Raw genomic sequence first — 57,671 nt, 5'->3', positions numbered from 1 at the left:
CTCGATGGCGGTGTCGACTTGATCCAGCTCGATCAGGATGTCCAGGTCGTTCATCCGCTTGTAGCGCGGGTCGCCGTAGATCTCGGTCGAGAAGAGCATCCCCTTGAGCACCACGCACCGCACGCCGCGTGCGTCGAAGCGGCGCAACAACTCCAGTGCCCCGGCCAGCCTGCGCTCGTTGACGGCGGCGATGTGGTCGGTGACGGCGGCGAACTCGGCGCGGATCGCGTCCGGCACGAGTTCGTAGAGTTCCTCGGCCTCCAACCTGCGCTGTACGAGCGGCACTGTCGCGTTGACCTTCGCCAGCGCGAAGAACTCGGCCCAATCGGTGACGTCGTGGGCCAGCTTGGCCATCTCGGCGCGCTCGTCTCCGCTCGGCGCGGCCAGTGCCGCGTGCACCAGCAGCCGTTCGACGGCGGTGCCGCCCGCGGCGATCTCGGTTCCGGTCATGCCGCACCCTCCTGTTCTGGATGAAAACCGAAGCTTCTGGCGACGGTCGAGATCTGTTCGAGCGCGAAGTCGAGCTGATCGCGGGTCAGGGTGGCCATCATCGAGACCCGCAACCGCTGCTGCTCCCTCGGCACCGCGGGGAATTCGACGCCGTTGACGAAGACGCCCGCCCGGTGCAGCGCGGCGACCACCTCGGCGACGGCCAGGCGCTGCGGCACCAGAATCGGGATGATCGCCGTCTGCGGATCCACCGCGAAACCCATCCGGCGCAATTCCCGCGCGAAATAGGCGGTGTTGTCGTGCAATTGGGCGACCCGCTCGGGATGGGCGTCGATGAAATCGATCGAGGCGAGCACCGCCGCGACCACCGCGGGCGACAGCGACGCCGAGAACATGTAGGAGCGTGCGAAGAAGCGCAGCGTGTCGACCAGGTCCTTGGACCCGGCGACAAAGCCGCCGGTGGTGGCGAACACCTTCGAGAAGGTGCCCATGTACAGCTCCACCGACCCGTCGCCGAGACCGAAGTGCTCGGCGGTGCCGTGGCCTTTCGCGCCGAGCACGCCGGTGCCGTGCGCGTCGTCGATGGCCAGCCAGGCGCCGAACGAATCGCACAGCGCGCGGATCTCCGGCAGCGGGGCGATGTCGCCGTCCATGGAGTAGACGCCCTCGACCGCGACCACGATGTTCGCGCCAGGATTGCGCCAGCGCACCTGCATCAGGCGGTGCCGCAGGTGGCGCAGATCGTTGTGCTGGAAGGCCATCGATCGGACGCGTCCCAGCTGGATGCCGTCGTAGAGGCTGGCGTGGCTCTGCTCGTCGTAGAGCAGGGTGTCGCCGTTGCGCAGCAGACCGGTCACCCAGCCGACGTTCGCCGCGTAGCCGGAGGAGAACACCATCGCCGACTCGCAGCCCTTGGTCTCCGCCAGGCGCTCCTCCAGCCGCCGGTGCAGCGAGGTGGTGCCGTTGAGCAACGGCGGTCCACCGCATCCCACGCCGAACTCCCTGGTCGCGGCGACCGCGGCCTCGATGATCTCCGGCTCGCTGCCGAGCCCGAGATAGTTGTTGGAGCCGAGCATGATCAGTTCCCGGACCTCGCCGCCGTCCGGGTCGCGCACCTGGACGACCGGCCCGGCCGGGCCGGTGATCTCGCGCAGCACGAAACCGCTGCCCCTGGCGTTCGTGACGTACGGCCGGAATTCCTCGAAGCGCTGCTCGAAGGTGTGCGCCGCGGGGTCGAGATAGTGTTCGAGACTGAAGTTCTCGCCGTGACCGGCGGTCGTAGCGGTAGTAGTGGCGCCCATTTAGTTGTCCTCGTGCACGATGGTTGCGGTGCCCGCGCGTCCGTCGAGCACCAGGCGGTCTCCGGTCGCGACAAGGCGGGTGACGCCGGGAACGCCGACGACAGTGGGAATGCCGAGTTCGCGGCCGATGATGGCGGTGTGCGAGAGCACACTGCCCTTCTCGCTCACCAGGCCGCCCGCGGCGACCATCAGGAAGACCCAGCCGGGATCGGTGGTCGCGGCGACCAGGATCTGCCCGTCGATCTCCACTTCGGGATCCGGGGTGCCGAGCACCAGCGCGGGCGCCTCGACACGCCCCGGCGCGCAACCGATGCCGCGCAGCACGGTCTGCGCCGTCGCGTCGACTGCCGAAATCGAGGCGTCGAAGGCGGGGTCGTCGATGCTCGCCGCGGCGATGCCGGTGGTGACGATCCGGGTGGGGAGTTCGGTGCCGCGCCAGCGCTCGTGATCGCGTTTGCGGGTGGCGACGGTGCGGGCGGCGTCGGTGTCGACGGCGGTGCCGCGGGTCAGCGCCGCGATCTCCTCGTAGGTGAGCCAGAAGATGTCGCGCGGATCGTCGAGCAGGCCCGCGCCGTGCATCTGCTTGCCGAACTCCCGGAACACCCGCTTGACCAAGCCGAAGGAACGGCTGCGGCCCAATCGCATGTTCTCGCGCTGCTTCACGTGCTCGCGTGCGCGGCCCAGCGCGAGGCGGAAGGCGAGGCGCCGGGGGAAGCTGTCGCGGAACAGCGTGGCCGCGGTCCGCTCGGCTTCGCGGCGGATCGCTTTCTCGCGCGCCGCCATCTCGTCGATGTTCTGCCCGCCGCGCAGGTAGTTGCGCAGCATCGGCACCAGACGCTCGGGGTGCTCGCCGAGTGGGTCGGTCTCGAGCTTGAGCTCGTCGACGGTGCGATCGCCGAACAGCGCGATATGGCGCAGGCAGGCCGCGCGGAAGGCGGTGAATTCGGGCTGTGCCAATGTCTTCCACACTGTCGGCGCATCCAACGGGCCGGTGAACAGTTCGCGCAGGGCCGAGTCGTCGCGGATCGTCGCGGTCAACGCGAGCGCCGAGCGCACCGGGTCGACGCTGTCGACACCTTCCTCGCCGCAGAACAATTCGTTGCGCAGCGTGATCGCCTCGGTCTCGTCCAGCCCCTGGCGTTCCAGCAGCAGCCCGACGACGTGGAACAGCTGCTGGGCGAGGAAGTCGTTGAAGATCTGCACCGAGTACGCGGGCACCAGCTCGTGCAGGCAGCGCTCCATCCACCGCAGCAGCGCCTCCGGATCGCGTTCGCGCTCCGGCGTTTCGGGGTCGAGGCGGTAGTCGAGGTCCGCGGTGAAGGCGGCCAGTTCGGTGAAGAACGCCCGCAGCCTGCGCGGCAGCCGCAGCCAACCGGCACCGATGATCGCGAAGACCCGCACCCGCAGCGCGTACATCCGCAGCTGGGCGAGACCGCGTTTCGGTGTGGCGGGGCGTTGGTAGCGGTTCTCGATGTTGAGGGCGGCCTCCCAGCCCTCGATCGCGAACTCCATGCCGGGAATCTGCAGGAACAGCCGGTACCAGTTGCTGATGTTGTAGTAGATCCGCCCGTGCGCGGTGCCGACCAGATACGGGTACAGACTCGCCGCGTTGCGGTCCACGATCGCCCCGGTCGCGCCGAAATCCCGGTGGCAGGCGCGGAAGACCTGCTCGTAGGCGGCGCGCAGGATCGAGAACGTCAGCGGGCTGGACAGTCCCGGGTAGGACTCGGCGACATTGACGTTGTCGAAGATGGTCTCGCGGGCTCCCGTCGCGGTGACCGGGCGGGCCTGCAACAGGAACAGCGTGCCGTCCGCGTCATAGGCCCACTCGACGTCCTGTGGCGCGCCGAAGGTTTCGGCGAGCGCGGCGGCGGTACGGGTGAGCTGAAGAATCCGTTCGTCGGTCAGCGCGGGATCGGCACTGCCGCCGGCGATTTCCGCCACGGCGGTGCCGGAACCGGCTTCGGCGACGACCCGGCTCCGCTTGTCGACGACGTTGCGGGAAACGATGGCGCCCGAGGCGTTGTCGACGAAGTAGGTGTCGCACTCCACCGTGCCCGCCACCACGCCTTCGCCGAGACCCAACGCCGCCGAGACCACCGATTCGGCCGGGTCACCGGTCTGCGGATTGCAGCTGAAGACCACGCCGGCGACCGCGCTGTCCACGAGCACCTGAACCAGGACCGCGCACTCGACGCCGCCGTTGTCGAGGCCGCGATGCGCCCGATAGAAGAGCGAACGCTCCGAATAGGCCGAAGCGAGCACCTCCAGCAGGGCGTGGGCCACCCCGTCCGGCGCGACATTGAGGATGGTATCGAGCTGCCCGGCAAAGGAATCCGTAGCGGAGTCCTCGCCGCTGACCGAGGAACGGACCGCGAGCCGCACGTCGGCGGACCACTCCGCGACCGCGGCGTCGAGTTCGGCCGCCGTCTGGGCGGGCAGCGCGAGGCCGAGGATGAGGCCGCGGATCGCCGCCGACACCGACCGCAGCGACGCCGGGTCGGTGTGGTCCAGGGTCTCCAGCAGTTGGGCGATGCCCTCGGTGACGGGCGCGAGGATCTCCGCGCACGCCTCGGTGGTCACCACCGCGAACGGCGGCACCCGGTGACCGGCCGCCAGCAGGCGGCCGAGGTTCGCGGCCTTGGCCCCGAAACGCGCGGTGTGCTCCGGCGCCGCGTCCGGGCGGGCGGCCAGCGTCGCGGCGGGCACCACCGCGCCGGTGTTCGTCGGTTTCATAGGTATGTGCCTCTGCGTATCGAAAGGGCAAGGGGGCGTGCGCTCATCGGGCCGGCTCCGCCATGCTGTCGGTGGTCGCGGCCACCGGTTCGCGCCGCGTCAGTCGCACCAGCACCGGATCGGGGGTGTTGGAGATCTCCGGGTTCTCCCGCACCCGCAGACCGTTGACCAGTTCGATGTCGTACCGCGCCAGCAACATCGCCAGACCGACGCGCAGCTCGGTCAGCGCCATGTGCTGGCCGACGCACAGGTGCGCGCCCCACCCGAACGGGAAGTAGCTGAACGACGAGCGCGCCCGGTTGCGCTCCTTGGTGAATCGGTCCGGGTCGAAGGTCAACGGGGAGTCCCAGAAGTCCGGGAAGCGGTGGTTGACGAACGGGCTGATCACCACGATCGCGCCCGGTTCCACATCGAAGCTGTCGAAACTGTCGGCCTCGAGAGCGGTGCGGCTGAACGCCCACGCCGGTGGGTGCAGCCGCATCGACTCGTCGATGGCCCTGCCGGTCAATTCCAGCGCGGGCAACGCGCCCGCGACGTCTCCGGTCCCGAGGGCCGCGTCGACCTCGGCCCGAACCCGTTTCAGCACAGCGGGATTGCGGCACAGCTCGTAGATGGTCCAGGCCAGTGCGCCGCCGGTGGTCTCGTGCCCGGCGAGCAGGAAGGTCAGGACCTCGTGCCGCAGCTGTTCGTCGTCCATCGCGTGGCCCGCGTCGTCGCGAGCCACGAGCAGGCGGCTGAGCAGCGAATCGGCCGCGCCGGACGCGGCGGCGCGGTGTCCCTGGATGACGTCGTCGACGACCCGGTGCAAGCGGTTCAGCACGCCTTGGAACCGCCGGTTGGCCGGGGTGGGCACGTTCGGCGGGATCTGGATCGGCGCGGCCATGTGCCGCATCACCCAGGAGACGCCCTCGCGCACGTCGTCCTCGATCTGCGGTAGCACACCGTCGATGTCGGCGCCCATGGTCGCGCGGCACACCACATCCGCCGCGAAACCCATCACCTCGGGCACCAGATCGAACGCCGCGCCGTCGGCGGCGCGCTTGTCCAGCCGGTCCAGCATCCGCTGCCCGCACGCGATCATCAGCGGGATCTCGGTGTCGACGTGCCTGCGCGCGAACGCCGGTTTGATCAACGCGCGCTGGCGTTTCCAGAGTTCGCCGCCGCTGGTCAGCAGGCCGGGGCCGAGCAGATAGTTCAGGCTCTGATAGCTGATGCCCTTGGCGTACTTGGCCGCGTTGGTCACCAGCACCTGGTTGATGTGGTCGGGATTGACCAGCAGGTGCAGTTGCTGATGGACCAGCCGCAGCCGGACGCTGCCGCCGTGCGCGACGGCCTGCTCGTAGAACAGCGTGAGCGGGTCGGCGCGGTAGTCGAGGTAGGCGCCGAGCGGATGCCGCAGCGCGGGACCGGCGAGCGCGCGTGCCGTCATACCGCACCTCCCGCGTCGACGAGTTCCGGCGCGGGCCGCTCGACGAACAGGCGACGTACTTCGGCGCGCTGCACCTTCCCGCTGGTGGTCTTGGGAATGCTGCGCGGCGCCACCACATGGACATCGGCGGCCAGCACGCCGGTGCGTTTGCTCACCGCGACCCGCACCGCGCGCCGCAGCGCCTCGTGTTCGTCTGTGGCGACGGCGGTTTCGACCACGAGGTGCAGTTCCTCCGACAGGCCAGCGGCATCCGCGTGGCCGACCGCCGCGACTCCGCCGAGCCGCACGCCATCCACCTGTTCGGCCGCGATCTCGAAATCGGTCGGGAGGTAGTTCGCGCCGCGGATGATGATCAGGTCCTTCTGCCTGCCGGTGATGCGCAGCCTGCCCGCCCGCAGATAGCCGATATCGCCGGTGTCCCACCAGCCGTCGGACAGCGCCGAGGCCGTCGCCTCGGGGAGCCGGAAGTAGCCGACGGTCGTCGACGGACCGCGGAACTGAATGCTCCCGACCGTATTCTCCCCGCAGGGTACGCCGTCGCCGTCGACGATACGGACCTCGGTGCCGAGCACCGGCGCGCCGCAGTCCACGATCTGCAACCCGTCGGGATCGCCTGCCGAAACATCCAGTGCCACACCGTTTCTGGTCAACCCTCGCCGGGAGACCGAGTCGTAGGCGACCGGCGCGTGCGGGCGCGCGACGGTCACGGCCAGCGAGGCTTCCGCCATGCCGTAGCAGGGCACCAGGGCGTCCGACGGCAGTCCCCACGCGCCGAAACGATCGACGAAGCGCTGCACGGTGGGCGGGTGGATCGGCTCAGCGCCGCAGAACAGGAACCGCCAGCTCGACAGGTCCACCCCGGCCAGTTCGGCGTCGGTGACCCGCGCCGCCGCGTAGCCGTAGGCGAAGTTCGGTGCGGCGGTGAAGGTTCCGCGGTACTTGCTCACCGCGCGCAGCCAGTCGCCCGGGCTGCGCAGGAATCGGCTCGGCGGCATGAGCACCGCGTCGATGCCGCGGAACATGGGGGTGAGGAAGCCGCCGATCAGTCCCATGTCGTGGTGCAGCGGCAACCAGCCGACCCAGGTGTCGCCCGGTCCCATCGCCGCGGCCAGCGCGATCTGCTCGCAGTTCGCGGCCAGATTGGCGTGGGTGATCTGCACCCCCTTCGGCGTCCCGGTGGAGCCCGAGGTGGCCTGGATGAACGCCAGGTCGCCGGGGTCGGGGAGACGTGGCGGCAGCGCGGGCGCGTCCGGATCGCCCGCGCGCCGGTGCACCGCCGCGCCGTCGAGGCCGGTCAGCCCCGACGGGAGTTCCGCCGCCGCAAGCACGGTCGCGGTGGCGACGACCACCTTCGGCTCGAGGTAGCCGATCAGCCGGTGGAACTTCTCGTAGAACAGCTCCGCCGAACCGAATCCGCCCGGCGTCGCCACCGCCGTCGGCACGGCACCGAGCAGCAGCGCGCCGAAGAACGCGGTGACGAACTCGGGGGAGGTGGGCAGCGACAGCACCACCCGATCGCCGGGGCGTACCCCGGCGTCGGACAGCGCGGCCGCGGCGCGTCCAGCCGCCAGCGCGAGATCATCGTGCCGCCAGGAGAATTCGCCGTCCGTGCCGCGCTCCGGCACGAAGATCGTGGACGGGCCGTCGGTTCCGCGTTCGGCGTTCGCGAGCAGCGCGTGCACGAGGCTCGGATGCCGCGGCGCCAAGCGCGCGTTCACGACTCGCCCCGCACGTACTCGACGATCTCGGCGACCGTATTCAACTGTGCCGCCACGTCTTCGGGGATCTCGATGGCGAACGCCTGTTCCAGCTGAATGGTCAGCTCGATGGCGGTCGGCGAGTCGAGCCCGTAGTCGATCAGCTGCGTGCCCGCGTCGATGTCGTCGGCCGCGACCCACAGCACCTCACCGACGATGACGCGGACGCGCGCCTCGATCTCGGCGGTGGAACGGGTTTGTGCACTCATCCGAAGAGTTTTCCTTCCGTGACGCAGGCGCGGACGGACTCGTCCAGATCGACGCCGTCGCCGGTGTCGATGCGATGGAAGCCGACCTCCGGGTAGGCGGCGGCCAGGGTGTCGCGCACCCGCAGGTAGCCGTCGCGCAGGGCGGCGAGGCGCTCCGCGGTCTCGTGCGCCTCCGTCGGGCCGTCGCCGGATCGTTCAGCACAACGGGCCGCCGCCTGCGCGGGCGGGACGTCGAGCCACAGCACGGCGTCGGGCAGCGTGGTGCGGAAGCGGGCGGCGAAACCCGCGACCGAGCTGGTGATGTCGCGGCCGACCAGGTCGGCGATCTCGGAGAGCAGCAGCCAGATGTCGGGGGCGCTGCCGAGCCGGGTGGACTCGGAGCGCTGCCAGGCCAGAATGTCGTCGAAAGTGCCGGGCCGGTGCCGTTCGAGCACCTCGGCGATCTCGGCCTCGCGATCGTGGCCGTTCCACTCCGGGCGCGCGAGCGCCACGTAGAGGGGGCCGTAGACCAGCAGCTCGATCAGCGGATGCCGTTCGAAGACAAGGACATCCGGCGCCCAGGTGTCGAGGAAGTGCCGCTCCACCGGACCGAACAGAGTCATCTGCAGGTACATGGCGGTGGCTTTCATCTCCAGGCTGGAGATCTCGTCACAGCCGACGCTGAATGCCCTGAGCTGCTTGGACAGATCGGTGAGCGGAACGTCGCGGGTGTTGTGGAAGTCCGGGCAGGTCATGGAGGCGAACGAGACGTGATCCCCGGCCGGGGCCAGCTCGCGCAACCGCGCCATGACCGAGGACTTGCCCGCGCCGTCGATGCCGACGATGGCGACGCGGCGGGTCATCGGTCGTCCTCCCGCAGCTGGGCCAGCACGGCTTTGGTGATCTCGGCGGGCGCGGCGGTGCCGTCCAGGCGCACCCAGCCCAGCTCCTCGGACAGCGATTCCAGCGCCTCGTGGCTGCGCTGCTGGAAGTCCAGGAACGCCTTCTCGTCGCCGTAGCCGCTCTCGTAATCGCTGCGCAACTGCTTGCGCCCCAACGCGTCCTGCGGGCTCACCGTCAGATAGAAGGTGCGGTCGGGCTCCGGGAAACCCGCCGTGAGCTGACGCAACACCGCGGGATCACCGCCGTGCGCGACCTCGGTGGCGTAGTACTTGTACCAGTAGGCGTTGGCCAGCACGATGTCCACGCCGCGCGCGGCGGCCAGATCGAAGGACAGCTGCATGGCGTGGAACAGGAAGTGCGCGCGGCTCAACGGCGTGAGCAGCTTCAGGTAGCCGTAGATCTCGGACGGGCTCTGCCACGGCAGCTTCGAGGAGACCTTCGGGTCCAGGAAGGCGTCCCAGATCGTGACCGCGGCGACGCTCTGTCCCTGGGCCTCGAACTCGGCGGCGATCCGCGCCACCTGCGTGGTCTTGCCCGACCCGTCGCCCCCCGCGATGCAGATCAGGCGTTTGCGTGCGGTCAGTGGTTCATCCCTTCTAGGCGCCGGGCGCGGGGGCGCCGGGCGGAGTGGTTCTTCGGAGGGGGTGGTCGACGTTGCCGCGGCTGCGGATCGGTCGAATTCGGCTGTGCCGCTGGCATTTTCGGCGGTCGCTGTTGCCGGGGCGACCGTCCCGCCACTTTCGCCCGCACCCGTATCCGTCGCCGCGTCGAGCACGCTGATCACGCCCGCGCTGCCGTCGACCCGGATGCGCTGACCCGACCGCACCGCGCTCGTCGCGCCCGCGACGTTCAGCACCGCCGGAATCCCGTATTCGCGCCCGATGACGGCGGCGTGCGAGAGCATGCCGCCCACCTCGGTGACGACGGCCGCCACCAGGCCGAGCGCCGGGGTCCAGCCCGGATCGGTGAAGCGGGTGACCAGAATGTCGCCCTCGCGCAGCTGATCGATGTCGGCCAGCGAGGTGATCACCCTCGCGGTGCCCTCGGCGACGCCGGGGCTGCAACCGAGCCCGGTCAGGTCGCCGTCGCCGATCTCGCGGACCGCCCCGACGGTGACCCCGCCGCCGAGTTCGTGCGGCGGCGTCAGATCCCGGTATCCCGCGTACATCGCACGGCGGTAGGCGATTCGGGGCGCGAGCTCGTCGATGTCCACGCGGCCCGCGACCAGATCGCTCAACTCGTGGATGCTCAGCTGGAACGCGTCGTCGGCATGTTCGAGCGTGCCCGCCGCGGCCAGCCGGACGCCCGCTTCCACCACGTAGGCCCGCACGATCGCGTAGCACTGCGAGGAGAACTCGCGCATCCGTTCGCGCGCGACCAGATAGCGCCGGATCCGGTCGACGTGCTTGTCGATCGCCTTGGCGTACTTCACCCGGGTCAGCGGCTTGGACCGCACCCTGGTCCGCAGTGCGGCGAGCTCGGCCTCGTAGCGTTTGCGCTGCTCCACCTGTGTCACGTCGGGATCCGCGGGCGCGGTGCCGTGCTGGAGCATGACCGCGATCATCGAGCGCACCCGGTCGGGCGCCTCGGACCAGCGCGGGCAGGTCAGATCCAGCTCGGCGTCGGCGTGGAAGCCCTGCTCGGCGACGAATTCGGCGAGCGCCGTGTCCCACGCGGCGCTGTCGAGCCCGTGTTCGGTTGCCACGCGGTGCAATTCGACGATGCCGCGCTGCAACTGCATGTGGCTGATCTCGGCCAGCCCGCCCATCAGGTCGATGGCCGAGGTCGATCCCTGCGTGGCGGCGTCGACCTTGTCGAGCAGCTGCTTGAAGTCGGTCTGCACGCTCGAGTTGTTGTAGATGGTGGTGAAGTAGGTGCGTTCGGTGCCGGCGTGGAAGGTCAGCAGGCAGTCGGTCAGGTCGGCGGCGAAGGTGGTCTCGTCGGTCTGCGCCAGGCCGGCGACCCGTTCCCGCCAGAGCGCGTGTTTCGCGGGCCATTCCGCCGCGAAGGCGTCCACCGCGGCCAGCTGGTCGCGATAGCTCTGCTGGACGGCCAGCGCCGCAGGCAGCGCCTTGGCGATGGTCTTGGCATTGGTCGGGGTGCGGTGCGGACCCTCGGGCCCGTATTCGTTGAGCACGCCGAGGTCGTCGTCGAAGTGCTGCTCATCGAAGCCGGGGATCTTGAAGAAGCAGTTCTTCACCGCGCTGACATTCCAGTAGGCGCGGCCGTAGTACATGGCCATCCAGTCCGGTTCCACACCGGGGTCGGCGAGCTTCAGCCGCTCGAAGAACCGCTGCATCGAATGCTGGAAGGCGTTGTCGTACAACGAGAACATCATCGGTGTGCAGACACGCGCCGAGACACCGCCGTCGCGCAGATCCGCGTCGGAGAACTGATCGATGTCGGTGCGCCAGGTGATCGCGGTGATGGCCCTGGCCTGGAGCAGCCACAGCTTGCCCGCACCGTCGATCGCCCACTCGATGTCCTGCGGACGGTGCCGGTGCGCCTGCACGGCCAGCATCAGCGCGGCGAGTCCCGTGGTGTCGGTCGGCGCGAGTTCCACGTCCTCACCGCCCGCGTCCCGCTCGACGACGGTGCCGTCGAACAGCCGCAGCGTGTACCGGGTCGGTGTCAGCTGGCCCGAGACCAGTCGTTCGCCGAGACCCACGCAGCATTCGACGACCGCGTGTTCCTCGATGCCGGTGAGCGCGTCGATGCTGAAACCCACACCGGCGTAGCGCGCGTCGACCATCCGCTGCACCAGCACCGCCACGGTGGCTTTCGCCTCGGTGTAGCCGTGCTTGGCGAGGTAGGTGCGCACCCGGTCGTTGTGGACCGAGGCGCGGCACTGCCCGATGTAGTCGCGCAGCGCCGAGATGTCGGTGATGTCCAGGTAGGACTCGTACTGCCCGGCGAAGCTGGCATCGTCGAGGTCTTCGAGCACGCCGCTGGAGCGCGCGGCGACCGGGAATCCGCCCAGCGCCTGCACCCAGCGGGTGAGGTCGTCGTCGCCGATCGCGTCGAGGTCGAGTTCGGCGGGCACCACGAATCCCGGCGGCACCTCGAAGCCCGCGACGATCAGTTCGTGCAGGGTGGCGGCCTTGCCGCCGGCTCGTTCGGGGACGAAATCCGCCGCGCCGAGGAACATCGGCGCAAGTGTCGGGTTGTCGGACACGGTGGAAGCTCCTGTCGGAAGCAGAACCGGGCGCACCTCGTGGCGAGCCGCCAGTTCGCGCGCGGCGTGCACGCCCGCGGCGGTGAGCCCGCCGTACGAGGGGCTCGCGGTGTCGGGCTCGAAGCCGAGCAGCACCGTCTCGGCCATGCAGGCGTAGACGATGCCCGGGGGCAGTCCGGTTTCGGGGAAGGGAGGTGTCTGGCCGAGCGGCAGCGCCATGCGACCGCCGGAGACCAGGGTGATGTTCGGGCGCTCGGCGACGGTGGGATCCACGTCGCCGGGGACCGCCAGATCGCACACCAGCACCGGATGGTCCGCCGCCAGCAGGTCCGCGGTGACGAGCGGCGTCGCGGAATTGGTCGCGGTGAGCACGACGTCGCAGTCCCGCAGCGCGGCTAGGTTCTCGCTGACCTCGACCGCGCCCGCGCCGAGCTGGTCCGCCACGCGGCGCAGTCGGCTCGCGGAGCCGGGACGCCCCACCAACGTGATCGAATCGGCGTGCGGGGCAAGCAGTTCCGCCATGACCGCGCCGATATTGCCCAGCGCGCCGAGGATGCCGACGCGCCGTCGCCCGGGACCGAGCCGGGCCAGTTCACCGCGCACCACCTCGTAGGCGGAGGCGGCGGTGAGCGAATTCCCGGAGGTCACCGTGACGGAGTCCTCCACCACGTCGCGGGAGGCGTTGGTCACGATGGAGGTGTAGCCGCCGAGACCGATCACCGTGGCGCCCAGCGCGATCGCCTGTTCGACGGCGTCGAGCACCAGATCGCGCAGCCAGGCCCGGTGCCCGGCGCGCTGGCATTCGATGATCTGTTCCGCGGAGATCGGCACCGCGATCAGGCAGACCTCGACCGTGGCGCCGGTGGGCGAGGTGACGAGTTGCCTGGTCAGCTCGAAGGGCTCGGCGACACCGCGCAGTCGCTCGAAGAGCGCGGCGAACTGCGCGTCCGACCACTCGGCGAGCTCCGGTGCGAATCGGCGCAGATCGGCCGCCTCGGGCAGGTTGGCGAGGAAGGCCACCCGATTGGGTGCGCCGAAATCCCGCGCCACCACGGCGGTGTGCCGATCGGTGAGTGGTTTGCTGTCCGGCACTTGCCAATTCGTGGTGACCGGTGCCGCGAGGTGGGCGAGCAGCGTGGCCATGTCGCCGCGCTGCAGCACGGCCGCGAGTTCGTCGAGCGCGGACTCCAACCGGGCCAGATCCGCTTCGGCGAGGAACGCCGAAGGCTGGATGCGCAGCGTGGTCGGCGCGGACAGCGTCGGCAGCATCCGAATGCGGTGGGTGTGCAGCAGATAGCCCGCGACCACGTAGCCGAACATGTCGGGTTCGCAGATCTCCCGCAGCAGGGCCGATTCCGTCGCAGGCGGGACGAGTTCGATGCCCTGGAGGAGCCCGCGCCCGCGCACGCCGGCCAGCACCCGCGGCCAGCGGCGCGCCACCGCCTCCAAGCGGGACCGCAGCCGCGCACCGGTATCGGAGATGCGGATCTGGTTGTCGCGCAACAGGTCCAACGCCGTTTCGGCGACCGCGCAGGACAGGTCGTCGTCGGCGAAGGTCGAGGTGTGGTACCTGCCGAAGTCCGAGACCGACCCGCCGCGCTCGACCAGTAGCGCCGAGATCTTCACCAGTCCGCCGCCCAGCGATTTGGACAGCAGGTAGTAGTCCGCGGCGACTCCCGACGGCGCCGAGGCCAAGAAGGTGCCCGTGCGGCCCATACCGGATTGGATCTCGTCGAAAACCAGTGCGGCCGTGTGCTGGTCGGCGAGTTCGCGCAGCGCGCGCAGCGTCGCGACAGGTACCTCGCGCACCCCGCCTTCGCCCTGGATGGGCTCGGCGAAGACCGCGGCGATGGGCGAGAGGGAGGTCCGGGACAGTACCGGGCGTCCGGCGGCGTCCACGCTGATCCGGTCGATCGGTCGCAGCTCGTCCGCGAAGGCCGCCGCTATTTCGTCCGGCGCCCAGGTGTCGAGCTTGCGCCGTTCGGGGCCGGGCACCACCAGGTCCGCGGGCGTGTCGGCCTGCTCGGTGAGCGCGAAAGCGCCCGCCGTCTTGCCGTGGAAGGCGTTGGCCAGCGAGACGTACACCGGACCGCGCCGCGCGACTTCCTCGACCACACGCAGTGAGTCTTCGAGAACCGCTGCGGCCGAGCGTGTTTCCTCTTGTTCCGGATCGGAAGTGCGTCCTTGGAGCGGACGTACCGCGTGCAGTCCGTCGCGACGCAGCCGACGCAGCGTCCGTCGCAGTTCGGTGCGCAACTCGGCGAGGCGGCGGTTGTGCGCGACCGCGGCGTGCCGGACGGCGGCCTCGACCGCGTCGGCGCCGGTGGACCCGAAGGTGACGACGTACTCGCCCCCGGTGCTCGCCCCGACCAGGTCCGAAAGCCGATGGGCCAGCCGGGCGGCGCCGGGACGGACACTGCCCTGCGAGACGAACGGCGTGTGCTGGTTCAGCCGCGCCGTGGCAACCCGCACCAGTGCCGGATGGTTGTGCCCGAACAGTGCCGCGCCGAAGCCGCCGACCAGATCGAGCACGCGCGCACCGTCCGCTCGGATCAGATGGTCGCCCTCGGCTCCGGCGTACACCACGTCCAGGTGGCAGGCGCGCAGCAACCGTGCCAGCCCGGGCCGGTTGTGCCGCGCGAAGTCGTCGAACAGTTGCTGCGCCGCGGCGTCCGAGCCGGACGCCGCGGCATCATGGTCTTGCGCTCTCGGGGCCATGCCGTTACGCACCGACCCCGCTGCGATGTGCGGTCTTGGTCGTCACGCACTCGATCACGTCACGCGCGGTATGTAATGCGGAGGCCTCCTCGTCGGAGATCTCCACGCCGAAGAGGCGCTCGAGTTCGATGATGATCTCGGCCGATCGAACCGAGTCCAAGCCATAATCCAGCAACGGTGTGTCGAGATCGATGTCGCGCACCTGCAAACCGGCGCGAAACAGCTCTCGCACGCGCTCGGACACGTCTCCGTGCGCGCTCATATCCAGCCCCCCGTCGCGCTCGGGTCTTCCCCGTACCCGAGCGGCACGACTACCGTCGCAGTGCTCGACCGTGGTGGCCAGAGCTTGACTTCTCCCTGGTCAGCGTAGGTTTCGGCGACTGCCGAAACCTCGAAAACTTGCCTTCCGCTATCGACAACCAAGACTGTTATGCCTCATATCTCGTCACTGTGCACATCTGTCACCGATCACAGTCGCGCTTTCGACCAATCTGTACACCGGTACTCAGCGCGCTGCAATGTGAAAAGCGGTGTCCCGCAGCGGCTCTGGCCGACGAGCAATCGAGTGGCTAATCAGCGTGTTCGCAGTGTGTGAAACGTGTTGTAACCCATAAGAAATGGGGTATGACGGCGCGTCGTGGCGAACCGTGGAAGCTGCGAGTGCGAGTTACAGGTATGCGTCCGAATCGGCAGCGGTAGACCGCCGGTCGGTAGCTCACGGGAAAGTTCGCTGTTCACGATCGGTTCACCGAACGGACGGGTGAAAATTGAAACCAACCTATCGGTACTTTCCAATTGAATTGGGCGGTACCACATCTCACTGCCGAATCCCACTCGATTCACGACGTTTTTACTCGACGCCGTATGTGCGGCGCGCTATTGCGGAGCTCGGCAAACCTTCATCAGCGATGGAAAATGTGACCGCTTTCATTACCGTCTGGTAGCAGAAACGTCTGTAATGGGTGTCACAACTCGTACGGTTTGTTCGGAAATCCGCCGAAATCGTGGAATCGGTTTGTCGTCCCCGCTTCGACAATCGCATGCCGGGCCCGCGCAGAACATCGGGCGCGGTCGCTTCGGCCGGGTATTCCGGCGATCGCGTCATGATCGCGCGAGCGCGGGGGAGTGGGGCGCAGGGGCGGCGTGCGGCCGATCGGTGTGCACCGCGGTGTGCAGACGGTGGACGAACGAAGCGGGGTCGTCGGCCTGAAAGACATTGCGGCCGAACGCCAAACCCGCGACACCGCTGGACAGGATGCGTTCCGCGTGCGCGACCGCCATGTCGGTGCGCTGCGCGGGTCCGCCCGCCACGACCACGGGGATGTCGACCGAGGCCACGACCTCGGACATGCTCGCCGGGTCGCCGGTGTAGGGCACCTTCACGATGTCGGCGCCTAGTTCGGCCGCGACCGCGGCGGCGTGACAGACCAGCTCCGGATCGGTGGGGTTCGAGACGCGCGGACCGCGCGGATAGACCATCGCGAACAGCGGAACGCTCCAGCGGTCGCACGCCCGCGCGACCTGCGCGACGTCTTCCAGCTGCTGGAACTCGGTGCGTGAGCCCAGGTTGACGTGCACGCTGACAGCGTCGGCGCCCAGCCGCAACGCCTCCTCGACGCCGGTGACGATGACCTTGTCATCGGGATCGGCGCCCCAGCGAGCACTGGCCGACAGGTGGACGATGAGAGCGAGGTCGTCGAAGACCGCCGGGTCGACGTGATCGAGCGCGCCCTTGTGCAGCACGGTGGCGTCCGCGCCGCCGACGCGCAGTGCGTGGAGCACCTCGCGCAGGCGGTGCGCACGCAACAGCGCACCTTCGCCGACAGTGTGATCGAGCGGGACGATCAGCAGCTTCGAATCGCCGTAGCGATGTAGGTTTTCGGTTCGATCGTGTCTTGCGAACGTCTTGGTCACGCGTGCCTCCCTTGTCGTATCCCCCTGCGCCGCAGACGCGGACCGGTCGTCTCCCATCCCGCGTGACGCATGAGCCCGACTGCACCGCCGTGCGAGGCGTCGTGTCGGGAGCGCGGAAGCTGTTGACCTACTGGAGGTTTCAGAGAAAACTATGCCGCCACCGCCGAGCGCGCGACCCGGCGCGAGGGTGATCTCGCGCACGAAGCGAGGCCGCCACCCCGCTCCACCCCCGATTCGCGCGAATTGTCCCCTGTCCGCGTTGGGGTGCGCCCGGCGCACGTGGAATTCGTCGCGAATCACAATATTTCCCCGGAAATTTAGTTTCCGAGGACGGAATAGTGGTGTCGGAGGTGAACGCCGCGGTCGGAAATCGGTGTCGGTACACAATTCGGTTCGGGCGCCGCTTCGGCTATCGCGGCGGGCTCGCCATGCCCTTTCCTCTGCGAGCCCCTGACCGCCTGGATTTCGGAGCGCGCGTCGCCCGGCTATTCCGAGGCGCGGTCCAGCGAACCCGGGAACCAGCGTTGGATTCGAGCGGCGGCCGCCTCGGCCTTCTCGCGGGCGAGTGCCACCGAGGGCGCGGTGAAGGGCGCGCGCGGCGCCGGACCGGACAGGAAATCGGCGTCGACCTTGCCGACCAACCCGTCGCCGAATTCGATATGGCACGCGCCTCGGCCGCGGTACCGGTCGGTCGCGTCCGATCCGCGCAGTTTCGCCGCGATGCCCGCGGCGACCGTGCGGGCGGCATCCTCGGCGAAGACCCCGGCCCGCGGCACCGGCGCGTCGGCGCAGTCGCCGAGTGCGTAGACGTTCGGATACGGCGTTTCGAGGGTGGCCGGATCGACCGCCACCCAGCCGTCCGTGCCGCCGACGGTCAACCCCGACGCTTCGACGACGGCGGGCACGCGGTGTGCCGGGATGCCGATGAAAAGGTCGTAGGCGATATCGCCCGCACGGGTGAGCGCGACGTGACGGTCCGGATCCAGGCCGTGGACCAGCTGCCCGGGCGTGTACTCGATCCCGCGCCGGGTCAGCGCCTCGACGAGCGCGGCGGAGGTGTCCGCCGACACCGGGATCGGCGAATCCATCGGACTGATCATCCGGATGCGCGTGTTGCCGCCGAGACCGCGCCGCGCGAGCTTCTCGTGCAACAGCATCGCGCCCTCGTACGGCGCGGGCGGGCACTTGAAGGGAACACGAAGTATCGCCATGACGACGGAGCCGCCGTCGAAGCTGTCGAGCCGGTCGCGCAGCCTGGCGGCGCCCTCGATCGAGTAGTACTCGTAGCCGTCTTCGACGAAGCCCGGGGTCGCGGCCGGGTCGTAGTCGGCGCCGAGCGCGACGACGAGGATGTCCGGCTCGTACTCGGACCGATCGGTGACCACGCGGCGGGTCCTCGGATCGATCTCGGTGACTTCCTCACGCCGGAACTCGACACCTGGATGCGCGAGGTCGGCATAGGGAACCCGAACGGCCTCCGGCGCGACATCCCGGAACAGGATCTCCAGTTTGGCGAAGCCGAAGGTGAACGAGTCGTTCCGGTCGACAAGAACGACCCGGACCTCCTCGGCCAGCGAACGCGACAGGAGCGTGGCCAGCTCCAACCCCCCGAACCCGGCGCCGAGAATGAGCACGGTTCGCATACGCTCATTCTCCACCCGTTAGCCCCCCGTTCGCTGGCATTCCGAGTTCTCCGCCCGCACCTCGAACGTCCCCCTCCCCGAGAACCGGCCTGTTCCCAGCGCCGCCTTCCGGCATGCCACGGCCCTGGGCAGCGCGAACTCGGAGTTCTCGTCGATGTGGTGATAGCCGTCGGGCCTGAACGTGATTCCTCAGACGAATTGGGCGAATCGGACAGTCGTCCGACGCGGTGGGCACCGGCGCGGGTCCGACCCGCTCGGACGCGCTGTTCGCCGCCTACACCAGCCTCGCCGAGTACTACCCGCCTGCGCTGCTTGCCAATGTTGGTTCCGCGGACAAGTCGGGGGCGGAGATCAGCGAGGTGCTCTGCACCTCCAACGCGTACTGACTTCGGTCGGCTTCGCCGACGCGCGCGAGAACCATAGGCTGACACCGTGATTCGAGCGCTGTTCCTCGTTCCTTTGCTGTGTTGGCCGATCGCCGCGGCGACGCCACGCATTCGGGTTCGGGTGGGAGTCGTTCTGGGAGCGATCGCCGTTGCCGAGATGCTGGTGAGCTTGGGATGGGTGCTGCGCAGCGGGACGATGACGGTGATGGTCTTGTTGGTGGTGCTGAATTGCGTTGCCGTGGTGTGGGGTCTGATGTCGGATCGCGCGCAGGACGCGGAAAACCCGGCGGTGCGCCGTATCGGGCGGAAGCTGGTGATCTGGTATTGCGTTCTCAGCGTGCTGGGCGCCCTCGCCGTGGTCGGGGTCATGAAAGGGCAACGGGCCTCGGTTCCGCCCAGTGACGCGCTGCTGCCGCTGCCCGAGGGATTGGTCTTGCTGGAGAACCAGGACCGGGGTTGCGGCGGGAATTCGTCGACGATCTGTCTGCGCGCCTTCGAGATCGGGTCATCCGGGAATGTGTCCGCCGAGGACGTCAGCGACCGTGTTCGTCGCCATCTCGAGAGCGCGCACAATTGGTCCTTGTACCGAGGTCGCGGCGGCGACTGGTCCGGATGCCGGGACGAGGGCTGGGTTCTGGACCGAAACAACCGGTGTGTGAGCGTATTCGACCGTTCCGGCCACACCGTCGTCTGGTTCGAGAGCGTCGCCTACAACTGATGTCGCGGCCCCGGTGCGCTGGCCGCGACGCCCGATGGCCGATCTCGCTCGACGGCGAAACCGGCCGATTCCGTTCGCGTTTCAGGACAATTTGCCGTCGTAATCGGGAAGTTTGAAGGTCCGCTCGGCATGCCCGCCCGCGAGATCCGACGCGCTGTTGCCGATATTGGCGACGATGGTGTAGCCGTCGCCTTCGATGTCGATGCGGGCGTTGGTCTTGTATTGCTCGAGACCGGCCGAGCCCGCGGACAGGGTGGTGAGGGGACTGCCGTAGAGCCCGTCCACCGGGTAGCCGACGGCGGTCAGGTTGGTCTGGGTGTAGAGGTTCGTCAAGGCGGGGCGGCCGGTGACGAAAATGACTGCCGCGCCTTGTGATTTGGCCCATTTGGCGAGTTGGAGGACGGGCGCTGTGGCGGGTGTGACGGGGCCGGGGTTGTATTGCGTTTCCAGCGAGGTGTTGTCGATGTCGAGGACGATGGCCGGTCGCGTGGCGCCGGGCAGTCGTCCGGCCAAGTAGTCCTGGGCCTGGGCGGCGACCGTCTGCACCTCCGTGATCCACTGCGAGTACGGGGGAAGCCCACCGCCACCGGAGAGCGAGGAGGAACCGGAGCCGCCCGACAGCGACGACGAACCGGAGCCCCCCGACAGCGACGACGAGCCGGTGTCGGCCTGCGCGACGGACAGTGGGGCGACGGCGGTGATGGTGATGCCGAGGGCGATGCCTGCAACAGAGCGTCTCATGGGCGGGGACGTTATCGGCGACGAAACAGACGCGCAGGTGTTTCACATTGTCTCGCTCAGGATTTCCCGTTCAGTGGGACAGGCCGTGGAAACGCAAGGCGCGGTGACGATTTCGTGATACAGGCGCGAATTCGGGGGTGACCGCGATGCCGCGAATTCCCGATCCAGCACGGCGTGCGCGTCCGCGTCGCCGCTGGCGGGTGCGTGCACGCCCGACAGGGGAGAGCGTGCACGCACCCGCCGGGAATCACGCGGTGCGGTAGGTACGCGCTACCAGCGCCGAACGCAGATACCAGAGCCCGGAGGGCTGCGACGGATCGAAGCCGGTCAGCTGGCCGATCCGTTTGAGCCGGTAGTCGACGGTGTTCGTGTGTACGTGCAGCACACGGGCGGTGCGCTGACGGTTGAGGTTGTTGGCGATGTGCCGCTGCAACGTCTCCAGCAGTTCCGGGTGCTCGTCGAGCGGATCGAGCAGGGATCCGAGGTACTCGCGGCCGGGACCCGGTCGGGTCAACTGGTATTCGAGCGCCAGCTCGTCGAACCGGTAGAGCCCGGCCACCGCTTGGAGGCGCTGCACCATGTCGAGCAGTTCGTGCGCTTGGTCGGCGGCGTTGGGTATCTGCTCGGGACCGGCCTCGACCATGGTCGCGGTGATGCCCACCTGGGCGGACCGGGACAGCTCAGTGATCAGCGCGTCCAGCTGTCCTTTGTCCAGCGCGCCGGAGGGAATCAGGATGGTGCCGCCGTCCACGCTGAGCAAGGACAGCGCGGTGTTGCCGCACCGGGTGGCCAGCTCGGCCTGCACCCGGCGCAGCTTGCGCCTGGCCACGACCTGACCGTCCACGGCCGGATTGCGTTCGTCGCGATGCTGGGGGATGGCGACCGCGATCACCGCGTAGGACGAGGCGATGGCGATGCCGCATTCGCGCGCCATCGTGGAGGTGCTGTGCCCGCCGAGCAGCGCGGAGGTGAGAGTGTGTACCGCGGTGTGGTGTTCGCTGACGACGGCACGCAACTCGCGCACATAGGCCACCGAGATCGCCGAAGTGATCTGGTCGAGCATTTCCACGACCATTTTCGCGCCGTCGACGAGGTTGCCGTAGTCCTTGATGGTGGCATTGGAGACCACCAGATCCAGCCCGATCTTGAAGCCCTCGTGGATCGAGTGGTGGATTGTGTCGATCGGCACGCCCTCGCGCGCCCAGCCCGCCGCGGCGTCCTGTAGCCGCTGCATTTTGGCGGGAATGTCCTGCCCGTCGAGCATGCTCACGGCGAACTCGAGGCAAAGCCGGGTGATGGTCGTGACGTCGCCGCTGATGGCGTCGCCGGGGAGGGTGCCGCAGGGGATCACGTTCTCGACGAAATGCCCCACCATCTGGCGCGATAGGCTCCGGACGTCCTGCAACGGCGAAGACATCGGTCGGCCGGACAGAGTCAAGCTCGGTCTGGCCCCACTGTCGACGGTCATTGGCGACTCCTTCCGCCGGGATTTTGCTGTGCGGCGCATTCACACTAACTGCACGATCTCCGGCGCGGATCGATTCGTCAGGTTCTGTGAGATGACGACGCGGCGGAATTCGCGGCCTTGTGAGCGCTCACAGGACGGGGAGGAGTCGACGTTTCCGATACGGTTCCGGGCTTGCCGCGGGCCAATTCGTAGGCCGGGCGAAGTGGAATATCTGCGAGTCGAATTGTCGCCGAAATCGTCTGGGACGATATGGCCGTCACGCCTCGCAACGGACGCGGCTATACCCCTATTCGATCCACTCGGCCCCATCGAGGGTGTGGACCGAGACGGTCTGGCGAGCAAGCGGATACACGTCCATCCACGGCTGCCGGGCGGCGTGACCGCGAGCCTTCGACGACCCGGCCGGGCGGCGCTCTAGCGCATCTTCCGATATGGCACCGGGCGCCCGACTCGGGATTTACTCGGTGGTCGCTCACTCGAGGGGGAGGGCGCGAAACCGCCTCGCACGCAGGTTCACTGACCGAGATCGTCCACGGGGGAGGAGCGGCACGAAGAGCCACGGCATCGACCCCCCGCATCACCTTCCGTCCCAAGCGAGCGCTTGTGCGGTCGAAGGCTCGGGTGCCGGAACGCCCTGCCGCGCCGACCGTACAAGCGCGACAACGTCGTTCGCGCGACGCGGGGAGCTGACGGTTTGCCCCATCGGGTCGGGTGCCGCTCCGCCGAGCGGCCGGTAGTATCACCCGGGCCGGACCGGCCACCCAGAAACCTGGGGCTTGCCCGGCACGTGTCGTGCCCCGATGGTTGCAATAGCCCGTCTGCCGGGCACGCCACGGCAGGGAAGGCAGCGCTGACGAAACGATAGGGGCAGGCGATGAGACCGGCTCTGAGATGTCTTGTCTGGGAACTGGACAACACCATGTGGGACGGTGTCGTGTGCGACGCGACCAGCTCAACGCCGAGGCCCGCGGCCCTGCGCACGTTGCGCACGTTGAGCGACCGCGGCATCTGGCACGCCGTGGCGAGTCGCAGTGACCGCAATCTCACGCTGGACCTGCTGTACCGGCACGGCCTCTACGAGATGTTCTCGGCGCTGGAGATCGGCTGGGGCCGGAAATCCGCCAGCATCGTGCGGATCGCCCGAACCCTCGGCCTGAGCTTGGACACCATCGCGTTCGTCGACGACGAGCCGGTGGAGCGAGCCGAAGTGTCCCGCGCGCTGCCGCAAGTGCGCTGCTACGCGGCCCGCAACATCGACGTACTGACCGCGCTGCCCGACTTCAAGCCGGTGCTCGGCACCGGCCCGACCCCCACGCCGCCGCTCGGTTTCGACCGGGTGCCAGTCTTCTAGCTCGGCCGGACCCCGCCGGGGACGTCAGGCCTCCCGCAAAAACTTGGCCGCCTGCTCGCCGACGAACACGCTCGGCGCGTGCGTGTGGCCGCGGATGAGCAGCGGCATCACCGACGCGTCGGCGACCCGAAGTCCTTGCACGCCACGCACTTCCAGCCGCGGTGTGACAACGCTGGCCGGATCGGTGCCCATCCGGCAGGTGCCGACGGGGTGGTAGAGGGTGTGCGAGTAACCGTTGATCGCCAGTTCGAGGGTGGTCTCGAGCTCGTCCGCCGCGTTCGGCGGATAGATGAGGCTGCCGAGCACCGCCTTCATCGCGGGCGCGTCGGCGATCTTCGCGCAGGTACGCAGGCCCGCGAGCAGGGCGGCGCGGTCGGCGCCCGCGGAGTCGGACAGGTAGCGGGGATCGATGACCGGCTTGGCGGTCGGATCCGCCGACCCGAGCGCGATCCGTCCGCGGCTGTTCGGGCGCAGCAGCACGGTCGCCAGGATGACGCCGTGTTCGGTCGGATCGACCAAACCCTCGTAGTAGAACGGCGCGGGGGCGTAGATCAGCTCGAGGTCCGGCAGTTCCAGTTCCGGCTTGGACCGGACGAAGCCGTAGGCCTCGCCGATGTTGGAGGTGAGCATGCCGCGGTGGCGCAGCAGGTAGTCGATCAGCTGCCGCGGCTTCTTGTCGGCGCCGAACAGCGAATCCTCGGCCACCCCGTAGCCGATTCCCGCGACCAGGTGGTCCTGCAGGTTGGACCCGACCTCGGGCGCGTGCTCCACCACCTCGATCCCGTGGCGGGTCAGTTCGTCGGCGTCGCCGATGCCGGAGAGCATGAGCAGTTGCGGGCTGTTGATCGCGCCGCCGCACAGCACCACCTCGCGGCGCGCGGTGACGGTGTGGGTCTCGCCGTTCTGGCGGTATTCGACGCCGACCGCGCGCTTGCCCTCGAAGATCACGCGGGTGGCGAGGGCTTCGCTGTGCACGGTGAGGTTGTCCCGGCGTAGCGCGGGGCGCAGGTAGCCGTCGGCGGTGCTCCAGCGCCGGCCCGCGCGCTGGGTCACCATGGTCTGGCTGAAGCCGTCCGGTTGCGGGCGGTTCGGCGCTTCGACGGTGAACCCCGACTCCTGCGCCGCCGTCAGGAACGCCGCGGTGGAGGAGCGCGGGCTGCGCTGGTGCGAGACGTACAGCGGTCCGGCCGTGCCCTCGTCGGGGTACTGCGCGTCCTCCACGTTCTCGATCCGGCGGAACTGTTCGACGGCCGCCGCGAATCCCCAGTCCTCGCCGGCCAGCAGCGCCCACTCGTCGTAGTCGGCGCGGAAGCCGCGCACCCACATCATGGCGTTCATCGATGACGAGCCGCCGTACGTCCGGCCGCGTGGCCAGTACACCTGCCGGTTGTCGAGCTGCGGCTGCGGCTCGGTCAGGTAGTCCCAATCCAGTTCGGAGCGAAACAGTTTCGCGAACGCCGCGGGAATGTGGGCGAATTTGTCCTTGTCCGGCGGGCCCGCCTCCAGCACCACCACCTGGGTCCCGGAATCCTCGCTGAGCCGGTTGGCGATCACCGCGCCCGCCGAGCCCGATCCCACGATCACATAGTCGGCCGAGAGCTGCCCTGCTGCCACTGTTCACTCCGATCCACACCGCTTACGGCAAAGATACGGCCAACGACCCCGCCGCGGCGAGGTTTCGCGCAGAGCACGCCCGGGCGGATCATCGACAGGCTTCTGCGGCTTTGTGCCGCGGTGCTACCGCGCTCTGGACTAGCGTGAAGCAGTGGCCGCCCACCGGGCGCCCAACCTGATCCAACGTCTGTCCAACGACCGAGGAGTGGGTCCATGCCAGCGCAGCGCCGCACCTACCTCGTCCGACTCGATCCCGCACACTTCGCCGACGCCGAAGGTGCGGGAGGAAACCGGGCGAAACTCTTCGATTGGCTCGAGCCCACCTCCGCCGAGGTCGTCCAGCTCTGCGGCGCCGACCGCGTCGTCGTCTGCTGCGTCAGCGCTCTCGCGGATCAGATGAGGATGCTCGACTACGTCCTCGACGTCGAACCGCACGAGCCGATCGTGTGATGCACCGGCACCGGCCGCCCCGATCGCGGCTATTCGTCGAGTGGGCGAAGACCGATGATCGTGTGTGGGGCGGCGTAGATGTAGCGGCCGTCGCCTTTCGCGCTGAACTCGCCCCCACCGGTGAGGGCGTCGGGGTCCGCATTGATCGCGAGGAACGGTATGTCCCAGACGATTTCGCCGGTACGCGGATCGATGGCCCACAGGCCGGTGGTGTCGGCGAGGACGGCGACGTGACCGTCCCAGCCGTGCACCGCGCCGAAGCGCTCGGTGTTCGTACGCCAGAGACGTTGTCCGGTACGGAGATCCAGCCCGGTCGAGGTCAGGGTCGCCGGATCGTGCAGCAGAGCGACGTCACCGAGCACAGCCGTCGCGGTGCCTCGGTTCGCGCCGCTGCCGTAGCGGTCCGGGCCGGTCCGCACGAGGTCTCGGTTGGTCCACCGGATGGTTCCGTCGCGGCGGTCGTACGCGACGTCGGCCAGCAGGACGGGAATCGTCGCGTCCGCGGGCCTGTCGACCGTCAGATCGTGCACGCCCTCGTCCTCGCCGTCGGTCGCGACGAGCGTGCGTCCGGTGCGGTCGAGGATCTCGGCGCCGGTCGGCGAATACCCGGCGCACCCGGTGTGGTCGTGTAGGACGAGGGCGTCGAAAGTCTGGGTGACGTGGGAACATCCGTGCAGTTTCGCGGTCCAGGTCGGATCGCCGCCGCGCGGATCGAAACCGGCGATGTCGGCGCCGAGGGCGAGCACGCCCTGACCGTGGGAGACGTCCAGCGCGTCGGAGGGAAGGTCCTCCCACAACGTGCCCATCTCGAACGCGCGAGTCCAGTAGGCGTCGGGGTCCGCGAGTGTCCCGGCGTGTACCCGCACGTCGTCGGACTCGACATCGCCCTCCGCGAGGTAGACGCGGTCGTCGGTGGCCGCGAGCGCGAAGACGAGCCAATCGGTCGGCGTGCGGGTGATCGCTCCGCTGGCGACGTCGTAGCCGACCAGGGCCGGTATGTCGGCGGTCGGGGACGTGAAGCAGACGATGTCGCCGTCGACCGGAGTGCCCGCGCATCCGCCGAGCTCGGCCGCGGGCGCCCGCCAGCGCGTCGCGCCCGTCGCGGCGTCGATGCCGTACATCACCGGGTCGCGCACCGTGCCGTCGTCCGCCGCCCCGACCACGGTCACCACGGTGTCACCCGCGTCGACGAAACCCGTGGTGTCCATGTCGTATTCGGTGCCTGCGACGGGATCGCGGAACTCCGCGGCCGCTCGCCCGTCGATGGCCGCCGCGTCGATCGACCACGCCAAACCCGGTGCGGCGTCGCCGGTTCCGGTGATCTTGCGGGTGCCGTCCTCGGGGTGCAACAGCACCGCGACCGCGCCCGCGCTCGTCACGACGGCGGCTACGGTGGCCAGCACCAGATTGCGGACGCCCGGCGGCCACGCCATCACGGCACCTCCAGTCCGGGAGTCAGCGCGATCGCTTCGAGCTGCGCGACGCTCAGTGGCTCGTGGGGACTGTCCGCGCCGGAAACCACGCGCACCGTGGCGCCCGACGGGCGGGTCACGACGACGGTGCGCGTCATCTCCGAGGTCGCCGCGAGAAATATTCGCACTTCACGGCTTTCGACCACTGTTCCGTCCGGGAGTTGCCGTGTGGTGACCCTATCTCCACTCGACGGCCCGGAATCCAGTGGCGTCGTTCGACCGGCGCCGATCGCGATGCTCAGCCGCGACCGGTGGTCACCGGCGATGACCCGCACCGCCTGGCAAACCCCGCCGGAGTCGTCCGCTCCGGGACGCAACGCCCCCAGCGGGCGGTCGAGGGTGAGGCCATCCAGTGGGATCCGCGCAAGCACCGCGTCCAGCCTGCTCGCTTCGGCCTCATCGATAGCGGCGGCATCCTCCGCGGCCAGGCGGCAGTCTTCGGGCGGGTCCGGCGTTCCGGGTGGCACGGGCGCTGCGACCCGTACACCCGGGGCGCTCGCCAAGCCGACGAGTTCGTCGACGGACAACGGCACGGTCCCGGTGGGCCCGAGCTCGTGTGGCGCGTCGGTGGCAATGGCCACGACGACGCTGCCGTCCGGTGTGTAGGCGTGGGCGGTGCGGGACAGGGTGCGCACACCGTCGACCTGTGACCAGGTGTCGTGTGTGTCGACCGTCGTACCGTCGGCGAGCAGGCGACGCTCGTCGAGTTGCCCGGCGACACAGGGCGGTATCGGCGCGGTGGATTGCCGCACCGATACCGACAGCGACCCCGCCAGATCGCCCCGCCGCAGCGTGGCGCGCGCGTCGGTGAAGCCGCCGAACTCCGCGAATTCGGGTGAGTCGCCTGCGACGATCGGCTGGAACCACAGCGACTCGTCGACGGGTTCGAAGCCGATGACCACTCCGTCGGGCAGCGCCTCGTGCAGCGCGGCCGACATCGCCACGGCTTTGGGCCCGGAGAACCATGGATACGCCGGGTTGTCGTAACCGAATTCGCTGCTGACCACGAAGCCCGTCAATTCGCCTTCGCCGGGCGGTTCGACGGCGTCGCAGCCGGGAATGCGCGTCGGATACGTGACCGGCGGCGTGACGACCGACGCCCGCGGCGGTTCGGCCTCGGCCGCCGTGCTGGTCGTGGTCGTCGGCGTCGTCGTCAGGTCGGGATCCGGGTCGTGCAGCAGTCCGCCGACGATCACGCCGCTCGCCACGATCGCCACACAGAGCAGGCCTTGCGTCCACGCGGTGACCGCGCGCGACGGCGTGGCGTCCGCGCTCGTTGTCTCCGGCACCGTTGCTCCCCTCGGATCCCGACCATTAGATCAGCCCGGGGGCCAAGCCGATCAACAGGATTCGGCGCCGCCCTGCCTAACGCAGCGGCAGCACGCTCAGGACCGGGTCGTAGGCCCAGTTCAGCATGCGCTCGGCATCGTCCTTAGCGATGACGTCGCTGTGCGGTGAGCTGTCCAAGACCACGCCGATCAGCGGTATTCCCGCCCGGACCGTCTCGAACAGCAGGCAGGTTCCCGCGGCGTCGGTCCACCCGGTTTTGATCCCGATGGCGCCGGGATAGTCGCGCAGCAGCCGGTTCGTGGTCCGCCAGAAGTGCTCGCGGTTGCTCGGGCCCTCGGGTACATGATGGTCTTGCGCGCTGACGATTTCGCGGAATGCCGGTTGGCGCATCGCGCGCAGGCCGAGGGCCACCAGGTCCGCCGGTGTGGAGGAGTTGGAGTGATCGGTGGGGACGGGCAGTCCGCTGGGATCGGTGAAATGCGTTCCCGCCAGGCCCATCTGACGCGCGACATCGTTCATCCTGGCGATGAAGCCGTCTTGGCCGGGCCCGTATGCCTCGGCGAGGGCATAGGCGGCGTCGCAGCCCGACGGCAGCATCAGCCCGTAGAGAAGCTGTCGCGCGGTGAGTACCTCGCCGGGGACCAATCCCGCGGTACTGCCGTCGTGCCTGATGCAGTAGGAGATGGCTTCTTGCGGCACGGTGATGGTCCGGTCGAGATCGCCTGCGTCGACCACGACCACTGCCGTCATCACCTTGGTGATGCTGGCAATCGGGACCGGGGTGTCCGGCCGTCGCGACCACAGCGCCGTGCCGGTGAATCCGTCCGCCAGCACCGCCCCCGACGCCTGAACTCCGTCCGGTTCGGAAGTCAGCCAGGGCAATTGGATATGGGGCATGCTTGCGGCGGGGGCGGCCCCGACACCATGACCAGCCGCCACGATCAACGCACCGGCGACGGCAGCCTGCAACAATCGGGCAAATGTTCGCATGGCCCACATTGTGCCGTTCATCCCCGCTGATGAGCGGGATTTCGCCGGCCGTATTTCCGCGCGGCTCCGGCGACAGCATACGCACGGCTAATCACGCACGCGCTGGCCCTCGGCGCGAAATTCCGGTCGAACGGGGCGACCGCGCGGTCGGGTGCCCGGGGCCTGCGAAACGCCGCAGCGGCCCGCGAGGTGGGACATCACCACACGGGCCGCTGCGCGATACGCCGATCGGGATCGTGACCGGCGCTGACGTTCGGACGATCGACGCTCAGCAGTTGCTCGGCGCCGGCTCACCCTTGATCCGGGCGTCTATCCACGTCATCGCCGCGGGCGCGCCGATCAACGCCGCGGTCAGATGCTCGGGCATCTGCACGCGCTGCATTTCCAACTGCACCCCCGACTCGCACCAACGGCGGTCGGTGTTCACGATGGCACCGATCGGAATCAGCGGGTCGCTCGGCGAATGCCATTCGAACATCGGGATTTCCGGCACGCCGGGGTACAGCTCCAAGCTGTTCTCCTCCACGACCGCCCTGGCGTCGCCGGGCATGTCGAAGATCGAGGGGTTCGAGGCATAGTCGCGCGCACCGGTGTTGGCGCCGATGGCGAGCAGTTCATTGGTGCAGCTGTTGGCCATCGCGTCACGGACCGCGAGGCCACGTTGGTTGAGATGCGCGCTGAGCGGTACCCGGTCCGGGTACTCCCGTTCCAGGCCGATCGCCACCGCCATGGCCAGCCCGAAGGCCGGGTGCGGGTCGGGGCCCAACGCCTCCGCCATGGTCATCAAGTTCATCGGCACGCCGCCGATGGCGGCGCCCGCGAGCCTCAGCTCGGGCGCGTACGTCGGTTGCAGCGCCGCCGCCCACGAAGTGGCGATGCCGCCGCCCGAGTAGCCCACCATCCCCACCGGACTGTTCGCCAGACCGAGTTCGGGTAGTCGCTTGGCCGCGCGGATGCCGTCCAAGGTGATCTGGCCACCAAGACGGGCGGCGCCGAGGGCGAACTGCGGACCGAGATGATCCGGCAGTGCGATACTCCAGCCCCGCTGCAACGCGACGTTCAGAATCGGCGTGGTGATACCCAGATTCAGATCGCCGTCGTAGAGCCTGCGCGATACCGCGCAATGGGTGCCGAGCGAGTTGATGAAATGTTGATACGACAGCAGCGGTGCGTCCGGCAGGCTGCCGAGGGGCGTGAGGATCGTCGTGGTCGCGGCGATCGGTGTGCCGCGTGAGTTGGTGGACCGGAACTCGACCTGCCGGACGGTGGCGCCGGGGAAGAGCGGCAGCGGCGGCAATGCCCGCACGTCCAGCACGTCACCGGGACGGTGCGCCGCCAGGTCCGCCGGGGCGGCGTAGAACGGGTCCGGATCGGGTATCGGATACAGCGGTGCCGCGGTTGCCGTTGTTGCCAGCAGCACACCAAGCGCCATACCGCCGAGGGTGCCGATGACCTGGGTCACGCGGTGGCATCTATTGCTGGATAACAGGGAAAACGGACGAGTCACGACCTCTGACCTCCAAGGGGAGCGCGGATACGTCGACGAGCCACCAGCATTCAAATGCCCTCGTCGGCAAACTCCCAGCGACACGCCGATGGGGGTGCGAGCGCCCCGGAAAATCGTGTTTCGGCCGCGCCGCCTCGGAGGCCCTCCCGACGATGCGTCTGGATCGATAGATCACAGCGGGAGCGGCCGGTACGGTCGCCAGCATGAGCAAGTCGGTCGTGGAGCTGTCCCATCCGATCTCGGATGGCATGCTCACCTACCCTGGCCTGCCTCGTCCACGAATCACCCCGGACATTCCGCGCACGCAGTCGCCGCTGATCGACATGGCCTACGAGATCGCCCGCGTGGACATGGTCGGCCACACCGGCACCTACCTCGCCGCGCCCTTCCATTTCCACGCCGACGGCGGCGACATCGCCGAACTGCCGCTGGAACGGCTGTTCAACGTGCCGATCGTGATGATCCGTGCGGCGGGGATCCGCGCGGTGGGACCGAATCTGCTCGGCGACCCCGCCCGGTTGTGGGGCAAGGCGGTGCTCGTGCACACCGGGTGGTCCTCGCGATGGGGTTCGGCTTCGTACCAGGGCCCCGGACATCCGTTCCTGGTCGGCGAGGTCGCCGACGCACTGGTCGCCGCCAATGTGGCGCTGGTCGGCATCGACTCGCTCGACATCGATGACACGTCCCTGCCGACGCGGCCGTGTCACCACACGCTGCTCGGCGCGGGAATCCCGATCATCGAGCAGATGACGAACCTCGACGCGGTGCCCGACATCGGCGCCAAGCTGGTCGCGCTGCCCGCGCCGGTGCGCGGAACCGGCTCGTTTCCGCTGCGCGCCGTCGCTTGGACCGACTGGTAGCGCCGGTATACGAAAGACGGCACGCGGTCGAATCGACCACGGGCCGCCGATACTCCGTCGGCCGACCGCGCTCAGCCGGCGGCCGGGGTCTCGTGGTTCGCCGTGCGCACCGGAACGATCGGCAACACGAGCGCGGCGGGGGCACCGGCCGGTACCACCGGCGCGACCGGGGCGACCGGCGAAATCCGCTGGTACCCCTCGCTTTGCGACGGCCTGGTGTCCACCTCGCCCTTGTTCGGCCAGTAGGCGGCGGCCCGCTCGGCCTGCGCGGTGATGGTCAGCGACGGGTTCACGCCGAGGTTGGCGGAGACCGCCGCGCCGTCCACCACGCTCAGCGTCGGGTAGCCGAAGACGCGGTGGTAGCCGTCGATGACGCCGTGCTCCGGGTCGGCGCCGATGGTGGCGCCGCCGAGGAAGTGCGCGGTGAGCGGGACGTTGAAGATCTCGCCCCAGCTGCCGCCCGCGATGCCGCCGATCTCGTCGGCCACCTTGCGCGTGACCTCGTTGCCGACCGGGATCCACGTCGGATTCGGTTGGCCGTGGCCCTGTTTCGAGGTGAGCTTGCGCCCGAACACGCCGCGCTTGGTGTAGGTGGTGATCGAGTTGTCCAGGTGCTGCATCACCAGCGAGATGATGGTGCGCTCGCTCCAGTTCCTGGTGCTCAGGAACTGGAACAGGTGCAGCGGATGGCGCAGCACGAGCAGCAGGAACCGCAGCCAGCGCGGAATGCGGCCGCCGCCGTCCACCATCAGCGTCTGCAGCAGGCCCATCGAGTTGGAGCCCTTGCCGTAGCGGACGGGTTCGATGTGGGTGTCCGGCGTCGGGTGGATCGAGGACGTGATCGCCACGCCCTTGGTGAAGTCGACGCCGGGGGTGACCTTCCTGGTCGCCGCGCCGACGATCGACTCGGAATTGGTGCGGGTCAGCACGCCGAGCCGTTCGGAGAGGCCGGGCAGCACGCCCTTGTCGCGCATGTCGAACAGCAGCTTCTGGGTGCCGCGGGTGCCCGCGGCGAGCACCACGTGCGCGGCCGTGTAGGTCTTGGGTTGCTTGCGGACCAGCTTGCCGGTGCGCTTGGTCTCCACATCCCAGGTGCCGTCGGGCAGCGGCCGCAGCGCGGTGACCGTGGTCATCGGGACGACCTCGGCGCCGGCCTGCTCGGCCAGGTACAGGTAGTTCTTGACGAGAGTGTTCTTGGCGCCGAACTTGCAGCCGACCATGCAGTCGCCGCATTCCACGCAGCCGGTGCGCTCAGGGCCGACACCGCCGAAGTACGGATCGGCCACGGTCTTGCCCGGTTCACCGAAGAACACGCCGACCGGGGTTTGCACGAAGGTGTCGCCGACGCCCATGTCCTCGGCGACCTTCTTGAAGACCTCGTCGGCGGGTGTCATGTGCGGATTGCGCACCACGCCGAGCATCTTCTGGGCTTGCTCGTAGTAGGGCGTCAGTTCCGAGCGCCAGTCCGTCATGTCGCGCCACTGCGGGTCCTGGAAGAACGGCTCCGGCGGCACGTAGAGGGTGTTGGCGTAGTTCAGCGAACCGCCGCCGACACCGGCGCCGCCGAGGATCAGCACGTCGCGCAACAAGTGGATGCGCTGAATGCCGTAGCAGCCGAGCGCGGGCGCCCACAGGAACTTGCGCAGGTCCCAGCTGGTCTTGGGGAGTTCGTCGTCGGCGAAGCGCTGACCCGCCTCGAGCACGCCGACCTTGTACCCCTTCTCCACCAGGCGCAGCGCGGTCACGCTGCCGCCGAAACCGGAACCGACGATGAGCACATCGAAGTCGGTTGCTCGCTGGGACATGCGCGGAACTCCTCGAACGGTCGGCAGTGACCCGCGTTACGCTAATGCGGACAGTAGGAGCTGTCAACGAGGAGTCGACCGGGGTATCTATGCTGAGTCGCGTGTCCCGATACAGCCGTCTTCAGCTGGCCGATCTCAGCGGTGTACCGGCGCGCACCATCCGCTACTACCACTCGCTCGGTGTGCTGCCGAAACCCGGCCGCGCGGGCAAGGAGGCCGTCTACACCGACGAGCATCTGGATCGGTTGCGCGACATCTCCGGTATGCAGGCGCGCGGACTGCGCCTGGAGGCGATCCGGGAGGTGTTCGACGCCGAAGCCCAGCGCGGCGCCACCGCGGACTGGCGCTCGGTGCTCGACCCGCGGTATCCGGGTGCGGCGGATCAGTCGGTGGTGATCGACGACGACGAGTTGTCGTCCCTGCTCGGCGATCGCCGCGCCGACATCCTCGACGAACTCGTCGCCGCCCAATACGTCGAGCGATGCGGGGAAGGCTGGCGTATTCCCGATCAGCCGATGCTCAAGGGCGCGCTGATCCTGTACGACGTCGGCACCGACATCACCCTGAGCGGCGCGCTGCGCAAACTCATCCGCGCCAGGATCGCCGATCTCGCCGACGAGATGGTGCGCACGTTCCGCGACGCGGCCGCGACGAGTTACGGCGGTGAGGGCATCGGCACGGACCTGAGCCGGTTCCGCGAACGTTTCCGCGCCGCCGCGTGGGAGGTCGGCGGCGCGACCTTGGCCGACGAGATCGAGCGCGCGGTCCGCGAACTGGACGGCTGACGGATCCGCGAGCGGTGTTCACTAAAGTGACACCCATGACGACGCCGCGCGCGCGGGCACGAGCCCAGACGATGGAGGACATCAAGCGGATCGGCCGCGAGCATCTCGCCACGCACGGCGCCGCGGCGCTGTCGCTGCGCGCGGTGGCCCGCGATCTCGGAGTGGTCTCCTCGGCGGTGTACCGGTATGTGCGCAGCCGCGACGAGTTGCTGACCCTGCTCGTGGTGGACGGCTACAACGCCCTCGGCGACGCCGTGGACGACGCCCTCACCGCCGCGCCCACCGATCCCGCGGAGCGGCTGCGGGTGGCGGGCCGCGCGGTGCGCGCCTGGGCGCTGGCCGAACCCGCTTGGTACGGACTGCTTTTCGGCTCGCCGGTCCCGGGGTACGAGGCGCCCGCCGAGCAGACCGTCGATCCCGGTGTGCGGGTGATCGCCACGCTGATGAGGATCTTCGCCGACGCGCACGGGGCGGGCCGCTTGCGGGAGCCGACCCGCCCGGTCCGCGTGTCGACCGCGTTGGCGGGCAGCTTCGCCGGTGTCCGCGACGAATTCGACCTGGACGTGCCGGACTGGCTGGTGGTGCGTGGCGTCGGGGTCTGGAGCGCGCTGTTCGGCGCGGTGAGCTTCGACGTGTTCGACATGTACGGCCGCGACACCTTCGCCGACCGCACCGAGCTGTTCGAGCTCGTCCTGGACAACCTGCTGGACCTGCTGGGTTTCCCCGCCTGACCGCCGGACAAACCTCTCTCGCCCCATTGTGTGGGACCGCCGGTCCCATATATTCTGGATCACAACACGCGAGGAGCGTGCGCGGTGCCGGCGCCCAGCGTCGGCCTGAGCGAGGAGGCATCGATGACGCTGTCCGAATCGGTTCGTACCGGACTGTTCGATCGGGAGTACTGGGAGACGCTGGACACCCTGTCCGAGGGTTCGGTGCACCGGAAATTCGACCCCTACCTGGACATCGACTGGGACGGACCGGAATTCGCGATCGACAAGGACGATCCACGATGGATCCTGTCCCCGGAGTTCGATCCGCTCGGCGCGACCGACTGGTACCGAAACCTGCCGCCGCAGCGGCAGATCGAGATCGGCCGATGGCGCACCGCGAACGTGATCAAGGTGGGCGCGGCCTTCGAGAGCGTGCTGATCCGCGGAATGATGCAGTACATCATGAAGCTGCCCAACGGCTCTCCGGAGTTCCGTTACTGCCTGCACGAGATGACCGAAGAGTGCAACCACATCCAGATGTTCCAGGAGCTGGTCAACCGGATCGGCGTGGATGTGCCCGGCATGCGGCCGATCTTCCGCGCGCTGTCTCCGCTGATCGGCGTGGCGGGCGGCTACGCGCACGTCATCCTGTTCATCGGCATCCTCGGCGGCGAGGAACCGATCGACCACTACCAGAAGGCGATCATCCGCGACGGCGGCAATATTCCGCCCGCCGTGCTGCGCACCATGGAGATCCACATCGCCGAGGAGGCGCGGCACATCTCCTTCGCCAACGAGTTCCTGAAGGCGCACATCGAACGCATGAGCCCGGCGGGTAAAGCCGTGTGCGCCTTGGCCTTTCCGCTGGCGATGCGCTGGCTGGCCGGGGAGATCATGGTGCCGCCGCGCTCGTTCGCCAAGGACTTCGACATCCCGCGCGAGGTGTTCCGCGACGCGTTCTGGCGTGCTCCGCAGTCGCGCCGGATCCTGTCCGGCTACTTCGGCGACATCCGCAAACTCGCGGGCGAACTCGGTCTGATGAACCCGGTCACCAAGCGAGTGTGGTCGATGCTGCACATCGACGGCGACGCCGCGCGCTACCGCAGCGAACCCGAACGCCGCATCGCCTGAGGCATTTCGCGGCCCGTCAGGACTCGACGCTCGCCAACCGGGCGAGCGCGGCGAGCAGCGGTTCGTCGGGGTCGAGCGCGAGGCGGTGCGCCCGCGCGACTCCGTCCAGCACGCTCCACGCGTAACCGGCCAGCTCGGTGACGAGTTCGTCGCGGCTCATCGAGCGTTCCGGAGCGCGCGCCCAGCGCGTCACGGTGGCCTCCGTCATGGACACGATGGCGAAGGTCATTGTGTCCGCGGCCGCCTCGTCCACCACGCCGACCACCCCGGCCAGGCCGGAGACCAGCTGGCGGGTGCGTGCCGCGATCCGATCCTTCAGGCTGCTCACACCGTCCACGTCGTCGGGGTCGCCGAGCGCGGGACCGCGGCGCAGGAAGTCGTAGAGACGCGCGTGCTGGTCGATCCAGTCCACGACCGCGGCGATGGTGCGGCGCAGGATGACGTGGATGGAACCGGCGGAGATGTCGAGCGCGGCGTCGATGTCGTCGGTGAATTGATCACCGATCGCGGTCCTGGTGCGCCGGTCGAGGTCCTCGCGCCCCGAGAACTGGCGGTACACCACCGATTTCGACAATCCGGAGCGCTCGGTGATCCGCTGCATGGAGACCTCGACGCCCATCGGCGTCTCCTCGATCAACTCGATCAGGGCCGTCACGATGCGTTCGCGCCGCCGAGTGTTGTGCGGCTGCCAGCGCGCCTGCCTGCCACCGGTCGGCTGCGGGGCGGGTGACGAGGACATCGACACGGCTCGAGTTTAGAGCACCGGTGAGAGCGCGGGTGGCATTGCGGATCTCGACGCGGTGGGGGTGGGGATGGCCATGACCGCCGGACCCGCAGGGTGGTGTCGCGAGGGCACCGAGCCCGGCGGTCATGACGTGCCGACCCTAACCGAGTCCTTCGCGGTTCTCTGGAGAATCGCGGTCGGCGCGGTGTGTCACCGGAAGCCGACGCGGAATCCGGCCACGAGGCAAAAGTATGCGGTTCACATTTACGCAGGTCGGACAGTACGCAACGACACGGCAACAAGGTGCCCGAAACTGCACTCTTGCGTAATTGCCCGGCGTATGCTCGCCGTCGTTCGATCGTGGGGATCCGCAGCGGAGACACGAGCTACGGACCGGAATCTGACGCGCGAGGAGGATGTGGTGACTGCCGTAGCTCCCAGGCCGGAGTCGGAACTCGAGGCCGTCCGGCCGTACCCGGGACGGGTGGGGCCGAAGGGGTCGTTCGTCTTGAAGTTGGTCACCACGACCGACCCGAAGGTGCTCGGCCAGATGTACTTGGTCACCTCCATGTCGTTCTTCATGATCGGCGGCCTGATGGCGCTGCTCATGCGCGGCGAACTGGCCAGGCCCGGCATGCAGTTCCTGTCCACCGAGCAGTTCAATCAGCTGTTCACCATGCACGGCACGATCATGCTGCTGTTCTACGCGACCGCCGTGGTGTTCGCGTTCGCCAACCTGATCCTGCCGCTGCAGATCGGCGCACCCGACGTGGCCTTCCCGCGCCTCAATGCCTTCAGCTACTGGCTGTACCTGTTCGGTGCGACCATGGCGACCGCGGGTTTCGTGACTCCGGGCGGTGCCGCCGACTTCGGCTGGACCGCCTACCAACCGCTCAGCGACATGATGCACTCGCCGGGAGTCGGCGGTGACATGTGGATCCTCGGTCTGGCGGTCTCGGGTCTGGGCACCATCCTCGGCGCGGTCAACATGATCACCACCGTGGTCTGCCTGCGCGCGCCCGGCATGACCATGTTCCGGATGCCGATCTTCACCTGGAACATCGTCGTCACCAGTGTGCTGATCCTGCTCGCCTTCCCGATCCTCACCGCCGCGCTGTTCGCGATCGCCTACGACCGCCACCTCGGCGGGCACATCTACGACCCGGCCACCGGCGGGGTGATCCTCTACCAGCATCTGTTCTGGTTCTTCGGCCATCCCGAGGTGTACATCATCGCGCTGCCGTTCTTCGGCATCGTCTCGGAGATCTTCCCGGTCTTCAGCCGCAAGCCGATCTTCGGCTACACCACGCTGGTCTACGCGACGCTCGGCATCGCCGCGCTGTCCGTCGCGGTGTGGGCGCATCACATGTTCGCCACCGGCGCGGTGCTGCTGCCGTTCTTCTCGTTCATGACCTTCCTCATCGCGGTGCCCACCGGCGTGAAGTTCTTCAACTGGATCGGCACCATGTGGCGCGGTCAGCTGACCTTCGAGACGCCGATGCTGTTCTCGATCGGCTTCATCGTCACGTTCCTGTTCGGCGGCCTGTCCGGCGTGATCCTGGCCAGCCCGCCGCTGGACTTCCACGTGTCCGACTCGTACTTCGTTGTCGCGCATTTCCACTACGTGCTCTTCGGCACCATCGCCTTCGCGACGTACGCGGGCATCTACTTCTGGTTCCCCAAGATGACCGGCCGGATGCTCGACGAACGGCTCGGCAAGTGGCACTTCTGGACCACGTTCGTCGGCTTCCACATGACCTTCCTGGTGCAGCACTGGCTCGGTAACGAGGGCTTCCCGCGTCGTTACGCCGACTACCTGCCCTCGGACGGATTCACCGGCCTGAACACGGTTTCCACCATCGGCTCGTTCATCCTGGGCGCCTCGGTGCTGCCGTTCGTCTGGAACGTCTTCAAGAGCGCACGGTACGGCGAACCCGTCACGGTGGACGATCCCTGGGGCTACGGCAATTCGCTGGAGTGGGCGACCACCTGCCCGCCGCCGCGGCACAACTTCTACGAGCTGCCGCGCATCCGTTCCGAGCGTCCCGCGTTCGAGCTGCACTACCCGCACATGATCGATCGCATGCGCGCCGAGGCGCACGTGGGCTGGGGTGCGCCGCGGCACGGTGAAGCCGTCATGGAACCGGTCGCGGGCGCGCCCGAAAAGAAGGCATAGCGACTTCAATGCCCGCGACCGTCGCCGAGCGGTCAGGCGGAGGCGAACAGCGGCGCGACGAAATTCTCCAGCATGGCGCGTTCGTCCGCGTCGTCGACGCCGGGGACGGTGAGCAGCGAGACGATCAGCCGGGTCAGCCACCGCGCCAGCCGCGCCCGGTCGCCGCCGATCGAATCCGGCAGGAAGGCGGCCGCGAGCGCCTCGATCACTTGCGAGGACTGACCGATCTCCACGGCGAGACCCGCGTCGGCGGGCCGGAACCAGGCGATCAGCAGCGGCTCCGCGCGGACCGCGCGCACCGCGGTGAGCATGGCGGTCACGATCCGCTCGCCCGGATCGGCGATCCCGTCGACCTCCGCGACCACCGCCGCACCGACGCGTCGCGCCTCCCGGTGCACGAAGGCGAGCCGCACCGCGTGCCGGTTCTCGAAGTAGCGGTAGACCGTCGCGCGCGAACATCCCGCCGCCTTGGCGATATCCGCCATCTGGGTCTCGGCCACACCCCGTTCGGCGAACAGGCGCGCGGCCGCGTCCAGGATCCGTTGCGCGGCCAGTTCGGTGCGCTGCTCGGCCAGCCAGTCGGTATTCATGCGCTCGCCACGAACGGGACGTGCACCGGCCAGCGCACGTAGTTGCCCTCCGCGTAGCGGACGCCATCCATGTCGACGGTGAAGTCCGGACAGCGGGCGAGCAACTCTTGCAACGCGATGGTGGCCTGCATGCGGGCGGCCGCCGCGCCGAGACAGTGGTGGTTGCCGTGGCCGAAGGTGAGGATGGTTTTCGGCCTGCGGGTGACGTCCAATTCCGCGGCGTCCGGGCCGAATTCGCGTTCGTCGCGGTTGGCCGAGGCGTAGAGCATCAGCGCCCGCCTGCCCGCCGGAATGGTGACGCCCTCGATCTCCACGTCCCTGGTCACGGTGCGGGCCATGTTCTGCACCGGCGAGGTCAGCCGCAGGAACTCGGTGACCGAATCCGGGATCAGGCTCGGATCGTCGACGAGCCGCTTGCGCTGGTCGGGGTAGGTGGTCAGCAATTGGACCGCGCCGCCGAGATTTCCGGTGGTGGTGTCGTTGCCGCCGGTGATCATGGTGAAGGCGAAGCCGATGATCTGCAGGATGCCGGGGATGTCGTCGGGTTCGCCGAGGCCGGAGGCCACCAGGTGGGTGATGGTGTCGTCGGCCGGTTCGAGGCGGCGGCGTTCGATCATCGCGGTGAAGTACTGCGTGAGTTCGCCGACGGCGGCCTGCGCCGAGTAGACGTTGCCGGTGGCCGAGGCGGCGACGATGCTGTCGGTCCATTCGTCGAATTTCGGCCGATCCGCGGCGGGCACGCCCAGATAGTGCGCGACCACCATGGTGGGCAGCGGCTTGAACAGCTCGACGGAGATGTCGCCGCCACCGGCTTCGCGCAGCCGCTCGATGCGCTCGACGACGAATTCCCTTACGGCGGGACGGATCTCCTCGACCTGTCGGGGAGTGAAGCCCTTGGCCACCCGGCGACGGAAGATCGTGTGGTCGGGGGCGTCGGTGAACACGAACGGCTTGTTCTCGCCGAGGCCGATCTTCTCCAGATCGTGGTAGTCGACCGTGATGCCCGAGGCCGAGGAGAAGGTCTCGGCGTCGCGCACCGCGTCGTAGACGTCGGTGAAACGAGACAGCACGTAGTAGTCCTCGTCGGGGCGGTCCGCCGGAATCACGTGGTGGACCGGATCGTGATCGCGCAGCTCGGCGTACATCGGCCACGGATCGCGCCAAGTGTCGCCGGACCTTAATTGGAACACGCCGTTGTGTGACAAACCCGCTTGCATATCTCGACGGTAAGACAAATTATGTTCTTTGTCTAGAACGCGTTCAACTCGATTCTCGGGCTCCTCACCGCCGCGAAGGGGGATCGGCAACATCCATTTGTCAACACAAACCACCTGTACCAACTGTTATCGTCGTAAATCGCACGCTCTTCGCAATCGAGTGGCAAAGCGGCCCGTCCGCTGGCCCGACCCGTTCCACGGAGGTTTCGATGAGCACAGCCGATCTGATCTTCACCGGCGGCACGATCCTCGCGATGGATCCCGAGCGCGAGGGTGCGCGCGCGGTCGCGGTGTCCGACGGGCGTATCGCCGCGGTCGGCGGAGACGACGTGCTGGCCATGCGCGGACCCGGCACCGAGATGATCGACCTGGGCGATCGCTGCCTGATGCCGGGCTTCGTGGAGGCGCACACCCATCCGACCCAGGATCAGATGCTGTACTCCGACATCGTGATCGACATTCGCCCGGTCACCACCTGTCCGAGCGCCGAGGACGCGCACGCCGAGATTCTGCGCGCGGTCGCCACGGCTCCCGCGGGCCGTCCGTTGATCTTCTACGGCTTGGATGTGCTGTTGCAGACCGGTTTTCCGGAGCCGACCAGGGCGTGGCTGGACGAACTCGGACCCGACCGGCCGATCGTGATCTGGCAGAACTCCGGACACCTCGCGTGGGCGAACGGGGCGGCCATGCGGTTCGCCGGTCTTTCCGATGACCTGCCGGATCCGGCAGGCGGGCACTACGACAGGGACGACTACGGCAGGCTCACCGGCAAGGTCTACGAAGCCCCCGCCGTGCTCTCGCTCATCGGACCCATGCTCGCCGAGCAACTCGCGGGCCCGGAACTGCTGGCCCGCGAACACGCCGACCTCGCGAGCCGCGGTGTCACGTTGTGCAGCGATATGGCCTTCGCCCAGCAGATGCGTCCGCTGACCAGCGCGCTCTATCAGCAGCAGCGAGCCAAGGTGCGGATGCGGGTCTACGAGATGGCCGATCCGGGCGGGGAGTCCTACTGCCCGCTGGAGAACGGCGACGACCTGTTCCGCCAGATCGGCATCAAGATCTGGGTCGACGGATCACCGTGGGTCGGCAACATCGACACCTCGTTCCCGTATCTGAACACCCCCGCCACGGCCGCACTCGGACTCGGGCACGACCACCGCGGCCACGCCAACTACACCGCGGACCAACTGCACCAGATCGTCGGCGCGTACTACCCGATGGGCTGGCAGATCGCCTGTCACGTGCACGGCGATCAGGGCGTCGACACGATCCTCGACGTCTACGAGAACGCGCTGGCCCGGTATCCGCGCCGGGATCACCGGCTGCGCTTGGAGCACTGCGGCGCGATGACGCCCGAGCAATTCCGGCATGCCGCGCGACTCGGCATCACGTGCAGTTTGTTCGTCGATCACGTCTACTACTGGGGTGACGTGCTCGTCGACGACCTGTTCGGCCCCGAGCGCGGCGCGAACTGGGTGCGCACCCGATCGGCACTCGACGCGGGCATGCGCGTGTCGTTCCACAACGACTGCCCGGTCACCGAGGAGGAACCGCTGCGCAACATGGCGGCGGCGGTGACGCGAACCTCGCGCAGCGGACGCGTACTCGCACCGGCGGAAAGGATCACCGTCGACCAGGCGCTGCGCGCCCAGACCATCGACGCGGCGTATCAGCTGTTCGCCGACGACATCACCGGTTCCCTCACCCCCGGCAAGTACGCGGATCTGGTCGTTTTGGATCAGGATCCCCGGCGGGTACCCCCGGAGGAACTAGCCGACATCGAGGTGCGCGCCACGTACCTGGCGGGGGAGCCGACCTACCAAGCCTGAGCATTTGTGACAAGTCACAAACACATTGGAAGTATTCACAATCCGCGATCGACCCGGCCCACCGCGCACGCGAATCCCGTTACGTTTGATCGCTGTGCAATTCCGGCCGGAAGGAACCATTCGTGACCGCTCCCAACATGGCCGATCCTGATCTCATCGTCTCGGGCCGTCCGGTCTCGACCCATCTCAAGGACACCAGGACCCTCTCCCAGCGCATGGTCGGGCACTTCGTGAAGAACGTGGTGCCCTGCGGCACGCTACCCGGCGAGGCGCTCAGTGGCGACGTGACCGCGGTGACCCGGGTGTGTCTGGAACTGGCCGTGCGGATGCTGGATGGCAACGAGGTCGGCGAGGACATCGAGCGAGTCGGCGCCGCGGCCGCGGGCTGGGCGCGCGAGGGCATTCCGATCGACACCATCCAGCACGCCATCCACGAGGGCTTCAAACTCGGCTTCGATCTGATCCTGGCCAATGCCACCACGCAGGATCACGAGAGCCTGGTGAACGTGGCCCGCCGCTTCATGGACATCCTCGACACCATCATCGCGACGGTCTCGGTGGCGTACGTGAAGGAACTGCGCGCCGTGGTGAGCGAGCATCACACGGCCGTGCACACGCTGACCTCGGCACTGCTCGGCGGCAACAGCACCTCGACCATGGCCCGCGAATGCGGCATCCAAATCGCCGATTCCTACCACGTGCTCGCGCTCGCGGTGCCGCCGCACCGCGACGAACGGAACCCGACGCTGGACAGCAAGGTGGTCGCCCGCCGCAAGCTACGCAGGTTGCAGGCGGAGCTGGCCACCCGGTGCGGCGACAGCGCGCTCTCGCTGTTGAGCGTGGACGGCGGCACCATTCTCATCCCGACCTCCACCCTCGACGACCCGGAACTCGACGAGCTGGTCGCCCAATTGTCCAGGGCCGCTCAGGTTCCCGTGCGCGCCAGCGCCGTCGAGGCCACCCCGGAACGCATACCCCAGGCCGCCGATCAGGCGCACGAGCTGCTCGACATGGTGCACCGGATGCACAGCGTGTCGGGTCTGTATCGCTTCAACGATCTGGCGCTGGAATACCAGCTCACCCGGCCGGGCCCGGCGCGCGACTTCCTCGGCTCGCTGCTCGATCCGCTGGACGACTACCCCGAACTGCTGGAAACCCTTCAGGTGCACATCAGCACGAACCTGAACCGGCAGCGCACCGCGCGGCTGCTGCACGTGCACACCAACACCGTCGACTACCGCCTCAAACGAATCGGCCAGCTCATCGCCTTCGACCCCACCCAGGCCTCGGGCCTGTGGTATCTGCGCTCGGCCTTGGTCGCCCGGGCACACCGCACCGGAGACGTGCCCCCGCCCGTCGGCTTCGGCGAGCCGGAAACCGGTGGCGGCGAACAGGAAGCCGTGGTGCACGACATCGCGGCGCCCCCGCGCGGACGACGCCCCTGACGTCGGGCGTGCGGCGCGCGAGCCCACGTGCCGCACGCCCGGCGGGCGGGTCAGCGAGGCACGGTCACGGGATCGGCGCAGCTGGCGAGCGCGTCCACGAACGAGCATTCTTTCGGCAGCCGCGTCGGCAGGTAGTCGGCCGGTACGCCGCCGTGGCTGGTGATGGTGCGGTAGGCGGCGACGGCGTCGGTGGGGCGCCTCGTCAGCGTCGGATCGGTCAGCACGTCGACCGTGTAGAGGCCGAAACGGGGTGTGTAGGAGCCCCATTCGTAGTTGTCGGTCAGGCTCCAGTAGTTGTAGCCGATCAGATCGATGCCGTCGGCCTTGGCGCGCTGTAGCCAGTAGACGGTGTCACGCAGGTTGTCGGCGCGGCTGTAGGCGTCCCAGCGCGGCATGCCGTTCTCGGTGGGCATGCCGTTCTCCACGATGTAGAGCGGCTTGCCGGGAAACGCGCGCGAATAGTGTTGCAGCGCATAGTAGATGCCCTCGGGCTGCAACGGGTTCTTCCACAGCTCGGTGAAGTTCGTCATCCCCGTGAGGTTGTCGGGGGAGAGGCCGTAGTAGTAGTCGATGCCGACGTAGTCCAGCTTGGCGGCGATCTTGTCGATGAGCGGCTTGTTCACCGCGTCCTCGGCGGCGGGGATGTAGGCGACGTTGCTCGTCACCATGGCGCCCGGCTGCACCGCGTGGATGTGGTCGTAGATCGCGTTGTGCGCCCTGGCGATTCGGTCGTGCATGGCGGGCACGTCGGCGGGGCCGATGCCGCCGTGCCGAAGCTCGTTGAGCACGTACATCATCGGCTCGTTGAAGGTCACCCAGAGCGGGTCCGCCTCCGCGTATCGGTCGACCACCCGCCTGGCGTTGGCCAGCCAGTCCTCGACGATCGCCGGGTTGCGCCAGCCGCCGCGGTCGACCTCCCAGCCGGGGTAGACCCAGTGGTCGATGGTCAGCATCGGTCGCATACCCGCGTCGCGAATCGCCGCGATCACGTTGTCGTAGAAGCGGAATCCGGCTTCGTCCCACTCGCCGGGCCGCGGCTGGAGCCGCGCCCATTCGATGCCGATGCGATACACCCGCACGCCGAGCTGGGCGGCCAGCTCGATGTCCGAGCGGTAGCGGCTGTGGAAGTCGATGGCGTTCTCGTACGGGTCCTGGGTCTTGCCCGCCGCGACGTACCGCGACCAATTACTGTCCGGCGCATCGCCTTCCGACTGGTATCCGGACGCGGCGACGCCCCACAGGAAGTCGCTGCCGAAGGGCTGCACCTGCGCTGGCGGAGCTGGGCGGGCGTACGCGGGCGCGTTACCGCCGACGACCAGCGCGGCGGTAGTGGCCGCGAGGGCGGCCAGGACGTGGCGGCGACTGGGGGATCGCATCGAACTCCTGTTCCGAATGGGTGGTCGGCGCTCGTGGACCTCCGGTGCCGGGTAGAGCACCGGGTCGGGTGAGACCACGGCGAACACTGTAACTGGTCGCCCGTCCGTATCGGGGGAGGATCGCGGAGTGCGGCAGGGCTTCCCGGTGGGGTAGGGGAGAAGCGGCTCGAGCGAGACGAGCGCCGGGGTAGGCGAGGCCGGTATCGGCGATCTCGGACTGCGCAAGGTCCCGCTGGTCGGACGGGTGAAGCGACTGAATGGTCTCGGTTATCAACATGCTGATACGTAGATATGCGCATCTAGCTATGTAACCTCACCTTCACAAAATGAAGCCACGACTCACGTACACCGAGAAGAAACCGAAAGTGCCCGCCCACCAAGCTCTTACCGCAAGGGGCGGGCGATCACTCCGCGACGAGTGCGGTGGCGACGACGTACCCCTTGGGATCGCGCCAGGTGCGCCCGGGGTGATGGCCGAACCAGTCTTCGACGTCGGCGCTCAGATCGGCCAGTATCGCGTCGCGATCGGGGTGATCGCGTTCGATGCCGCGGCAACCGAAGATGGCTTCCGCGAAGCGAATCAGCGGCGCGGGGTTGTCGAAGACGAGCGCGTTGTCGCAGCGCTGGACGTGCACGGTCCCGAAGACGTCGGACATGAGCCGGGGCAAGCTCTCCGAATCCACGGTGCGCGGCGGCGCGGCGCCGGGCTCGATGCCGTAGCTCGCGGCGTGCGCGTCGACGAGTTCGCCGATGTACGGGCAGGTTTCGCGATGGTTGACGACGACCGCGACGGTGCCGCCTGGTTTCGTGGCGCGCCGAAATTCGTGTAGCGCGGCCGCCGGGTCCGGGACGTGGTAGAGCATGTGGCGTGCGGTGAGGACGTCGAAGCTGTTGTCGTCGAACGGGATATGGCGGGCGTCGGCGCGGACGCCGCGCACGCCGGGAACGGCCTGGGCGGCGGCGACCATGGCGGGGGAGGTGTCGATGCCGAGCAGCGGGCCGCGATGGCCGTACGCGACGAGCCGAGCGAGGAACCGGGCGTCACCACAGCCGACGTCGGCGAGGTATTCCGCGCCGGAGAGGGCGAGTGCGGCGAGGACTTCGCCGCCCGGGTCGTGGGGTATCTCCGAGTAGCGCTCGTGGGTGTCGATCCGCACCCGTAGCGGTGTGGGATCGGCGTACTCGGCGTCGAGACGGCTGCTCATCGGTGCACGTCCTTCGGTCCGGTCGGCGGGTGGTGACGCTCCCTTCTGGCGGTGAGCGTACTCCGGGTGAAGGTGGCGACCCCGCGTTTTCCCGGGTGACTCGGCCGCCGATCAGCTCCGCGCGGACACCGTTGCCGAGTCCGGAGTGGCCTCGGGCGCGGCGCGGCCTCGTGATTCGTCGTCCAGGACGGACTCGCCGAGGCCGATCTTGCGCTGGATCCGCTGCATCCAGGCGGGCGCCCACCAGCACCTGTCGCCGAGCAGTTTCATGACCGCGGGGACCAGCAGCATGCGCAGGATCGTGGCGTCGATGAACAGGGCGGCGATCATGCCGTAGGCGATGTACTGCATCATCACGAGGTCGGAGAACGCGAACGCGCCGGTCACCACTAGCAAGATGAGTGCGGCGGCGGTGATGATCGCGCCGGTGTGCGCGGTGCCGACGCGGATCGCCTGGGTGGTGTCGGCGCCCTTGGCCTTCGCTTCGACCATGCGCGACAGCAGGAAAACCTCGTAGTCGGTGGACAGTCCGTAGACGATGGCGATGATGAGCACCAGCACCGGGGACATGATCGGCTGCGGGGTGAAGTTGAGCAGCTCAGCGCCGTGGCCGTCGATGAAGATCCAGGTGAGGATGCCGAGCGTGGAGCCGAGGCCGAGTGCGCTCATCAGCGCGGCCTTGATCGGCAGGACGAGTGAGCCGAAGGTCAGGAACATCAGCAGCGTGGTGACGAGCACGACCGCGGCGATCATGTACGGCATGCGTTCGAGCAGGGTGTCGATGCTGTCCTCTTGGATGGCGGGCTGGCCGCCGACGAGGAGGGTGAGTCCGTCGGGCACGTCGAGTGCGCGGAGGTAGTCGATCGTCGGGCCCGCGTTGTCGGAATCGGCGAGGGTGGCGCGCATGCGATAGAGGTCGGTGCGGCCTGGTGCGGAGGCGGGCACGCTGAATTCGCTTGCGAGCCCGGGTGCTTGGTTGACCTGGCGGTAGAGCGCGCCGATGGCGGCGCGGTCGTCGGAGACGACGATGAGCTGGAGCGGGTCGGGCTGGCGTTTGGGGAACAGTTCGTCGAAGTGCTGCTGGGCGAGGCGGGTGGAGTTGTCCGGTGGCAGGTAGGTCTCGCTCATGCCGCCGAAGGCGAGGTTCTGCATCGGGATGATGAGCAGGCAGAGTCCGAGGACGAGCAGGACGGCGACGCGCAGCGGCTTGCGCATCACCCAGTCGGTGGTGCGGCCCCAGAATCCGTTCTCGATCTCGGTGGCGGTCTTGGTTCGGCGGAATCGGCTGAGGCCGAGGCTGTCCACGCGCGGTCCGAGGATGCCGAGAGCGGCGGGCAGGATGGTGATCGCGGCGAGCGCGGCGAGCAGGACGGTGGCGATCGCGCCGTAGGCGAGGGATTTGAGGAATCCTTGCGGGAAGATCAGTAGTCCGCCGAGGCTGGCGACGATCATGGTCGCGGAGAAGACGACGGTGCGGCCCGCCGTGCTGACGGTGCGCCGGACGGCGGTGCGGGTGTCGTGGCCCGCGGCGAGTTCTTCGCGGAAGCGGCTGACGATGAACAGGCCGTAGTCGATGGCGAGGCCGACGCCGATCATCGAGACGACGCCGGTGACGAAGGAGTTGACCTCGGTGAAGTTGGTGAATATCCGCATGATGCCGTTGGCGCCGGTGACGGTGAGCGCGCCGATGGCCAGCGGTAGTGCGGCGGCGACGAGTCCGCCGAAGACGAAGAACAGCAGGACGGCGACGACCGGTAATGCGACGACCTCCATGCGGTGCACGTCGTCGGTGAGGGTGTCGGTGAGGGTGCCCGCGATGGGTTGGAGCCCGGCGACTTGGACGTCGACACCGGGAATGGGGAAGTCGTTCTTGACCTTTCGGTAGTTGCGCACCATTTCGGTGTCGTCGTCGCCGCGGATGGCGATGAGGACGAAGGCGTGGCGGCGGTCGTCTCCGGCGAAGAGGGGGCCGCTGGCCTTACCGGTTTCGGTGGCCCAGTAGGCGCCGTTGATGCCGGTGATCTCGTCGGGGTGGTCGCGGGTGAGGTTGTCGAGGTGGTCGACGACGGTGCGGCTGAGGTCGGGGTCGTCGACGGTTTTGCCGTTGGGGGCGGTGATGAGCAGGACGACGTCGGATTCGTGGTCGCGGCCCCATGCTTCGTCGGCGAGGCGGCTCGCTCGGGCGGATTCGGCGGTGGGGTCTTCCAATCCGCTGGAGCTGAGGTGGTTTTCGATGCCGATGCCGTAGCCCGCGAGTGCGAGCAGTCCGGCGATGACGATGCCGAGTACGCCGAATCGGTATCGGTGGACGAGTTCCCCCCATCGCGCGAACATCAGCGGTCTCCGCGGGGGCAGGGGCGGGCGTGGGTGGCCGGTTTCGGTCGGTGTGCCGATCCTGCTGTGCGGAAGACCAAGGGGCCGTGTCCTTTCCGTGGGGTTCGCCGGGGTTTCTGGCATCAAAAATACAGACGTTGTTGAAATGTCGACGTTTAACTATTGAATTCATGGGTCAGCGGTTCGCACATCTGTGCGGCGATGCCGGAGTTCTGGTGTCGAAGGAGGCGCGTGCGGTGTGAATTGGACCGCTTCGGCGTTCGCGGGCGGACGCGGCCGCCGCGACGTGGCACCATGCGGTTATGGTCTCCAATCCGTTGCCGACTCTCGCCAGGCGCCTCGCGCAGCAGCGGTGGGTGATGCGCACGGCGCCGCTGGTGCTGCCGCTGGAGCGGTTCATCCGGTGGGTGACTCGCGGGCGGTTCGGCGTGCTCGATCTGGTGGGCCTGCCGTCGATCGAAGTCACGGTGGCCGGACGCAAGACCGGGGTGCCGCGCACCACGTCGCTGCTGTATGTGCCGCGCGGCGCGGACTTCCTGGTGATCGGGTCGAACTGGGGCAGTGCGAAGCATCCGGTGTGGTCGGCGAACCTGCGTGCGGCCAGTGTCGCGACGGTCGGGCATCGGGGCCAGCGTTTCCCGGTGCGGGTCACCGAGATCACCGGCGTCGAGCGCAAGCGCGTCTGGGATCTGGCCGTGGAGTTCTGGCCCGGCTACGAGATGGAGTACGAGCTCTCCGGCGGCCGCGAGTTCCGGATCTTCGAACTGCGCCGGGAGTGAGCGCGATCAGCCGAGGGCGGATCGCACGGCCGTGGAGAAGGCGGAGACGGCGGGATGCCGGCCCGCGCCCGCGCGGCACGCGATGGTCGTGGTGCGGGCGATCGGAAGCCGGACGAGGTGCACACCGGGTGGGGGTTCGGTGGCGCTGAGTTCGGGGACGAGGGCGACGCCGTGTCCGGCGGCGACGAAGGCCAGCACGGTGCTGAAGTCGTCGACTTGGTGGTGGACGCGCGGGGTGAATCCCGCGGCTTGGCAGGCGCGGAGGGTCATGGTGTGGCAGCGGGTGCCCCCGGTGGCCACGATCCAGGGTGCGTCGCGCCAGGTGTCGAGGGTGGCGCCGGGGGTCGCGGTGTCGGCGGCGAGGAACATGGCTTCGCGGTAGAGCGGTTCGGTGTGCACGCCGGGTTCGGGCGGGAACGGGACCAGGTCGTAGTCGTGGACGAGGGCGACGTCGAGTTCCCCGGCGCGCAGCGCGGCGGCGACGCGGGCCGGATCGAGTTCGGTGACACGGGGTTCCAGGCCGGGGTGGGCGGTGGCGAGCCTGGTGAGGGTGTCGGGGATGAAGGCCTGGGTGGCGCTGGGAAAGGCGCCGATGCGCAGCGGTCCGGTCAGTCCGGCTCTGGCGTCGGCGAGGTCGGCCTCGGCCTCTTCGAGCCGGGCGAGCACCGCGTCGGCGTGTGCGACGAGGGTGTGTCCGGCTGGGGTGAGCGTGACGCGGCGTCCGGTGCGTTCCAGCAGGGCGACGCCCGCTTCGCGTTCCAGCGCGGTGAGTTGCTGGGAGACCGCGGAGGGGGTGAACGCGAGCGCCTCGGCGACGGCGGCGATGGTGCCGCGCCGGGCGAGTTCCCGCAGCAGCCGCAGCCTGCGCACGTCGAGCATCAGTTCAGCTTACGTTCGGCAGCACAAATGCGAACTGGTTCTTAATCTCTTGGTGCGGCACGCTGGCGGTATGCGCCGATTCCAAGGAATTTTCGTACCGCTGGTCACGCCGTTCACCGACGACGGCGCCGTCGCGTGGGACGCGCTGGAATCGCTGGCGCGCGGCGTGCTCGACGCGGGCGCGGCGGGACTGGTGGCGTTGGGCACGACCGCCGAGGCGGCGACGCTGGACGCCATGGAACGGCGCGGTGTGATCGAGGTGTGCGCCAGGGTGTGCGCGGCGACGGGTGCGCCGTTGATCGTCGGGGCGGGCGGCAACGACACCCGCGCCAGCCTCGCCGGGCTGGTGGAGCTGGCGGCGTGGCCGCAGGTGACCGCGGCGTTGGTGCCGGTGCCGTACTACACGCGGCCTTCCGAGGCCGGGGTCGTCGCGCACTACGCTCACCTCGCGGCGAGTTCGCCGGTGCCGCTGATCGTTTACCACATTCCCTATCGGACCGGTCGTTCGTTGAGTGCGAGCACACTGCGGGAGATCGCGGCCTTGGACGGCGTCATCGGTGTGAAGTACGCGGTCGGCGGTGTGGACACCGACGCGGTCGAGTTGCTCGCCGATCCGCCCGCGGATTTCGCGGTGCTCGCCGGGGACGACGCGTTCCTCTCGCCGCTGCTCGCGCTGGGCGCGGCGGGCGGCATCGTGGCGACCGCGCAGCTGGCGCCAGCGCGTTTCGTCGCCCTCGAAAACGCTTGGCGCACTGCGGACCTCGCGTCGGCGCGGGCGATCGGGGCGGAGCTGGCCGGGGTGGCGGTGACGGCGTTCGCCGAGCCGAATCCGACGGTGATCAAGGGCGTGCTGCACGCGCTGGGACGCATTCCGAGCCCGGCGGTGCGGTTGCCGCTGTTGCCCGCCGCGGCGGATTCGGTGGATCGGGCGCTGGGGGCGCTGGGCGCGGTGCCGGTGGTCGCCCGGTAGCCAGGTCAGCGTCGGGCGGTGCCACTGGTGTGCGGGAGGCCTAGGCGTTCCCCGTCGCTGGAGATAGCCGATTGCTATTCTGGCGTAGTCCGGTGTGGCAACCGCACGAGCGGAGGGCGTTGTGCACGATCGTCGCGGCGCGTTACAGGAGTACTTGTTGCGGACCCAGCCCCGGACCGTCGATCGGGGGCGGATGACGATCGTGGAGCGTGAGCTCGCCCGCGTGGTGCGCGCGGGCATTCCGGGCGCCGTTGTCGAATTCGGTTGTTACCGAGGCGGAATGACCGCGTGGCTGCGGGCGGTGCTGGACTCCGTAGGCGCGGATCCGCCGGTGCACGCCTACGACTCGTTTCGCGGGCTGCCGGCGCCGGGTCGCCACGACAGCGCCTATCTGGCCGAGGGCGAGTTCGCGGCCTCGGTCGGCGAGGTGGTGAACCTGCACGAGCGGTTCGGCCTGCGCCGCCCGCACGTGCACGCGGGCTGGTTCGCCCACACCGTGCCCGAACAGTTGCCCGCCCGGATCTCCTTCGCCTACTTGGACGGCGATCGCTACGAGTCGACGCTGCTGTGTCTGCGTGCGTGTCTGCCGCGGCTGGCGCCGGGCGCGATTCTGGTCATCGACGACTACGCCGATCCCGCGTCACCGCCCGATCGCGCCGTCGCGCAACCCAAAGCGCCGGGTGTCATGAAAGCGTGCGAGGACGTCTTCGGCACACCGCTGGCGGTCAGCGTGGTCTCCGCGGACCCGACCTGGACGCTGGGCGTCTACCGGCACGCGATCCCGCCGACCGTCTCCGCGGCGGCCGCGTCGAACGAAACCGTGCGCTGAGTCAGATCGGTGTCGCCATCGCGGCGCGCAGCCGTTCCGCGAGCTCGAAGGAGATCCGTTCCACCCCAATGATTCTGCCGTAGCGGATTACCAGGTGAGGACGGGTTTGACGGTGTGGCCGTCGCGTTGGTGCTCGAGTGCGGTGTCGATCCGGGTGTGCGGGTAGTCGACCACGAGCCGATCGATCGGGAAACGGCCCGCGGCATGGAGTTCGAGCAGGTGTGGGATGAAGGTGTGCGGGTCGGCGTCACCCTCGAGGCAACCGCGGATCGTCTTGCCGCCCAGGACGATATCGCGCACGTCGATGTCGGGAACGCCCGTGCCGAGTCCGACCGCCACCACCGTGCCGCCGGTCGTCAGTGCCGATACCGCTTCGGTGAGGACGCCGGGATGTCCGGTGGTGTCCAGGGCGTGAGTCGCACCGCCACCGGTGGTTTCGCGGACGGCGGTGGCGGTGTCGTCGGTCGTCGGATCCAGTGCGGCGGTGGCGCCGAGGTCGAGTGCCAGTGCGCGGCGGGCGGGGTTCGGCTCGACGACGACGATGCGCTCCACACCGGCCGCGCGTGCGGCGAGCAGTCCCGCCATCCCGACCGCGCCCGCGCCGTAGACGACGAACTGGGCGTCGGATGCGGGTCGCAGGGCGTTGAGCACCGCGCCCGCGCCGGTCTGGAATCCGCACCCGAGCGGCGCGGCGACGACCGGATCGGTCGCGGGATCGATGACGACGGTGTTGTCCGGGGTGGTCAGCGCGTAGCCCGCGAAGCTGGACTGCCCGAAGAATCCGTCCCGCACCGGCGTCCCGGCCGCGGTGACGCGCGGTGCGCGGTCCTCGCGAGAGCCGAACTGGTTCAACGTGATCGAACGATGGCAGTAGGCGGGTCGGCCGCCGCGGCAGTTGGCGCAACGTCCGCAATGCCGGAAGGTCAGCACGACGTGGTCGCCCGGCCGCACAGTGGTGACCTCGGCGCCGACCGCCTCGACCACACCGGCGCCCTCGTGCCCGAGCAACAGCGGCCGGTCCGGTCTGCCCGCGGCGCGGGTGACGAGGTCGGTATGGCAGATGCCGACCGCCCGCACCCGGACCAGGATCTCCCCGGCGCGCGGCGCGTCGATCTGCACGGCTTCCACGGAGAACGGCGCGGACGGATCGCGGGACAGGACCGCGGAGGTGGTCAGCACGCGGTGACCCGTTCGAGCAGGAAGTAGAAGTGCGCGCCGTCGGCGAGCACGAGGTCCGGGCGGCCGTTCATGATGCCGAGCAGCGTCGAGTCGTCGAGCGGCTTGAAATGATCGAACACCGGCTTGCCGTCGTAGACCATCGTCGCGGTCACCTCGCCGCGGAACTCGACGTTCCACAGCGACGCCTCGCCCGCGCCGAGTTCCTTGTTCGAGTACAGCGAGCCGTCCTCGGCGCGGCAGATCAGCGGCTCGGCGTGGGTCAGCGAGCGAAATCGCTTGCCGTACCAGCGGCTCGCGGGCAGCGGGCGGCACAGCGGATGGCCGGTCTGGAACGCGGCGCCGCGCCATTCGCCGAGGATCTGTTCGGCCCGTACGGTCGGCAGACCCGCCCACAGCTCGTCCAGTGCTTGGGTCGAGACCCCGGATTCTCGTGCGGCCAGATCCCGCCAGGACGCAGTGCTCATCGTCGGTCGCCTTTCCGAAGTTGCAGAACCATCTGGTTCGCGAACCATATCCCGAACCAAATGGTTCGGCAATATAGGATTCCGGGCATGCGCGCAGCAGGCCACGCCACCAGGGACCGAATCCTCGCCGCGGCCAAGGAGGAATTCGCCCGCTACGGGGTCGCCGGTGCGCGGATCAACCGCATCGCGACCGCCGCGCGCGCCAGCAAGGACCGGCTCTACGCGTACTTCGCGAGCAAGGACGAGCTCTACGTGGCGGTCACCGAACAATGGGCGGGCCAGACCACCGACGAGACCGCGCTCGACGCGGCGGACCTGCCGGGATACGCGGGCCGCCTGTTCGATCACTACCTGCGACACCCGGAGAACGCCCGCCTGCAAACCTGGGCCGAGATCGAACACACCCGCATTCCCGAGGCCGAGGACGCGGTGCGCCGGGTGATCGCCACCAAGATCGGCGAAATCGAACGCGGACAGCGCGAGGGTCTGATCACCACCGACTTCCAGCCCGTCACGCTCGTCGTCATGCTCACCGATCTGGTTCGCACCGCCGCCGTGCACGCCGCGCGGGTCGCGGAACCGCACAGCATCGCCGAACGCCGCGCCGCGGTGGTTTCGGCCGCGCGGCGTCTGGCCGCCCCGTGACGCCCGGGCCGCTGCGAATGCTGGGTGTTTGCCAGGAAGCGCGAATGGGCGCAGGCGAGCGGGCGTAGACTCGCCGGATCGCTCCGTGAACATCCACTGCGAGGTGATGTCACATGGTCGACACGGAAGTGCTCGTCGTCGGTGCCGGTCCGGTCGGACTGACCGCGGCCATCGAATTGGCTCGGCGCGGGGTGCGGTGCCGGATCATCGACGCGGCCGTCGAACCGCCGCGCTACGCCAAAGCGGTCGGTATTCAGCCACGCACGCTCGAGGTATTCGAGGGCATGGGTGTGCTGCGCCAGGTGCTCGACTCGTCGATCCAGCTGCGCGGCCAGATCGTCTACGTCAACGGCGCCGCGGTCGAGCGCGTGGCGTTGACGCTGCCCGCCGACGTCCCGTACCGGTTCGTCGGGCTGCCGCAATACGAGACCGAACGGATTCTGCGCAAACGTCTGGCGACCACCGGCACGCGCGTCGAGTGCGGCACCTCGCTCACCCATCTCGAGCAGGACGACTCCGGCGTGCACGTGGTGCTCACCGACGAGAAGGGTGAGCGCCGGGTGCAGGCGCAGTATCTGATCGGTTGCGACGGCGCGCACAGCCTCGTGCGCAAGGAGTTGGGGCTCGGCTTCGAAGGCGCGGCGTTCGCCGAGCAGTACATGCTCGGCGATGTCGAACTGGACTGGTCGATGCCGCGCGGGTACGGCATCCGATCGATGCACCGGACCGACGGCGTCACCGACGATCTACTGGTGTGCATCCCGCTGCCCGGCAAGCGCCGGTACCGGGTATCGATGCTGGTGCCGGAGGAACTCGCGACGGCGCCGAGCACCGGCGAGGCGGTCGAGCACGGCTTCGAAGGAGCTCATGCGCCCGAGCTGCACCACATCCAAGCGGTGCTGGACCGGCTGGCGCCCGAACCGGTCACCGCGTCAAGCCTGCGCTGGTCGTCGGTGTTCCGCATCAGTCATCGCATCGTCGATTCCTATTCGCGCGGAAGAGTTTTCGTCGCCGGGGATGCCGCGCACATTCATCCGCCCACGGGTGCGCAGGGCATGAACACCGGCATCCAGGACGCGCACAATCTCGCCTGGAAACTCGCCCTGACCCTCGGCGGCATCGGCGCGGGCGATCTCCTCGCCAGCTACGACGCCGAGCGCAGACCGGTCGGGCAGGAAGTCGTCGGCCGCACCGTGCGCAGCGCGCGCGCAGGCATCGGCGCGGGGGAGACCGACCCGGACTACGTCATCCGCAGGGAAGCCCAACTGCTGATCGACTACTCCGAAAGCCCGCTGATCAGCCACGCACCCGACGACCAGCCCGGCCCGCGGCCCGGACGCCGCGCCCCCGACGCGGCCGGTCTGACCCGAGACGCCGTCGCCTACCCGATCCGGCTGTTCTCCCTGCTCGGCCGCACCGACCACACCGTGCTGCTCTACCTCGACGAAGCGGCGGGCACCGAGTCGTCCGCCACCGTGTGCGCCCTCACCGACGCCGCGCGCCGCGCCACCCACGGAAAAGTCGACCTCTATTTGATCACCGCCCCCGCCGCCGACCCCGACACCTCGGTGCTGCCGATCATCCGCGACCGCGACGGCGCCTTCGCCCGCGCCTACGGCGCAAAAGGGTTGGCCGCCTACGTCATCCGGCCTGACGGCTACCTCGGCTTCGCCGAACACGAGCCCACCCCGGAAGACCTGACGAAACACTTCGCGCAGATCTTCCGCTGAACCGCCAGCGAAACCTGGGCGCCGCGAGGTCGCGTGATCGGCCCAATCGGTCAGTGCTCGAAGACGTTCACCTCGCCGGGCTCGGTCTCGAGCGCCTCGCGGTCGAATATCAGCAGGGCGAGGAAGAACGCCCCACCCGCGAGAAGTAGACCGGCCACGATCAGCACCGGGACCACCGCGTCTTCGGGCGTCACCAGCACGAACAGCGCGACGGCCGACCACAGCAGCGCGGCGATCGCGACGGGAAGTTCGAAGCGCCCGAGGTCGAACGCGCCCTTCCTGCGGTCCAATCGTTTGCGCACCGTCAGGTAGAGAACGATCGTCGAGCCGTAGATGAGGGCGGGCAGGATCGTCGACGCGGTGATCAGCTCCAGCAGCGCGTCGCCGGGCAGCGCGACCATCAAGACGACACCCAGGCAGAAGATCAGGATCGTCGCCGGGACCGGTGTGCGCGTGCGCGGGTCGACCCGTCGCATCAGCCGGTGAGCGGGAAAGCGTGCGTCGCGCGACATCGCGAAAACGAGCCGCGAGCAGGCGGCCATCACCACCATCCCGGCGCCGAAGAACGAGAAGGTGATGGCGACGAGCAGGATGCGTTCCATCACCGGACCGAGCTGGTCGCGCATGATCGCCGCGACCGGCGAACCGCTCGCGCTGACCTTCGGGATGTCGTCGATCGCGACGGTGAGCGCGATCACGAACAGCAGCCCCAGCACCCCGGCCGCCACGACCGACCCCACGATCGCGCGCGGGACGCTGCGATAAGGATCCTTGGCCTCCTCGGCCAGGTTCGCCGCGGCGTCGAAACCGACGAGCGTGCCCAACCCCATGATCATCGCGATCATCAGGCCACCGCCTACGGCGAAATAATCGGAGGCGTTCTCGGTGACACCGCGCGAGGTCAGGTTGTCGGTCGTGCCGTTGCCAGTGACCGCCACGGCCACGACGAGCGCGATCGCCACCACCACGACCAGCACCAGCTCCAAGCCCACCGCGGACGCGTTGATCATGCTCACGATGCGCGTCGAAGCGATGGCCAGCACCGCCTGAAGGAGCAGCACCGCCAGCGTGATCAGGCGCGCGGTGCCCTCGTCCGGCCGCATGCCCAGCAGCGGCATGAACGCTTCGCTGGCCAGCGCGTTGTCCACCGCCACCACGGCCACCGCCAGATAGCAGAAGGTCAGCCAACCGAACCCCCACCCGATCTTCGGGTTGGCCAACCGCGAGGCCCACTGATACGACGAACCGCTGAGCGGGATACGCGCGGCGAATTGCGCCACCACCAAGGCCACCAGCGCCTGCCCCACCGCGGCCGCGATCCACAACCAGATCCCGACCGGTCCCGCGTTCTGGAGCACGTCGTCGTAGGTCGCGAAGATGCCGACCGCCACCGAGATGAACGCGAACGAGATCGCGAACACCTGAAACGAGCCCAGCGTCCGTTTCAGCTCCTGCCGATAGCCCCCCAGCTCCACTGAACTGTCCGCCACCTCGGTCACCTCACTTCTCTCGGAAGGAGCCCCGCCGACCTCGAGACCGACGGGCCGAATCGTCGTCCGAATTTCGCTGGTGATTTCGCGCTCGGGATACGGGTGAAACCTTATTCTCGCGCGATCGAATCGCGAAACCGGCCGGATGACCTTTTCCGTTGTCGTTCCGCACCCATGGCTTGGCCGTCCAGCAGGCGGCGGATCTCCTCGTCCGGATACCGGGTGCTCCGGCTCTCCTGCTGGAACGCACGCGTGAACGCGGACATCGCCGCGGCGATCGGCGCGTGCCGGGTGAGGACCGCGGCGGCCTCCTCC

44 protein-coding genes and 2 pseudogenes (1 of these 46 running past the window's edge) are annotated in these 57,671 nt (G+C 68.6%); 16 read left to right on the top strand and 30 right to left on the bottom strand.

Features of this window, described 5'->3' with window-relative positions:
* From ABZV58_RS29780 to ABZV58_RS29730, 11 genes are all read right to left on the bottom strand, one after another.
* Positions 1 to 450: the 5' end (the start) of a nucleotidyltransferase family protein gene (locus ABZV58_RS29780; RefSeq protein ID WP_355003507.1), read on the bottom strand. Its footprint begins 951 nt before the window's first position; only the first 450 of its 1,401 coding nucleotides appear in the window; the start codon lies at positions 448 to 450; its stop codon lies off the left edge, out of view.
* The gene (locus tag ABZV58_RS29775) at positions 447 to 1,751 is read right to left on the bottom strand and encodes a pyridoxal phosphate-dependent aminotransferase family protein (RefSeq protein ID WP_355003506.1); all 1,305 of its coding nucleotides are present in this window, start codon (positions 1,749 to 1,751) and stop codon (positions 447 to 449) included. The genes ABZV58_RS29780 and ABZV58_RS29775 overlap by 4 nt, the downstream gene beginning before the upstream one ends.
* Entirely contained in the window at positions 1,752 to 4,487 is a 2,736-nt protein-coding gene (locus ABZV58_RS29770) for a PEP/pyruvate-binding domain-containing protein (protein WP_355003505.1), read from the bottom strand.
* A gap of 43 nt (positions 4,488 to 4,530) precedes the next feature.
* On the bottom strand, positions 4,531 to 5,916 hold the full coding sequence (locus ABZV58_RS29765) for a cytochrome P450 (RefSeq protein WP_355003504.1): 1,386 nt from the start codon (positions 5,914 to 5,916) through the stop codon (positions 4,531 to 4,533).
* On the bottom strand, positions 5,913 to 7,634 hold the full coding sequence (locus ABZV58_RS29760) for an AMP-binding protein (protein ID WP_355003503.1): 1,722 nt from the start codon (positions 7,632 to 7,634) through the stop codon (positions 5,913 to 5,915). The genes ABZV58_RS29765 and ABZV58_RS29760 overlap by 4 nt, the downstream gene beginning before the upstream one ends.
* The gene (locus tag ABZV58_RS29755) at positions 7,631 to 7,882 is read right to left on the bottom strand and encodes an acyl carrier protein (RefSeq protein WP_355003502.1); all 252 of its coding nucleotides are present in this window, start codon (positions 7,880 to 7,882) and stop codon (positions 7,631 to 7,633) included. The genes ABZV58_RS29760 and ABZV58_RS29755 overlap by 4 nt, the downstream gene beginning before the upstream one ends.
* Positions 7,879 to 8,724: a hypothetical protein gene (locus ABZV58_RS29750; RefSeq protein ID WP_355003501.1), complete on the bottom strand. Its 846-nt coding sequence runs from the start codon at positions 8,722 to 8,724 to the stop codon at positions 7,879 to 7,881. The genes ABZV58_RS29755 and ABZV58_RS29750 overlap by 4 nt, the downstream gene beginning before the upstream one ends.
* The gene (locus ABZV58_RS29745) at positions 8,721 to 14,657 is read right to left on the bottom strand and encodes an aminotransferase class III-fold pyridoxal phosphate-dependent enzyme (RefSeq protein ID WP_355003500.1); all 5,937 of its coding nucleotides are present in this window, start codon (positions 14,655 to 14,657) and stop codon (positions 8,721 to 8,723) included. Before ABZV58_RS29745 ends, ABZV58_RS29750 begins: the two co-directional genes overlap by 4 nt.
* Positions 14,658 to 14,661: 4 nt before the next feature.
* A complete protein-coding gene (locus ABZV58_RS29740) occupies positions 14,662 to 14,919 on the bottom strand; it encodes an acyl carrier protein (RefSeq protein WP_355003499.1) in 258 nt (85 codons plus the stop codon).
* Between the two features lie 839 nt (positions 14,920 to 15,758).
* Positions 15,759 to 16,571 carry a 2-amino-3,7-dideoxy-D-threo-hept-6-ulosonate synthase gene (locus ABZV58_RS29735; RefSeq protein WP_355003498.1) on the bottom strand — a complete coding sequence of 271 codons (813 nt, stop codon included), beginning with the start codon at positions 16,569 to 16,571 and terminating at the stop codon, positions 15,759 to 15,761.
* A 485-nt stretch (positions 16,572 to 17,056) separates the two neighbouring features.
* Positions 17,057 to 18,214 (bottom strand): FAD-dependent oxidoreductase, encoded by a 1,158-nt coding sequence (locus tag ABZV58_RS29730; protein WP_355003497.1) that lies wholly within the window; start codon positions 18,212 to 18,214, stop codon positions 17,057 to 17,059.
* Between the two features lie 227 nt (positions 18,215 to 18,441).
* Here ABZV58_RS29730 and ABZV58_RS29725 point away from each other — a divergent pair, with 227 nt between their 5' ends.
* Both ABZV58_RS29725 and ABZV58_RS29720 read left to right on the top strand, forming a co-directional pair.
* The gene (locus ABZV58_RS29725) at positions 18,442 to 18,600 is read left to right on the top strand and encodes a hypothetical protein (RefSeq protein WP_355003496.1); all 159 of its coding nucleotides are present in this window, start codon (positions 18,442 to 18,444) and stop codon (positions 18,598 to 18,600) included.
* Positions 18,601 to 18,646: 46 nt separating this feature from the next.
* On the top strand, positions 18,647 to 19,318 hold the full coding sequence (locus ABZV58_RS29720) for a hypothetical protein (protein ID WP_355003495.1): 672 nt from the start codon (positions 18,647 to 18,649) through the stop codon (positions 19,316 to 19,318).
* 81 nt (positions 19,319 to 19,399) lie between these two features.
* Here the strand turns inward: ABZV58_RS29720 and ABZV58_RS29715 are convergent, their stop codons facing one another.
* Both ABZV58_RS29715 and ABZV58_RS29710 read right to left on the bottom strand, forming a co-directional pair.
* A complete protein-coding gene (locus ABZV58_RS29715) occupies positions 19,400 to 20,059 on the bottom strand; it encodes an HAD family acid phosphatase (RefSeq protein WP_355003494.1) in 660 nt (219 codons plus the stop codon).
* Positions 20,060 to 20,306: 247 nt separating this feature from the next.
* Positions 20,307 to 21,527 (bottom strand): helix-turn-helix domain-containing protein, encoded by a 1,221-nt coding sequence (locus ABZV58_RS29710; protein ID WP_355003493.1) that lies wholly within the window; start codon positions 21,525 to 21,527, stop codon positions 20,307 to 20,309.
* Between the two features lie 874 nt (positions 21,528 to 22,401).
* Between ABZV58_RS29710 and ABZV58_RS29705 the strand changes: the two genes are divergently transcribed.
* A complete protein-coding gene (locus ABZV58_RS29705; RefSeq protein ID WP_355003492.1) occupies positions 22,402 to 22,878 on the top strand; it encodes an HAD-IIIC family phosphatase in 477 nt (158 codons plus the stop codon).
* A 24-nt stretch (positions 22,879 to 22,902) separates the two neighbouring features.
* Here the strand turns inward: ABZV58_RS29705 and ABZV58_RS29700 are convergent, their stop codons facing one another.
* Positions 22,903 to 24,492: a GMC family oxidoreductase N-terminal domain-containing protein gene (locus ABZV58_RS29700; protein ID WP_355003491.1), complete on the bottom strand. Its 1,590-nt coding sequence runs from the start codon at positions 24,490 to 24,492 to the stop codon at positions 22,903 to 22,905.
* A 213-nt stretch (positions 24,493 to 24,705) separates the two neighbouring features.
* On the opposite strand from ABZV58_RS29700, the gene ABZV58_RS29695 reads away from it, so the two are divergent.
* Positions 24,706 to 24,942, top strand: a complete 237-nt coding sequence (locus ABZV58_RS29695; protein WP_355003490.1) for a hypothetical protein — start codon at positions 24,706 to 24,708, stop codon at positions 24,940 to 24,942.
* Positions 24,943 to 24,971: 29 nt separating this feature from the next.
* On the opposite strand, the gene ABZV58_RS29690 is transcribed toward ABZV58_RS29695, so the two are convergent.
* The 4 genes from ABZV58_RS29690 to ABZV58_RS29675 form a co-directional block, all read right to left on the bottom strand.
* Positions 24,972 to 26,375 carry a PQQ-binding-like beta-propeller repeat protein gene (locus tag ABZV58_RS29690; protein WP_355003489.1) on the bottom strand — a complete coding sequence of 468 codons (1,404 nt, stop codon included), beginning with the start codon at positions 26,373 to 26,375 and terminating at the stop codon, positions 24,972 to 24,974.
* Positions 26,375 to 27,703 (bottom strand): hypothetical protein, encoded by a 1,329-nt coding sequence (locus ABZV58_RS29685; protein WP_355003488.1) that lies wholly within the window; start codon positions 27,701 to 27,703, stop codon positions 26,375 to 26,377. Before ABZV58_RS29685 ends, ABZV58_RS29690 begins: the two co-directional genes overlap by 1 nt.
* A 76-nt stretch (positions 27,704 to 27,779) precedes the next feature.
* Positions 27,780 to 28,694 (bottom strand): serine hydrolase, encoded by a 915-nt coding sequence (locus ABZV58_RS29680; protein ID WP_355003487.1) that lies wholly within the window; start codon positions 28,692 to 28,694, stop codon positions 27,780 to 27,782.
* Positions 28,695 to 28,962: 268 nt separating this feature from the next.
* Positions 28,963 to 30,126, bottom strand: a complete 1,164-nt coding sequence (locus ABZV58_RS29675; protein WP_355003722.1) for a lipase family protein — start codon at positions 30,124 to 30,126, stop codon at positions 28,963 to 28,965.
* 278 nt (positions 30,127 to 30,404) lie between these two features.
* Here ABZV58_RS29675 and ABZV58_RS29670 point away from each other — a divergent pair, with 278 nt between their 5' ends.
* On the top strand, positions 30,405 to 31,061 hold the full coding sequence (locus ABZV58_RS29670; protein ID WP_355003486.1) for a cyclase family protein: 657 nt from the start codon (positions 30,405 to 30,407) through the stop codon (positions 31,059 to 31,061).
* 71 nt (positions 31,062 to 31,132) lie between these two features.
* Here the strand turns inward: ABZV58_RS29670 and ABZV58_RS29665 are convergent, their stop codons facing one another.
* The gene (locus ABZV58_RS29665) at positions 31,133 to 32,866 is read right to left on the bottom strand and encodes a GMC family oxidoreductase (protein ID WP_355003485.1); all 1,734 of its coding nucleotides are present in this window, start codon (positions 32,864 to 32,866) and stop codon (positions 31,133 to 31,135) included.
* Positions 32,867 to 32,967: 101 nt separating this feature from the next.
* On the opposite strand from ABZV58_RS29665, the gene ABZV58_RS29660 reads away from it, so the two are divergent.
* The 3 genes from ABZV58_RS29660 to ABZV58_RS29650 all read left to right on the top strand — a co-directional run bounded on the left by ABZV58_RS29660 (position 32,968) and on the right by ABZV58_RS29650 (position 35,495).
* Positions 32,968 to 33,651 carry a MerR family transcriptional regulator gene (locus ABZV58_RS29660; protein ID WP_355003484.1) on the top strand — a complete coding sequence of 228 codons (684 nt, stop codon included), beginning with the start codon at positions 32,968 to 32,970 and terminating at the stop codon, positions 33,649 to 33,651.
* A 35-nt stretch (positions 33,652 to 33,686) separates the two neighbouring features.
* The gene (locus ABZV58_RS29655; RefSeq protein ID WP_355003483.1) at positions 33,687 to 34,382 is read left to right on the top strand and encodes a WHG domain-containing protein; all 696 of its coding nucleotides are present in this window, start codon (positions 33,687 to 33,689) and stop codon (positions 34,380 to 34,382) included.
* Between the two features lie 123 nt (positions 34,383 to 34,505).
* A complete protein-coding gene (locus ABZV58_RS29650) occupies positions 34,506 to 35,495 on the top strand; it encodes a diiron oxygenase (protein ID WP_355003482.1) in 990 nt (329 codons plus the stop codon).
* A 16-nt stretch (positions 35,496 to 35,511) separates the two neighbouring features.
* Here the strand turns inward: ABZV58_RS29650 and ABZV58_RS29645 are convergent, their stop codons facing one another.
* Positions 35,512 to 36,234, bottom strand: a complete 723-nt coding sequence (locus ABZV58_RS29645; RefSeq protein WP_355003721.1) for a TetR/AcrR family transcriptional regulator — start codon at positions 36,232 to 36,234, stop codon at positions 35,512 to 35,514.
* Between the two features lie 406 nt (positions 36,235 to 36,640).
* On the opposite strand from ABZV58_RS29645, the gene ctaD reads away from it, so the two are divergent.
* Positions 36,641 to 38,395 (top strand): cytochrome c oxidase subunit I, encoded by a 1,755-nt coding sequence (ctaD, locus tag ABZV58_RS29640; protein ID WP_355003481.1) that lies wholly within the window; start codon positions 36,641 to 36,643, stop codon positions 38,393 to 38,395.
* A 32-nt stretch (positions 38,396 to 38,427) separates the two neighbouring features.
* On the opposite strand, the gene ABZV58_RS29635 is transcribed toward ctaD, so the two are convergent.
* Together ABZV58_RS29635 and ABZV58_RS29630 are read right to left on the bottom strand one after the other, a co-directional pair.
* On the bottom strand, positions 38,428 to 38,985 hold the full coding sequence (locus ABZV58_RS29635) for a TetR family transcriptional regulator (protein ID WP_355003480.1): 558 nt from the start codon (positions 38,983 to 38,985) through the stop codon (positions 38,428 to 38,430).
* Entirely contained in the window at positions 38,982 to 40,202 is a 1,221-nt protein-coding gene (locus tag ABZV58_RS29630; RefSeq protein WP_355003479.1) for a cytochrome P450, read from the bottom strand. The genes ABZV58_RS29635 and ABZV58_RS29630 overlap by 4 nt, the downstream gene beginning before the upstream one ends.
* A 209-nt stretch (positions 40,203 to 40,411) precedes the next feature.
* On the opposite strand from ABZV58_RS29630, the gene ABZV58_RS29625 reads away from it, so the two are divergent.
* On the top strand, positions 40,412 to 42,031 hold the full coding sequence (locus ABZV58_RS29625) for an amidohydrolase (protein ID WP_355003478.1): 1,620 nt from the start codon (positions 40,412 to 40,414) through the stop codon (positions 42,029 to 42,031).
* A 215-nt stretch (positions 42,032 to 42,246) separates the two neighbouring features.
* Positions 42,247 to 43,476 carry a helix-turn-helix domain-containing protein gene (locus ABZV58_RS29620; RefSeq protein WP_355003720.1) on the top strand — a complete coding sequence of 410 codons (1,230 nt, stop codon included), beginning with the start codon at positions 42,247 to 42,249 and terminating at the stop codon, positions 43,474 to 43,476.
* Between the two features lie 50 nt (positions 43,477 to 43,526).
* On the opposite strand, the gene ABZV58_RS29615 is transcribed toward ABZV58_RS29620, so the two are convergent.
* The 3 genes and pseudogenes from ABZV58_RS29615 to ABZV58_RS29605 all read right to left on the bottom strand — a co-directional run.
* Positions 43,527 to 44,852, bottom strand: a complete 1,326-nt coding sequence (locus tag ABZV58_RS29615) for a family 1 glycosylhydrolase (RefSeq protein WP_355003477.1) — start codon at positions 44,850 to 44,852, stop codon at positions 43,527 to 43,529.
* 404 nt (positions 44,853 to 45,256) lie between these two features.
* A complete protein-coding gene (locus ABZV58_RS29610; RefSeq protein ID WP_355003476.1) occupies positions 45,257 to 46,057 on the bottom strand; it encodes a class I SAM-dependent methyltransferase in 801 nt (266 codons plus the stop codon).
* Positions 46,058 to 46,231: 174 nt separating this feature from the next.
* A pseudogene (locus ABZV58_RS29605) lies at positions 46,232 to 48,391 on the bottom strand (MMPL family transporter); the annotation flags it as partial.
* A 302-nt stretch (positions 48,392 to 48,693) separates the two neighbouring features.
* Here ABZV58_RS29605 and ABZV58_RS29600 point away from each other — a divergent pair.
* Positions 48,694 to 49,170 (top strand): nitroreductase family deazaflavin-dependent oxidoreductase, encoded by a 477-nt coding sequence (locus tag ABZV58_RS29600; RefSeq protein ID WP_355003475.1) that lies wholly within the window; start codon positions 48,694 to 48,696, stop codon positions 49,168 to 49,170.
* Between the two features lie 6 nt (positions 49,171 to 49,176).
* Here the strand turns inward: ABZV58_RS29600 and ABZV58_RS29595 are convergent, their stop codons facing one another.
* A complete protein-coding gene (locus tag ABZV58_RS29595; protein ID WP_355003474.1) occupies positions 49,177 to 50,049 on the bottom strand; it encodes a LysR substrate-binding domain-containing protein in 873 nt (290 codons plus the stop codon).
* A 70-nt stretch (positions 50,050 to 50,119) separates the two neighbouring features.
* Between ABZV58_RS29595 and ABZV58_RS29590 the strand changes: the two genes are divergently transcribed.
* The gene (locus ABZV58_RS29590) at positions 50,120 to 51,019 is read left to right on the top strand and encodes a 4-hydroxy-tetrahydrodipicolinate synthase (protein ID WP_355003473.1); all 900 of its coding nucleotides are present in this window, start codon (positions 50,120 to 50,122) and stop codon (positions 51,017 to 51,019) included.
* Positions 51,020 to 51,113: 94 nt separating this feature from the next.
* Positions 51,114 to 51,848, top strand: a complete 735-nt coding sequence (locus tag ABZV58_RS29585) for a TylF/MycF/NovP-related O-methyltransferase (protein ID WP_355003472.1) — start codon at positions 51,114 to 51,116, stop codon at positions 51,846 to 51,848.
* 87 nt (positions 51,849 to 51,935) lie between these two features.
* On the opposite strand, the gene ABZV58_RS29580 is transcribed toward ABZV58_RS29585, so the two are convergent.
* Together ABZV58_RS29580 and ABZV58_RS29575 are read right to left on the bottom strand one after the other, a co-directional pair.
* Positions 51,936 to 53,024, bottom strand: coding sequence for an NAD(P)-dependent alcohol dehydrogenase (locus tag ABZV58_RS29580; protein ID WP_355003719.1), 1,089 nt, complete (start codon positions 53,022 to 53,024; stop codon positions 51,936 to 51,938).
* Positions 53,021 to 53,491, bottom strand: a complete 471-nt coding sequence (locus tag ABZV58_RS29575) for a DUF4334 domain-containing protein (RefSeq protein ID WP_355003471.1) — start codon at positions 53,489 to 53,491, stop codon at positions 53,021 to 53,023. Before ABZV58_RS29575 ends, ABZV58_RS29580 begins: the two co-directional genes overlap by 4 nt.
* A gap of 87 nt (positions 53,492 to 53,578) precedes the next feature.
* Between ABZV58_RS29575 and ABZV58_RS29570 the strand changes: the two genes are divergently transcribed.
* On the top strand, positions 53,579 to 54,136 hold the full coding sequence (locus ABZV58_RS29570; RefSeq protein ID WP_355003470.1) for a TetR family transcriptional regulator: 558 nt from the start codon (positions 53,579 to 53,581) through the stop codon (positions 54,134 to 54,136).
* A 113-nt stretch (positions 54,137 to 54,249) separates the two neighbouring features.
* On the top strand, positions 54,250 to 55,866 hold the full coding sequence (locus ABZV58_RS29565) for an FAD-dependent monooxygenase (RefSeq protein ID WP_355003469.1): 1,617 nt from the start codon (positions 54,250 to 54,252) through the stop codon (positions 55,864 to 55,866).
* A 50-nt stretch (positions 55,867 to 55,916) separates the two neighbouring features.
* Here ABZV58_RS29565 and ABZV58_RS29560 read toward each other — a convergent pair whose 3' ends face one another.
* Together ABZV58_RS29560 and ABZV58_RS29555 are read right to left on the bottom strand one after the other, a co-directional pair.
* Complete coding sequence (locus tag ABZV58_RS29560) at positions 55,917 to 57,356, bottom strand: amino acid permease (RefSeq protein WP_355003468.1); 1,440 nt, start codon at positions 57,354 to 57,356, stop codon at positions 55,917 to 55,919.
* A 110-nt stretch (positions 57,357 to 57,466) separates the two neighbouring features.
* Positions 57,467 to 57,671, bottom strand: a pseudogene (locus ABZV58_RS29555) (hypothetical protein); the annotation flags it as partial.

Origin of the sequence: Nocardia sp. NPDC004654 (genome assembly GCF_040609595.1) — a bacterium.
Lineage (GTDB): Bacteria > Actinomycetota > Actinomycetes > Mycobacteriales > Mycobacteriaceae > Nocardia.
Note: the sequence above shows the minus strand (reverse complement) of the source record. Positions and strands in the feature narration are given on the sequence as shown.

Excerpts from the sequence above, each read along its gene's own strand:
- ABZV58_RS29775 (WP_355003506.1), bottom strand. The coding sequence starts at position 1,751 with ATGGGCGCCACTACTACCGCTACGACCGCCGGTCACGGCGAGAACTTC.
- ABZV58_RS29770 (WP_355003505.1), bottom strand. The coding sequence starts at position 4,487 with ATGAAACCGACGAACACCGGCGCGGTGGTGCCCGCCGCGACGCTGGCC.
- ABZV58_RS29765 (WP_355003504.1), bottom strand. The coding sequence starts at position 5,916 with ATGACGGCACGCGCGCTCGCCGGTCCCGCGCTGCGGCATCCGCTCGGC.
- ABZV58_RS29755 (WP_355003502.1), bottom strand. The coding sequence starts at position 7,882 with ATGAGTGCACAAACCCGTTCCACCGCCGAGATCGAGGCGCGCGTCCGC.
- ABZV58_RS29750 (WP_355003501.1), bottom strand. The coding sequence starts at position 8,724 with ATGACCCGCCGCGTCGCCATCGTCGGCATCGACGGCGCGGGCAAGTCC.
- ABZV58_RS29745 (WP_355003500.1), bottom strand. The coding sequence starts at position 14,657 with ATGGCCCCGAGAGCGCAAGACCATGATGCCGCGGCGTCCGGCTCGGAC.
- ABZV58_RS29740 (WP_355003499.1), bottom strand. The coding sequence starts at position 14,919 with ATGAGCGCGCACGGAGACGTGTCCGAGCGCGTGCGAGAGCTGTTTCGC.
- ABZV58_RS29730 (WP_355003497.1), bottom strand. The coding sequence starts at position 18,214 with ATGCGAACCGTGCTCATTCTCGGCGCCGGGTTCGGGGGGTTGGAGCTG.
- ABZV58_RS29715 (WP_355003494.1), bottom strand. The coding sequence starts at position 20,059 with ATGAGACGCTCTGTTGCAGGCATCGCCCTCGGCATCACCATCACCGCC.
- ABZV58_RS29710 (WP_355003493.1), bottom strand. The coding sequence starts at position 21,527 with ATGACCGTCGACAGTGGGGCCAGACCGAGCTTGACTCTGTCCGGCCGA.
- ABZV58_RS29705 (WP_355003492.1), top strand. The coding sequence starts at position 22,402 with ATGAGACCGGCTCTGAGATGTCTTGTCTGGGAACTGGACAACACCATG.
- ABZV58_RS29695 (WP_355003490.1), top strand. The coding sequence starts at position 24,706 with ATGCCAGCGCAGCGCCGCACCTACCTCGTCCGACTCGATCCCGCACAC.
- ABZV58_RS29690 (WP_355003489.1), bottom strand. The coding sequence starts at position 26,375 with ATGGCGTGGCCGCCGGGCGTCCGCAATCTGGTGCTGGCCACCGTAGCC.
- ABZV58_RS29680 (WP_355003487.1), bottom strand. The coding sequence starts at position 28,694 with ATGCGAACATTTGCCCGATTGTTGCAGGCTGCCGTCGCCGGTGCGTTG.
- ABZV58_RS29675 (WP_355003722.1), bottom strand. The coding sequence starts at position 30,126 with ATGGCGCTTGGTGTGCTGCTGGCAACAACGGCAACCGCGGCACCGCTG.
- ABZV58_RS29670 (WP_355003486.1), top strand. The coding sequence starts at position 30,405 with ATGAGCAAGTCGGTCGTGGAGCTGTCCCATCCGATCTCGGATGGCATG.
- ABZV58_RS29665 (WP_355003485.1), bottom strand. The coding sequence starts at position 32,866 with ATGTCCCAGCGAGCAACCGACTTCGATGTGCTCATCGTCGGTTCCGGT.
- ABZV58_RS29655 (WP_355003483.1), top strand. The coding sequence starts at position 33,687 with ATGACGACGCCGCGCGCGCGGGCACGAGCCCAGACGATGGAGGACATC.
- ABZV58_RS29650 (WP_355003482.1), top strand. The coding sequence starts at position 34,506 with ATGACGCTGTCCGAATCGGTTCGTACCGGACTGTTCGATCGGGAGTAC.
- ABZV58_RS29645 (WP_355003721.1), bottom strand. The coding sequence starts at position 36,234 with ATGTCCTCGTCACCCGCCCCGCAGCCGACCGGTGGCAGGCAGGCGCGC.
- ABZV58_RS29635 (WP_355003480.1), bottom strand. The coding sequence starts at position 38,985 with ATGAATACCGACTGGCTGGCCGAGCAGCGCACCGAACTGGCCGCGCAA.
- ABZV58_RS29630 (WP_355003479.1), bottom strand. The coding sequence starts at position 40,202 with ATGCAAGCGGGTTTGTCACACAACGGCGTGTTCCAATTAAGGTCCGGC.
- ABZV58_RS29625 (WP_355003478.1), top strand. The coding sequence starts at position 40,412 with ATGAGCACAGCCGATCTGATCTTCACCGGCGGCACGATCCTCGCGATG.
- ABZV58_RS29620 (WP_355003720.1), top strand. The coding sequence starts at position 42,247 with ATGGTCGGGCACTTCGTGAAGAACGTGGTGCCCTGCGGCACGCTACCC.
- ABZV58_RS29615 (WP_355003477.1), bottom strand. The coding sequence starts at position 44,852 with ATGCGATCCCCCAGTCGCCGCCACGTCCTGGCCGCCCTCGCGGCCACT.
- ABZV58_RS29610 (WP_355003476.1), bottom strand. The coding sequence starts at position 46,057 with ATGAGCAGCCGTCTCGACGCCGAGTACGCCGATCCCACACCGCTACGG.
- ABZV58_RS29600 (WP_355003475.1), top strand. The coding sequence starts at position 48,694 with ATGGTCTCCAATCCGTTGCCGACTCTCGCCAGGCGCCTCGCGCAGCAG.
- ABZV58_RS29595 (WP_355003474.1), bottom strand. The coding sequence starts at position 50,049 with ATGCTCGACGTGCGCAGGCTGCGGCTGCTGCGGGAACTCGCCCGGCGC.
- ABZV58_RS29590 (WP_355003473.1), top strand. The coding sequence starts at position 50,120 with ATGCGCCGATTCCAAGGAATTTTCGTACCGCTGGTCACGCCGTTCACC.
- ABZV58_RS29575 (WP_355003471.1), bottom strand. The coding sequence starts at position 53,491 with ATGAGCACTGCGTCCTGGCGGGATCTGGCCGCACGAGAATCCGGGGTC.
- ABZV58_RS29570 (WP_355003470.1), top strand. The coding sequence starts at position 53,579 with ATGCGCGCAGCAGGCCACGCCACCAGGGACCGAATCCTCGCCGCGGCC.
- ABZV58_RS29565 (WP_355003469.1), top strand. The coding sequence starts at position 54,250 with ATGGTCGACACGGAAGTGCTCGTCGTCGGTGCCGGTCCGGTCGGACTG.